We start from the raw sequence: 57,671 nt of genomic DNA on the forward strand, positions 1-57,671 counted from the left end.
CGAACTCGTCCCGCCGGGCGTCCGCGTCACCGGTGCCCGCTCGGTGCTGCTGCTCACCCGGGTGCGCCGGCACACCGGCGAGGCGGACGTCGTCGCCGAGACCCGGCAGCTCCAGGACCTGCTCGACGGCACCGAGCGGCCGTACGACAGCCTGCTCGCCCGCCACCTCGTCCGGCACCGCGCCGCCTACCTGCGGGTCGCCCTCGATCTCGGCGCCGACCCGGCCGAGCGCGCCCTGCCCGGCTCCGAGCTGCTGCGGCGCCCGCACAGCCCGGCCCTGCTGGAGAGGCTCTTCGCGGCCGGCCGTTACCACCTGCTCTCCGCCAGCGGCCTCCTCCCGCCCCGGCTCACCGGACTGTGGACCGGTGACTGGGACACCGCCTGGTCGGGAGCGTTCACCACGAACGCCAACCTCAACCTCCAGACCGCCGCCGCACCCGCCGCCGCCCTGCCCGAGGTCACCGAATCCCTGGCCGCGCTCGTCGAGCGGCAGCTGCCGGACTGGCGGGCCAACGCGCGCGCCGTCTTCGGCGCCCGGGGCGCGGTCGCGCCCTCGCACACCGACGGCGAGTCCGGGCTGACGTACCACTTCAGCCGCGACCACCCGCTGCACCTGTGGACCGCCGGAGCGGACTGGCTGCTCAAACCGCTGGTCGACCACGACGAGATCCGCGGCGCCCAGGATCCGCGCACCGCCGCCGCCCTCGCCGAGGCGGCCGTCTTCTACGAGGACTTCCTCACCCGCACCGATGCCGACGGCCACCTCGTCATCGTGCCCTCCTACTCGCCCGAGAACCGCCCCGCGAGCGGCGGCCCGGGCGCGGTCAACGCGGCCATGGACCTCTCCGCCGCCCGGCACACCCTGCGCACCGCCGCCCGCTACCACCCCGGACGCGCCGCCGCCTGGCGGGCGCTGGCGGACCGGCTGCCCCCGCACCGGATCAACGCCGACGGCGCCCTGGCCGAATGGGCCTGGCCGGGGCTCGACGACACGTACGACCACCGCCACCTCAGCCACCTGTACGGCGTCTGGCCGCTGGAGGAGATCACCCCGTACGACACCCCGCGCCTGGCCGCCGCCGCCCACCGGGCGCTCGCCCTGCGCGGCACCGGGAACGACTCCGCCCACGGCCACCTGCACCACGCCCTGATCGCCGCCCGGCTCGGGGACACCGTCCGGGCCGCCGGGGCGCTGCACCGGGTCCTGGACGGCGACTTCTTCCACGCCTCCCTGATGAGCGCCCACTACCCGCACCGCGACGTCTACAACGCGGACGCCGCGCACACCCTGCCCGGCGTGCTGATCGAGATGCTCGTCCAGTCCACCCCCCACCGGCTGGTCCTGCTGCCCGCCGTACCGGACACCTGCCCCAGCGGCGAACTGCGCGGCATACGCACCCGGTTCGGCGCGGAACTCGACCTCGGCTGGAGCCCGGACGGTGCCCGGGCCGTCCTGCGGCCCCACCCCACCCTCCGCATCGAACTGCGGACCTCCTCCGGCGCCGGGCCGCTCGTCCTGGTCGCCGGAGAAGAACGCGTCCTCACCCTGAGGGCGCGGCGATCAGCACCATCTCCCCCACCTCCCCCACCCATGGAAGGGACACCATGGCAACAAGCACACTGTCCAGGGCCGCCAAGGCCCTGATCGCCCCCGCGCTCGCCCTCGGCGCCACCGTCGGCCTCGCCTCGGCACCCGCCTCCGCCGCCGTCTGGAACTCCTGCGACCAGTGGGGCAACACCACCCTGAACGGCTACACCCTCTACAACAACATCTGGGGCTCCGGCGCCGGCAGCCAGTGCATCTGGGCCGACTCCGGCACCAACTGGGGTGTCCGGGCGAACCACCCGAACACCGGCGGCATCAAGTCCTACCCCGACGCCAAGAAGGTCATCAACAAGCCGATCGGCTCCCTGACCTCCCTCACCAGCAGCTACAACGTCACCGTCCCGTCGTCCGGCGCGTACAACACGTCGTACGACATCTGGGACACGGCCCACCACTACGAGATCATGCTCTGGGTCAACAAGACCGGCGCGGTCGGCCCGCTCGGCACCTCGCAGGGCACGGTCACCCTCGGCGGCTCCACCTGGACCGTCTACAAGGGAGACAACGGCGCCAACGCGGTGTTCTCCTTCGTCCGCAGCTCCAACTCCGGCTCCGGGACGGTCAACATCCTGCCGATCCTGAAGTGGATCAAGGACACCAAGGGCTGGTTCGGCAACGTGACCATCGGCGACGTCCAGTTCGGCTACGAGATCACGTCCTCCTCCGGCGGACTGGACTTCACCACCAACAGCCTCAGCGTCAGCAGCAGCTGAGCCTTCGGGGCCGGCTCCCTCCCCAAGGGGCCGGCCCCTCCGGGTTCCTACTCCGCGACCGGCAGCCGCGCCCCGTCCCGCAGGAACAGCGGGATCCGGTCCAGCGGCGCGTCCACCGTCACGGCCGCACCACCCTCGTACGTCACGCCCGTCCACGCGTCCGTCCAGTGCGCGCCCGCCGGCAGGTACGCCGTCCGGGCCGTCGCCCCCGCCGTCAGCACCGGGGCGACGAGCAGGTCCCGGCCGAAGAGGTAGGCGTCGTCCACCCCCCAGGCCGCCTGGTCCGCCGGGAATTCCAGGAACAGCGGGCGCATCACCGGAAGGCCCTCCTCGTGCGCCTCCCGCATGACCGTCAGGATGTACGGCCTCAGCCGCTCACGCAGCCGCAGGAAGCGCTCCAGGATCGCGCCCGCCTCCTCGCCGTACGACCACACCTCGTTCGGGCCGCCCGTCATCTCCGGGCCCAGCGGCATGCCCGGGTCCCGGAATCCGTGCAGCCGCATCAGCGGCGACAGCGCGCCGAACTGGAACCAGCGGACCAGCACCTCCCGGTACGCCGGGTCGTCCGGGTCACCGCCGTGGAAGCCGCCGATGTCGGTGTTCCACCACGGGATGCCGGACAGGGCGGTGTTCAGCCCGGCCGCTATCTGCCGGCGCAGGGTGGCGAAGTCGGTGCCTATGTCTCCGGACCACAGCGCGGCGCCGTAGCGCTGACTGCCCGCCCACGCCGAGCGGTTGAGGGTGATCACCTCCTGCTCGCCGGACGCGCGCAGGCCCTCGTGGAAGGCGCGGGCGTTCTCGGCCGGATAGAGGTTGCCGACCTCCAGGCCCGGGCCCGCCCAGTACCGCAGGTTCTCCTGGAAGCCGGGCTTCAGCTCGGGCTCGCACGCGTCCAGCCAGAAGGCGGTGATGCCGTACGGGATCAGGTAGTTGTCGCGGACGCGTGACCACACGAACTCCCGGGCCTCGGGATTCGTGGCGTCGTAGAAGGCGACCTGGACGGTGGAGTCGACGCCCTTGTCCGGCCAGTCGGCGTGCGCGAGCGGGCCGTACTGCGTGCCGATGAAGTGGCCACGCTGCTCCATCAGCGGATGGTTCTCCGACAGCGGGGACACCGACGGCCAGACGGAGACGACCAGCTTGACGCCGAGTTCCGCCAGCTCCCGCACCATCGCCGCCGGGTCGGGCCACTCCTTCGGGTCGAACTTCCACTCGCCCAGGTGCGTCCAGTGGAAGAAGTCGCAGACGATCGCCGCGAGGGGCAGCCCCCGGCGCTTGTACTCCCGTGCCACGGCGAGGAGTTCGTCCTGTGTGCGGTAGCGCAGCTTGCACTGCCAGAAGCCCGCCGCCCACTCCGGCAGCATCGGCGAACGCCCGGTCACCGCGCTGTAGGCGCGCTGGCCGTCGGCCGGCGTGCCCGCCGTGATCCAGTAGTCGATCTGCCGGGCGGAGTCCGCCACCCACCGGGTGCCGTTGCCCGCCAGCTCCACCCGGCCGATCGCCGGGTTGTTCCACAGCAGGGTGTAGCCACGGCTGGAGACCAGCACGGGCACGCTGACCTCGGCGTTGCGCTGCACCAGGTCCAGCACCAGGCCCTTCTGGTCGAGGCGGCCGTGCTGGTGCTGGCCCAGGCCGTACAGCTTCTCGCCCTCGTAGGCGGCGAACCGCTGCTCCAGCCGGTGATGGCCGTTGCCGGCCGGCGTGTACAGGCGGGGGCCCGGCCACCAGAAGTGGGCGCGCTCCTCGGCGAGCAGCTCGGTAAGGCCGTCGGTGCGCAGGAAACGGATCAGGCCCTCGGCGGACACCTCGACGGTGAGGGCGCCGACGGTCAGCCGTCCCACGCCGTCACCGGTGACGATCGTGCCGTCCCGGGCGGGCGGCGGTTCGAGGAGCGCCCCGGGCAGCCCCTGGAGCACCGGACCCCCGAGCCGGGCCCGCACCCGGACCGCGTCCGGACCCCACGGCTCGATCCGCACCGTCTCCTGACGGCCGCTCCACTCCAGCGCCCCGTCCCGCTCCCGGAGCGTGCCGACGGTGGGAGAGGACTGGGCGAGGCTGATCGCGGGCTGCGCTACGGCAGGCTGGTTCACGGCGGCTCCCGGGGAAAGGCGTGCGGACAGGTACGGGACGGGCGACGGGCGTGCCCCGCCGGTGCGGGGCACGGGGCGAGGGTGCGCGGGCAGGGGCGGACCGGGGACACGGCCGCTCAGCGGCGGCGGGCCGGGATGCGGTGGGTCAGCGGCGGCGGGCCGGGACGCGGTGGGCCGTAGGTGGTGGGGCCGGGAAGTGGTGGGGAGTGGCGGGGGAGCGCTGGGCCGGGATCGGTGGGTCAGGACGTCGCGGGTGCCGGGCCCGAACTCGCCCGTACCGTCAGCTCGGGCGCGAGCAGCTCGACCTCGGCGCCGCCCCGTCCCTCCAGCTTGGCGACCAGGTGCTCCACGGCGTGCCGGCCCAGCTCCTGGGCGGGGACGGAGACCGAGGTCAGCCGCACCGACGCCTGGACGGCGACCTGGTCCGGGCAGACCGCGACCACGGACACGTCCTCGGGCACGGCCCGGCCCTGCTGGCGCAGCAGCGCGAGCAGCGGTTCCACCGCCGACTCGTTCTGCACCACGAACCCGGTCGTCCCCGGCCGCTCGTCGAAGATCCGGGCCAGCGTCAGGGCCATCGCGTCGTACCCGCCCTCGCAGGGCCGGTGCAGCACGCGCATCCCCGCCTCCCGCGCCCGGGAGCGCAGCCCGTCGAGCGTGCGCTCGGCGAAGCCGGTGTGCCGTTCGTAGACCGCCGGGGCCTCGCCGATGACAGCGATGTCGCGGTGGCCGAGTGCGGCCAGGTGCTCCACGCAGAGCGCGCCCGTCGCGCTCCAGTCGAGGTCCACGCAGGTCAGACCGGTGGTGTCGGCGGGCAGACCGATCAGCACCGACGGCTGCCCGGTTCCCCGCAGCAGTGGCAGCCGCTCGTCGTCCAGCTCCACGTCCATCAGGATCATGGCGTCGGCGAGCCCGCTGCCGGTCACCCGGCGCACCGCGTCGGGCCCCTCCTCACCGGTGAGCAGCAGGACGTCGTACCCGTGGGTGCGGGCCGTGGTGGCCACCGCGATGGCGATCTCCATCATCACCGGCACGTACATGTCGGTGCGCAGCGGGATCATCAGGGCGATGATGTTGGAACGGCTGCTCGCCAGGGCGCGGGCGCCCGCGTTCGGGTGGTATCCCAGTTCCCGGATGCTCTGCTCGACCCGATGCCGGGTGGTGGTGGAGATGGACCGCTTGCCGCTGAGGACATAGCTCACCGTGCTCGCCGATACTCCGGCGTGCTGGGCGACCTCGGCGAGGGTGACCATCCAGCTCTCCCAACCTTGTGAAGCGCTTCGACAACGTGGGCGCTGCCGATACGACGAGTGAGAATGAGAAGGACACTAGCTCCAGCCGGGCCAGGGTGTCCAGAGGCAGTCGAAGCGCTTCGACAGTTTTTCCGACGCCTTTCGGCTGCCTCTCGGCTGCCTCCCGTAGTTTCCCGTAGTCTCCCGTGGTTTCCCCGACCCGTGCCCCCGGCGGGCCTTTCGGCCGTTCGGACGCGCGGGGGGTGGTGGGGCCGGTGCGTTTCGGGTACCAACGATCCAGTAGCACCGATCGGTTGTGAACCATCCCCCTCATCCCTTTTCGCGGCGAGGTGAGCCTCCATGTCCGCCCCCTCCACCCCACGCACCACCGTCACCGAGCGCGAGGCCCGACAGGTGGCGGAGGCCGCCCGGGAACAGGACTGGCGCAAGCCCAGCTTCGCCAAGGAACTCTTCCTCGGACGCTTCCGGCTCGACCTCATCCACCCCCACCCGCTCCCCCCCGACGAGTCCGTCCGGCGCGGCGAGGAGTTCCTGGCGAAGCTGCGCGCCTTCTGCGAGTCGGGCATCGACCCCGCCCGCATCGAGCGCGAGGCCCGCATCCCCGACGAGGTCGTGGCCGGCCTGAAGGAACTCGGCGCCCTCGGCATGAAGATCGACCCCCGCTACGGTGGTCTCGGCCTCAGCCAGCTCTACTACAACAAGGCCCTCGCCCTGGTCGGCTCCGTCAGCCCCGCCGTCGGCGCGCTCCTCTCCGCACACCAGTCGATCGGCGTACCGCAGCCGGTGAAGATGTTCGGCACCCAGGAGCAGAAGGACGCCTTCCTGCCCCGCTGCGCCCGCACCGACATCTCCGCCTTCCTGCTCACCGAGCCGGACGTCGGCTCGGACCCGGCCCGCCTCGCCACCACGGCCGTACCGGACGGCGACGACTACGTCCTCGACGGGGTGAAGCTGTGGACCACCAACGGGGTGGTCGCCGACCTGCTCGTGGTCATGGCGCGCGTGCCGAGGTCCGAGGGCCACAAGGGCGGCATCACCGCCTTCGTCGTGGAGGCCGCGTCCGAAGGCATCACCGTGGAGAACCGCAACGCCTTCATGGGCCTGCGCGGCATCGAGAACGGCGTCACCCGCTTCCACCGGGTCCGAGTCCCCGCCGCCCACCGCATCGGCCCCGAGGGCGCGGGACTCAAGATCGCCCTCACCACCCTCAACACCGGCCGGCTCTCGCTGCCCGCCATGTGCGCGGGCGCCGGGAAGTGGTGCCTGAAGATCGCCCGGCAATGGGCGGCGGAGCGCGAGCAGTGGGGCAAGCCGGTCGCGCTGCACGAGGCCGTCGGCTCCAAGATCAGCTTCATCGCGGCCACCACGTTCGCCCTCGAAGCCGTTCTCGACCTGTCCTCGCAGATGGCCGACGAGGATCGCAACGACATCCGCATCGAGGCCGCCCTCGCCAAGCTCTACGGCTCCGAGATGGCCTGGACGATGGCCGACGAACTGGTCCAGATCCGCGGCGGCCGGGGCTACGAGACGGCCGAGTCGCTGCGGGCGCGGGGCGAGCGCGCTGTCCCGGCCGAGCAGATCCTGCGCGACCTGCGCATCAACCGCATCTTCGAGGGCTCGACGGAGATCATGCACCTGCTGATCGCGAGGGAGGCCGTCGACGCGCACCTCTCGGTCGCCGGTGACCTCATCGACCCCGACAAGTCCCTGTCCGCCAAGGCGAGGGCGGCCGCGAGCGCCGGCGTCTTCTACGCCGGGTGGCTGCCGAAGCTGGTCGCCGGCCCGGGCCAACTGCCCACGTCGTACGGCGACTTCCGGCACGGCATCGACCTCTCCGGGCACCTGAGGTACGTCGAGCGCACGGCCCGCAAACTGGCCCGCTCCACCTTCTACGCCATGTCCCGCTGGCAGGGGCGGATGGAGACCAAGCAGGGCTTCCTCGGCCGGATCGTGGACATCGGGGCGGAGCTGTTCGCGATGAGCGCGGCCTGCGTCCGGGCCGAGCGCCTGCGCACCCGGGGCGAGCACGGCCGCGAGGCCTACCAGCTCGCCGACGCCTTCTGCCGCCAGGCCCGCATCCGGGTGGACGAACTCTTCACCCGGCTGTGGACCAACACCGACGACCTGGACCGCAAGGTGGTCAAGCAGGTCCTCGGCGGAGCGTACGAGTGGCTGGAGGAGGGCATCCTCGACCCCTCGGGGGACGGCCCGTGGATCGCCGACGCGACCCCCGGACCGTCCGCGCGGGAGAACGCCCGCCGTCCGTTCGGGAGCTAGCAGTACTTGTCGCTCGGGTCCCGCGTCGTCCAGGAGCAGGAGCCGACCTTGGTGCCGCTCGCCCTGGTCAGCGTGGCCGTGTCCTTGTCGTTGTTCCAGACGTAGGCGCGGCGGTCCTGGTACTTGTCCGACGCGGTGTCCGAGCCGCTGCCGGTGTGGACCTTCAGGTATTTCCCGGCGCCGATGGTGACGCTCGGGAAGACGTACCTGTGGTTCGAGGCGTCCTTCAGGACCCAGCCCTTGAGGGAGACCGCGGCACCGCTGGTGTTCTTCAGCTGCACCCACTCGGCGTTCAGGCTCTTGTTCGAGCGGTTGTCCGAGCCCGGGCTGTCGAACCAGACGTGATGGATCCGCACGCCCCCGGCGGCCTCGGCCGGGGTGCTGAGCAGGGTGCCGGTGAGCACGGCGGCCCCGGCGAGAGCGGGCAGGGCGGCGCGCAGGTGCGCAGTACGCATGGAGATCCCCCCAGGATGTCGTCCGCGAGATCGCGTGAACAGAAGTGTTATCACACGATCTTCACGAGGACTTCACTTTCGGAGAACCCCCTCCCTCCGGCCACGCGGGCCGCCGGGACACCCGTGCGAGGGACGCCCTGCCCGGCGCGGCTCCGCTTGCGGCCACAATGGGGGGATGACCGACAGTCCCGCCCATCCGGCGCCCCTCGCCGACCCGCACCTCGTGTACGACCCCGTCACCGGGGACGGCCCCAAGGACGTGGTGATCCTCGGTTCCACCGGATCCATCGGCACCCAGGCCATCGACCTCGTGCTGCGCAACCCCGACCGCTTCCGGGTCACCGGCCTCTCCGCGAACGGCGGCCGGATCGCCCTCCTCGCCGAGCAGGCCCACCGGCTGCGGGTGCGGACCGTGGCGGTCGCCCGCGAGGACGTCGTACCCGCGCTGCGCGAGGCGCTGGCCGCCGAGTACGGCACCGGGGAGCCGCCGCCCGAGATCCTCGCCGGAGCCGACGCGGCCACCCTGCTCGCCGCCTCCGACTGCCACACCGTGCTGAACGGCATCACCGGCTCCATCGGCCTCGCCCCGACCCTCGCCGCCCTGGAGGCGGGCCGCACCCTCGCGCTCGCCAACAAGGAGTCGCTCATCGTCGGCGGCCCGCTGGTCAGGGCACTCGCCGAGCCGGGCCAGATCATCCCGGTCGACTCCGAGCACGCGGCCCTCTTCCAGGTCCTCGCCGCCGGCACCCGCGCCGACGTCCGCAAGCTCGTCGTCACCGCGTCCGGCGGCCCCTTCCGCGGCCGGAGCAGGGCGGACCTGGCGCACGTCACGGTGGCGGACGCCCTCGCCCACCCCACCTGGGCGATGGGCCCGGTGATCACGGTCAACTCCGCGACCCTCGTCAACAAGGGGCTGGAGGTCATCGAGGCCCACCTGCTGTACGACATTCCCTTCGACCGCATTGAGGTCGTCGTGCACCCGCAGTCGTATGTCCACTCGATGGTCGAGTTCACCGACGGATCCACGATCGCCCAGGCGACGCCCCCCGACATGCGCGGGCCGATCGCCATCGGCCTGGGCTGGCCCGAACGCGTCCCCGACGCGGCCCCCGCCTTCTCCTGGAGCGAGGCCTCCACCTGGGAGTTCTTCCCCCTGGACAACGAGGCCTTCCCCTCGGTGAACCTCGCCCGGCACGTGGGGCAGCTCGCGGGCACGGCCCCGGCGGTGTTCAATGCCGCCAACGAGGAGTGCGTCGCGGCCTTCCTGGACGGCGCGCTGCCCTTCAACGGCATCATGGAGACCGTGACCCGGGTGGTCGAGGAGCACGGCACCCCGTTCGCGGGAACCTCGCTCACCGTGTCGGACGTCCTCGAAGCGGAGACCTGGGCGCGGGCCCGGGCCCGCGAACTCACAGCCACGACGGCGACCGCGGAGGCGCGTGCATGACGACCTTGATGTTCATCCTCGGCATAGTGGTCTTCGCCGTCGGCCTGCTCGTCTCGATCGCCTGGCACGAGCTGGGGCACCTGTCCACGGCCAAGCTCTTCGGCATCCGCGTCCCGCAGTACATGGTGGGATTCGGCCCCACCATCTGGTCGCGGAAGAAGGGCGACACCGAGTACGGCATCAAGGCCGTCCCGCTCGGCGGCTACATCCGCATGATCGGCATGTTCCCGCCCGACGAGCAGGGCCGGGTCTCCTCCCGCTCCACCTCGCCTTGGCGCGGCATGATCGAGGACGCCCGCTCGGCGGCCTTCGAGGAGCTCCAGCCGGGTGACGAGACGCGCATGTTCTACACGCGCAAACCGTGGAAGCGCGTCATCGTCATGTTCGCGGGCCCCTTCATGAACCTGGTGCTCGCGATCGCCCTGTTCCTCACGGTGCTGATGGGCTTCGGCATCCAGCAGCAGACCACCACCGTCGCCTCCGTCTCGGCCTGCGTCATCGAACAGAGCCAACACCGCGACAGCTGCAAGAAGTCCGACCCCGAGTCCCCCGCGGCGCGGGCCGGCATGAAGGCGGGCGACAGGATCGTCTCCTTCGGCGGCGTGCCCACCAAGGACTGGAACACGCTCTCGGACCTCATCCGGGACAGCGCCGGCAAGAACGTCGCGATCGTCGTCGACCGCAAGGGCAGGGAACTGACCCTGCACGCGAAGATCACCGAGAACCGGGTCGCCAAGAAGGACGCCGCCGGCAACTACGTCGACGGCTACGTCAAGGCCGGCTTCCTCGGCTTCGGCTCCGCCACCGGCGTCGTCAAGCAGGACTTCGGCGAGTCCGTGACCTGGATGGACGACCGGGTCGGCGACGCCGTCGACTCCCTCGTCGCACTGCCCGGCAAGATCCCGGCCCTGTGGGACGCGGCCTTCGGCGACGGCCCGCGCGAACCCGACTCCCCGATGGGCATCGTCGGCGCGGCCCGGGTCACCGGCGAGATCGCCACCCTGGACATCCCCGCCTCGCAGCAGCTGGCCATGTTCGTGTTCGTGCTCGCCGGCTTCAACCTCTCCCTGTTCCTGTTCAACATGCTCCCGCTGCTCCCGCTCGACGGCGGGCACATCGCGGGCGCCCTGTGGGAGTCGCTGCGGCGCAACCTGGCCCGGGTGCTGCGCCGGCCCGACCCCGGCCCGTTCGACGTCGCCAAGCTGATGCCGGTGGCGTACGTGGTGGCCGGGATCTTCGTCTGCTTCACCGTCCTGGTCCTCATCGCCGACGTGGTGAACCCGGTGAAGATCACCTAGCCGCACGGCACGCGGGGCGGCCCGGAAACACCGTCGTCTCCGGGCCGCCCCGAACGGGTGCCATTACCGGGTGGGATGTGCCCGCGCCCGGGCCGGTGCCGTAATCTCGAAGCCCGGGACCCGCGGTTCACGGGACCGGACCTTGATCCACGACTTGGGGTTGCACAGCAGATGACTGCGATTTCTCTCGGCATGCCGTCCGTTCCGACCAAGCTCGCCGAACGCCGCAGGAGCCGGCAGATCCAGGTCGGAAGCGTGGCGGTCGGCGGAGACGCACCCGTGTCGGTCCAGTCGATGACCACGACCCGTACGTCCGACATCGGCGCCACCCTCCAGCAGATCGCCGAACTGACCGCGTCCGGCTGCCAGATCGTCCGCGTCGCCTGCCCCACCCAGGACGACGCCGACGCCCTCGCGACCATCGCCCGCAAGTCGCAGATCCCGGTCATCGCGGACATCCATTTCCAGCCCAAGTACGTCTTCGCCGCCATCGAGGCGGGCTGCGCCGCGGTCCGCGTCAACCCCGGCAACATCAAGCAGTTCGACGACAAGGTCAAGGAGATCGCCAAGGCCGCCACGGAGCACGGCACCCCGATCCGCATCGGTGTCAACGCCGGCTCCCTCGACCGCCGCCTGCTCCAGAAGTACGGCAAGGCGACCCCCGAGGCCCTGGTCGAGTCGGCCCTGTGGGAGGCGTCCCTCTTCGAGGAGCACGACTTCCGCGACATCAAGATCTCCGTCAAGCACAACGACCCGGTCGTCATGATCGAGGCGTACCGGCAGCTCGCCGAGCAGTGCGACTACCCCCTCCACCTCGGCGTCACCGAGGCCGGCCCCGCCTTCCAGGGCACCATCAAGTCGGCCGTGGCCTTCGGTGCCCTCCTCTCCCAGGGCATCGGCGACACCATCCGCGTCTCGCTCTCCGCGCCGCCCGCCGAGGAGGTCAAGGTCGGCATCCAGATCCTGGAGTCGCTGAACCTCCGCCAGCGCGGCCTGGAGATCGTCTCCTGCCCGTCCTGCGGCCGCGCCCAGGTCGACGTGTACAAGCTCGCCGAAGAGGTCACCGCCGGCCTGACCGGCATGGAGGTCCCGCTGCGCGTCGCCGTCATGGGCTGCGTCGTCAACGGCCCCGGCGAGGCCCGCGAGGCCGACCTCGGCGTCGCCTCCGGCAACGGCAAGGGCCAGATCTTCGTCAAGGGCGAGGTCATCAAGACCGTCCCCGAGTCCAAGATCGTGGAAACCCTCATCGAGGAGGCCATGAAGCTGGCCGCCAGGATGGAGGCCGACGGCACCGCCTCCGGCGAACCGTCGGTGTCCGTGACGGGCTGATCCGGCCGACCGCGGACCACCGGCCGGGAGGCGCACCGCACAAGCGGCGCGGCTATAGTGCGGAGATCAGCAGAACCCAGCCAGGGTGAGGCCCCGCACGTGTTGACCCAGACCACCTCACGGGTGCTCGAACCGAGTGACCTGGACGCCGCGCTCGCCGTCCTCGACCGCGAGCCGGTCGCGAACGCCTTCGTGACGTCCCGGGTCCAGGTCGCCGGCCTCGACCCCTGGCGCCTCGGCGGCGAGATGTGGGGCTGGTACGAGGACGGGATGCTCACGTCCCTGTGCTACGCGGGCGCCAACCTCGTCCCCCTCTGCGCCACCCCCCGCGCCGTCCGCGCCTTCGCCGACCGCGCCCGGCGGGCCGGCCGCCGCTGCTCCTCCATCGTCGGCCCCGCCGACGCCACCGCCGAGCTGTGGCGGCTGCTGGAGCCGCACTGGGGCCCGGCCCGCGAGGTCCGCGCCCACCAGCCGCTGATGGTCACCGACCGCGTGCCGGCCGGCATCGCCCCCGACCCGCACGTCCGCCGCGTCCGCAAGGACGAGTTGGAGACGATCATGCCGGCGTGCGTGGCGATGTTCACCGAGGAGGTCGGCGTCTCCCCGATGGCCGGCGACGGCGGCCTGCTCTACCAGGCCCGCGTGGCCGAGCTGGTCGGCGCCGGCCGCTCCTTCGCCCGGGTCGACGACAGAGGCCGCGTCGTGTTCAAGGCGGAGATCGGCGCGGCCACCCCCCATGCCTGCCAGATCCAGGGCGTCTGGGTGGCCCCCGAGTACCGGGGCCGGAACCTGGCCGCCCCCGGCATGGCGGCGGTCCTGCGCTACGCCCTGGCCGACATCGCCCCCGTCGCCAGTCTCTACGTGAACGACTACAACACCGCGGCCCGCCGGACGTACCACCGCGTGGGCTTCCACGAGGTCGGCGCCTTCATGAGTGTGCTGTTCTGAACCCCCTGTACGCTCCCCGCATGGACCCCGTGATCGGCACCCTGGACCTCACCGCCCACGTCGACGAGGCCCTGGCGGTCCAGGCCCTCGCCTTCGGACTGGGTCCCGACGAGGTCGCCGTGCGCCGCCAGATCGTCCTGCGCCACATGCAGTACCAGGGCGCCCGGGCCTACGGCGCGAGAGTGGGCGGTCTGCTCGTCGGGTTCGTGTACGGCATGCCCAACAGCCGCATCCACTGGTGGTCCACCGTCGTGGAGCCCTACCTGCGCGCCAACGGCAACCAGGCCTGGCTGGACGACTCCTTCGTCATCACCGAGCTGCACGTCCACCCCGACCACCAGAACCACGGCATCGGCCGCCACCTGATCACCACGATCACCGACACCGCCGCGGAACCCCGCTCGATCCTCTCCGCGATCGACACCGACAGCCCGGCCCGCGGCCTCTACCACTCCCTCGGCTACACCGACCTGGCCCGCCAGGTCCACTTCCCGAGCGCGACGAGACCGTACGCCGTCATGGGCGCCCCCCTGCCCCTGCGCAGGCGTTAACCGATTTCCACCGGCACCGGCGGCCCGGCTAACCTCCTGTGCCAGCACCCTTTCCCACTCCCGGCCCCGCCCGAGTGGGGGACCCCCATCCGGCAGGAGTACGAGAACCATGGCCAACGCACCGGTCCAGCGCATGTCCCAGTTGATGGCGAAGACGCTGCGCGACGACCCGGCGGACGCCGAGGTCCTCAGCCACAAGCTCCTCGTCCGCGCCGGCTACGTCCGCCGCACGGCCGCCGGCATCTGGAGCTGGCTGCCCCTCGGCAAGAAGGTCCTCGCCAACGTGGAGCGGATCGTGCGCGAGGAGATGGACGCCATCGGCGCCCAGGAGGTCTCGCTGCCCGCCCTGCTGCCCCGCGAGCCCTACGAGGCGACCGGCCGCTGGGAGGAGTACGGCCAGGAGCTGTTCCGGCTCAAGGACCGCAAGGGCGGCGACTACCTCCTCGGCCCCACCCACGAGGAGATCTTCACCCTCCTGGTCAAGGACCAGTGCACGTCCTACAAGGACCTGCCGGTGATCCTCTACCAGATCCAGACCAAGTTCCGCGACGAGGCCCGCCCCCGCGCCGGCATCCTGCGCGGCCGCGAGTTCCTCATGAAGGACTCGTACTCCTTCGACACCGAGGACGAGGGCCTCGCCAAGTCCTACGCCCTGCACCGCCAGGCCTACCAGCGCGTCTTCGAGCGCCTCGGCCTCGACTACCGCATCTGCGCCGCCACCGCCGGCGCGATGGGCGGCTCGAAGTCCGAGGAGTTCCTCGCCCCCGCCGAGGCGGGCGAGGACACCTTCGCGGACTGCCCGAACTGCGACTTCGCCGCCAACACCGAGGCGATCACCTACGAGCTGAAGCCGGTCGACGGCTCCGCCGTGCCCGCGCTCGAGGAGATCCCCACCCCCGACACCCCGACCATCGAGACCCTCGCCGCCTCCCTCGGCGTCCCGGCCTCCGCCACGCTGAAGAACCTGCTGGTCAAGGTCGACGGCGAGATCGTCGCCGTCGGGGTGCCCGGGGACCGCGAGGTCGACCTGGACAAGGTCGAGGCGCACTTCGCCCCGGCCGCCGTCGAGATGGTCACCGAGGCGGACTTCGCCGGCCGCCCCGACCTGGTGCGCGGCTACGTCGGACCGCAGGGCCTCGGCGAGAAGGTGACCTACATCGCCGACCCGCGCGTGGCCCCCGGCACCGCCTGGATCACCGGCGCCAACAAGGAGCACACGCACGCCCGGAACGTCGTCGCCGGCCGCGACTTCCAGGTCGACGCGTACGTGGACGTCGTCGTGGTCCAGGACGGCGACCCCTGCCCGAAGTGCGGCACCGGCCTGAAGCTGGACCGCGCCATCGAGATCGGCCACATCTTCCAGCTGGGCCGCAAGTACACCGACGCCCTCAAGCTGGACGTCCTCGGCCAGAACGGCAAGCCCGTCCGCGTCACCATGGGCTCCTACGGCATCGGCGTCTCCCGCGCCGTCGCCGCGCTCGCCGAGCAGACCGCCGACGACAAGGGCCTGGTGTGGTCCAAGGAGGTCGCCCCGGCCGACGTGCACGTCGTCGCCGCCGGCAAGGCCCTCCAGACCGAGCTGGCCCTCGACGTCGCCGGGAAGCTGGCCGCCGCGGGCGTCCGCGTCCTGGTGGACGACCGGGCCGGGGTCTCCCCGGGCGTTAAGTTCACCGACGCCGAGCTGATCGGCGTCCCGCAGATCCTGGTGGCCGGCCGCCGCTCCGGCGAGGGCGTCCTGGAACTGAAGGACCGCAGGACCGGTGAGCGCGAGGAGCTGACGGTCGAGGACGCGATCGCCCGCCTGACCGCGCAGTAGAGCGGACCCGCGGGAGTCCGCGGGCGGACGGCCGCCCCGGACTCCCGCCGGTGCGCACCCCGGAAAACCGCTTCGGCCGGACGCCGACCGCTGTCTACGCTGGCCCGCATGCCGACACTCGAGCGACTGCGGCCCGGCCACGAGGCCGCCCTGCTGGCCTTCGAACGCGCCAACCGGGCGTACTTCGCCCGGACGGTGTCCGACCGCGGCGAGGCGTACTTCACCGGGTTCGCCGCCCGCCACGCCGCGCTCCTCGCCGAACAGGAGGCCGGCGTCTGCCACTTCCACGTCGTCCTCGACGACCGGGGCGAACTCGTCGGCCGCGTCAACCTGATGGACGTCGACGCGGGGAGCGCCGAACTCGGCTACCGGATCGGCGAGCACGCCGCGGGCCGCGGACTGGCCACCGCGATGGTCGCCGCGATCCGCGGCCTGGCCCGCGCGGCGTACGGGCTGTCCGCCCTCACCGCGCGCACCACCGCCGACCACACGGCCTCCCGGACCGTCCTGGAGCGCAACGGGTTCACCGCGACGGGGAACATCCCCGTCGCCGGCCGCCCCGGCGTCCACTACCGGCGCCACCTGAACCCGGACACCGGCCGGCCCTAGGCGCCCTCCGCGCCGGCTCCCCCTCCGCCTCGCGGCGGCACGCACCAAGCCCCGTACGGGGCCGGCAGCCCGTCCCGGAGGAAGAGCCTGGCGCCCCCCTGCTCGTGCCGGGGCCGGACGGCGGGCGCGGTGACCGGTAGCCGCCCGAGCCGTCCGGAGGCGGGCCTCACAGCCAGCCCGCGAACTCCAGCAGCAGTTCCGCGTCCTTCTCGCGGCCGACCCGCCGGGCCCGGATCCCCGACTCCACCGCCCGGAACAGCGTCCAGCCGCGCAGCCGCTCCTGGTCCACCTCCAGCGACTCCGCGAGCCGCTTGATCCGGCGCCGGGTGACGGCCGGGCCGGACGGCGCCGCGATCAGGTCCTCCACCCGGTCCCGCACCAGCCGGGCCAGGTCGAAGGCGCTCTCACCGACCACCGGGTCCGGGCCCACCGCGAGCCACGGCGTCCGCTCCCCGGCGAGCACCTTGCTCTGCCGGAACGTGCCGTGCAGCAGCAGCTGCCCGGGCGGCGCGGCCAGCAGCTCCTCGCGGGCCGCCAGCGCCGCGTCGACCAGCGGCGCCGCCTCCGCGTCGGCCCCGGCGCCCGCCCGCATCGCCGCCGCCTGCCGGCCGGTGCGCTCCGCGACGGTCTCGAAGACGTGACCGGCCGGCGGCTCCACCCACAGCCTGCGCAGCGTCCCCGCCGCCTCCAACAACGCCTTCGCCTCCGGCAGCGACCGCACCGACACATCCGGGTGCAGCCGCTCCAGCAGCAGCACCCCCTCGTCCGGCTGCGCGTCCAGCAGCTGTACGGCGCCCAGTCCGCCCCAGTGCGCCAGCGCCGCACGCTCGCTGCCCGGGCGGGCCCGCGGCGGGGCCAGCTTCAGCACGGCCGGTGTGCCGTCCGCCCGCCGTACCAGCACCACCAGGCTGCTGCGCCCGCCCGGCACCTGGACCCGCTCGACGGTCAACTCGCGCCGGGCCACGGCCCGCTCGGCCACCTCGGGCAGCCGGGCCAGCCAGTCGTCACCGGCCGGTGCCGTCTCACCGAGCGCCCGCACCAGGCGCTGCGGCGGTTCGAAAGCCATGCGCGAGTGGTTCCCTTCCTGTCCGGTCCCGTCCTGTCCGGCCCCTTGCCGAGCGCCTACCGGGACGCCGACGCCGACGCCGACGGGGTCGTACCCGCCGCACCCGCCTGCCCGGCGGAGCGCTCGGCGAGCCCAGGGAAGGCTACGCTCTCCCCGCTCCAGCGCACCGCCCGCACCGCGGCCTCCCGCAGCGCTCCGGCGGCATCGGCCCGCCGTGCGCCGCTCGCGGCCCGCACCAGGTCCGAGTACACCGCGGCCACCCGCTCCTCCAGCCGGGCCGCCAGCCGTACCGCCGACCCCCCGTCCCGGACCGGGAACGGCAGCGCGTACGCGGCGCTCGCGGCGACCGGTGCGCCGCCCAGGTCACGCACCGCGCGCACCAGCGTGTCCCGGCGCGCCCGGTGGGCGTCGTACGCCGCCCTCGCCTCGGACCGGCGCTGCTCGCCGACCCGGCCGCCGACGACGCCGTACCCGTACACCGCCGCGTGTTCCGCCGCCAGCGCCGCCTGGAGCGCCGTCAGCTCGGCCTGCTCGGTGACGTCGCTCACCTGGCCCCCTCCGTCAGCAGGTACGCGTGCGCGGCCCCGGCCGCCGCGACCGACGCCAGCAGCCGCGCCAGCTCGCCGGGTACGTCCAGCAGCTCCCTGCCCCGCCGGTCGGCGAGGGCCCGCTCGGCGGCGGCGAGAGCGGCGAGGGCCTCCTTGTCGGTACCGGGCACGGGAGCGGGGGAGGGCGACGCCGTGGCCGTGCCCGTGCCGGCGATCGCGCCGGTGGCAGCCGTACCGTCCCCGAAGGCCGCCGCGTGGGCCGCGACCTGCGCCCGCAGCGGGCGCAGCCGCTCCGCGAGCCCCGGACGGGCGGCGAGCACCGCGTCGTAGCGCTCCAGCAGCCCCCGGCTGTCGCGGGCCGCACGCGCGCGGGCCGCGGCGACGGCCGACGGGCCGTCGCCGGTGTCCGGCCCGGCCGAGCAGCCCGCCAGCAGGGCGGCGGCGCCGGCCGTGGCGAGCAGGGATCTTCTGCGCGGCCCCGAGGGGGTGCGCGACGGTGGGGGGTACGGCACGGCGGACGTCCTCGGAGAACTCGTGCGGAGGGAGAAACAGCTGGCGGGCGGCCCGCCCGTGATCACCGTACCCGCGCACCCGTCCCGCGCCACTCACCGGCACCGCGGGGCCTCGGGTGGACGGCAACACCTCCCGCGACCCGATACCCTTTGACCAGACACGCGACCCATCCCACAACAGCACACGCGGCCGAGGAGTCACCCGGATGAGCACCACCCAGAGCGAGAGGCTGCGAGAGCTGCTCGAACCGCTCGTCACCTCCCAGGGGCTGGATCTCGAAGAGATCGCCGTGGACTCGGTCGGACGCAAGCGGGTGCTGCGCGTGGTCGTGGACTCCGACACCGGGGCGGACCTGGACGCGATCGCCGATGTGAGCCGTGCGCTCTCGGCGAAGCTCGACGAGACGAACGCGATGGGCGAGGACACGTACGACCTGGAGGTGGGGACGCCGGGCGCGGAGCGCCTCCTCACCGAGCACCGGCACTTCGTGCGCGCCACCGACCGGCTGGTGCGGTTCCAGCTGGCCGAGGGCGGCGAGCTGGTGGCGCGGATCCTGCGGGTGGACGACGAGGGCGTCGACGTCGAGGTGCCCGGGGTGAAGGGCCGCAAGGCCACCGCCCGCAGGCTCGCCTTCCCGGAGGTGGCCAGGGCCCGGGTGCAGGTCGAGTTCAACCGCAAGAACAGCACGGACAGCACGGACAGCAAGAACACCGAGAAGGACATGAAGGAAGAGGAGGAGGCGTAGCCGTGGACATCGACATGAGCGCCCTGCGGGGCTTGGTGCGGGAGAAGGAGATCTCCTTCGACCTGCTGGTCGAGGCGATCGAGTCGGCCCTCCTCATCGCGTACCACCGCACCGAGGGAAGCCGTCGGCACGCGCGCGTGGAGCTCGACCGGGAGACCGGACACGTGACCGTGTGGGCGAAGGAGGACCCCGACGACCTCGAAGAGGGCCAGGAGTCCCGCGAGTTCGACGACACCCCGTCCGGCTTCGGCCGGATCGCCGCGTCCACCGCCAAGCAGGTGATCCTCCAGCGGCTGCGCGACGCCGAGGACGACGCGACGCTCGGCGAGTACGCCGGCCGGGAGGGCGACATCGTCACCGGTGTCGTCCAGCAGGGCCGCGACCCGAAGAACGTGCTGGTGGACATCGGCAAGCTGGAGGCCATCCTCCCGGTGCAGGAGCAGGTGCCCGGGGAGACCTACCCGCACGGCATGCGGCTGCGCAGCTACGTCGTCCGGGTCGCCAAGGGCGTCCGCGGCCCCTCCGTGACCCTTTCGCGTACGCACCCCAACCTGGTGAAGAAGCTTTTCGCCCTGGAGGTGCCGGAGATCGCCGACGGTTCGGTGGAGATCGCCGCGATCGCGCGTGAGGCCGGTCACCGCACGAAGATCGCCGTACGGTCCACCCGTTCGGGTCTGAACGCCAAGGGCGCCTGCATCGGCCCCATGGGCGGCCGGGTGCGCAACGTCATGGGCGAGCTGAACGGCGAGAAGATCGACATCGTCGACTGGTCGGACGACCCGGCGGAGATGGTCGCGAACGCCCTGTCACCCGCGCGGGTGAACAAGGTGGAGGTCGTGGACATGGGCGCCCGCTCCGCCCGGGTGACCGTGCCGGACTACCAGCTGTCGCTGGCGATCGGCAAGGAGGGCCAGAACGCCCGCCTCGCCGCCCGCCTCACCGGCTGGCGGATCGACATCCGGCCCGACACCGAGCCGACCGGGGAGTAGGACCCGGAGGAGACCGCGGCTCCGGGGAATAGATCCAGGCCGTAGGTCGCTTGAATCACGACAAGAGCCGTTCGATCGCTGCCCCGAAGGGGTGAGGTCGGTACGGGGAGGTAGACTTAGCTGTGTCTGGCCGGACGCAAGACCGAGCATGCCCCGAACGCACCTGTGTGGGGTGCCGGGAGCGGGCGGCCAAGAACGATCTCCTGCGGATCGTGAAGAGCGAGGACGCATGCGTCCCCGATCCTCGCGGTACGCTGCCCGGCCGGGGTGCCTACGTGCATCCCGTCCTGGTCTGTCTCGACCAGGCGGTACGCCGCCGGGTGTTCCCGCGGGCACTGCGCGCCCCGGGAGCGCTCGACACAAAGGCGTTGCGCCGATACGTCGAGCAGACGACAGTTGCCTAGCAGGCAACGCCGTAAGACATGCCGTACGGAAAACCGTGCGGCCTGGTACCTCGCGAGTCGAAAGCAGGTCGAGATTGCGATGAGCACTCGATGAGTACGCGATGAGTACGCCCATGAACTAGCGACGGTCCGGCTTCAACCCGGACCTCAAAGGAGCGAAGTGGCTAAGGTCCGGGTATACGAACTCGCCAAGGAGTTCGGTGTAGAGAGCAAGGCCGTCATGGCCAAGCTCCAGGAACTCGGTGAATTCGTCCGTTCGGCGTCTTCGACCATCGAAGCGCCGGTTGTACGCAAGCTGACCGACGCCTTCCAGGGTGGTGGCTCCGGCAAGTCCGCCGGCAAGCCCGCCCCGCGCAAGGCCACCCCCAGGCCCGCCGCGCCCTCTCCGGCGCAGGCGGCACGTCCGGCTGCCCCGAGGCCGCCGGCCCCCAAGCCGTCGACGGCGCCCGCTGCCCAGCAGCCGGCCGCCCCGGCGGCCCCCTCGGCATCCGCGCCGGCCCCCGGCCCGCGTCCCGTGCCGGGTCCCAAGCCCGCGCCCCGCCCGGCCCCGGCCGCCCCGGAGTTCACCGCTCCGCCGGCTGCCCCGGCCCCGCAGGCCCCGCAGGCCCCGCAGGCCCCGGCGGCCCAGAGCCAGCCGCAGAGTCAGCCCCAGAACCAGGGCCAGCGTCCGGGCGCCCGTCCCGGTGCCCCCCGGCCCGGTGGCCGCCCCGGCGGTCCCGGTCAGGGCCAGCAGGGCCAGCGCCCCGCGGCCGCGCAGGGCGGTTCGCGTCCCGGCGGTTCCGCGCCGCGTCCGGGTGGCCGTCCGGCCGGTCCGCGTCCGGGTAACAACCCCTTCACCTCCGGTGGTACCACCGGCATGGCCCGCCCGCAGGCTCCGCGCCCGCAGGGCGGTCCGCGTCCCGGCGGCCCCGGTGCCCCCGGCGCCGGCCCCCGTCCCCAGGCGTCCGGCGCCCAGGGCGGCGGTCCGCGTCCGCAGTCTCCCGGCGGTTCCCGTCCGTCGCCGGCCGGCATGCCCCGCCCGCAGGGCGGCCCGCGTCCCGGCCCCGCCGGTCCGCGTCCTAACCCCGGCATGATGCCGCAGCGTCCCGCTGCCGGCCCGCGTCCGGGCGGCGGTGGCCCCGGCGGCCGCGGTCCCGGTGCCGGCGGTCGTCCCGGTGGCGGCGGCGGTCGCCCGGGTGGCGGCGGCGGCTTCGCCGGTCGTCCCGGTGGCGGCGGTGGCGGTTTCGCCGGTCGTCCCGGTGGTCCCGGTGGCGGCGGTGGCGGTGGCTTCGCCGGCCGTCCGGGTGGTCCCGGCGGTGGCGGCGGTGGCCGTCCCGGCTTCGGTGGCCGTCCCGGTGGTCCCGGTGGCCGCGGTGGCACGCAGGGCGCCTTCGGCCGTCCCGGCGGTCCCGCGCGTCGTGGCCGCAAGTCGAAGCGGCAGAGGCGCCAGGAGTACGAGGCCATGCAGGCCCCGAGCGTCGGCGGCGTGATGCTGCCGCGCGGCAACGGTGAGGCCATCCGCCTCTCCCGCGGCGCGTCGCTCACGGACTTCGCGGAGAAGATCAACGCCAACCCGGCGTCGCTCGTCGCGGTCATGATGAACCTCGGCGAGATGGTCACGGCCACGCAGTCCGTCTCCGACGAGACCCTGGAACTCCTCGCCGGCGAGATGAACTACACGGTTCAGATCGTCAGCCCCGAGGAGGAGGACCGCGAGCTGCTCGAGTCCTTCGACATCGAGTTCGGCGAGGACGAGGGCGACGAGGAGGACCTGGTCGTCCGTCCGCCGGTCGTGACCGTCATGGGTCACGTCGACCACGGTAAGACCCGCCTGCTCGACGCCATCCGCAAGACGAACGTCATCGCGGGCGAGGCCGGTGGCATCACCCAGCACATCGGTGCCTACCAGGTCGCGACCGAGGTCAACGAAGAAGAGCGCAAGATCACCTTCATCGACACCCCGGGTCACGAGGCGTTCACCGCCATGCGTGCCCGTGGTGCGAAGTCGACCGACATCGCGATCCTGGTCGTCGCGGCCAACGACGGCGTCATGCCGCAGACGGTCGAGGCGCTCAACCACGCCAAGGCGGCCGAGGTCCCGATCGTCGTCGCGGTCAACAAGATCGACGTCGAGGGCGCCGACCCGACCAAGGTGCGCGGTCAGCTGACCGAGTTCGGTCTGGTGGCCGAGGAGTACGGCGGCGACACGATGTTCGTCGACATCTCCGCCAAGCAGGGTCTGAACATCGACTCGCTGCTCGAGGCCGTGATCCTCACGGCCGACGCCTCGCTCGACCTTCGGGCCAACCCGAGCCAGGACGCGCAGGGCATCTCGATCGAGTCCCGTCTCGACCGCGGCCGTGGTGCCGTGGCGACGGTCCTCGTGCAGCGAGGCACGCTGCGGGTCGGCGACACGATGGTCGTGGGCGACGCCTACGGCCGGGTGCGCGCCATGCTCGACGACAACGGCAACAACGTCGCCGAGGCGGGCCCGTCGACCCCGGTCCAGGTCCTGGGCCTGACCAACGTCCCGGGTGCCGGTGACAACTTCCTCGTGGTCGAGGAGGACCGTACGGCCCGCCAGATCGCGGAGAAGCGCGCCGCCCGTGAGCGCAACGCGGCCTTCGCGAAGCGCACGCGCCGCGTGTCCCTGGAGGACCTGGACAAGGTGCTCAAGGCCGGCGAGATCCAGCAGCTGAACCTGATCATCAAGGGTGACGCCTCTGGTTCCGTCGAGGCCCTCGAGTCCTCCCTGCTCCAGCTGGACGTCGGCGAAGAGGTCGACATCCGCGTGCTGCACCGCGGCGTCGGTGCGGTCACGGAGTCCGACATCGACCTGGCGATGGGCTCCGACGCCATCGTGATCGGCTTCAACGTCCGCGCGGCCGGCCGCGCGGCGCAGATGGCCGAGCGCGAAGGTGTGGACGTCCGGTACTACTCGGTCATCTACCAGGCGATCGAAGAGATCGAGGCGGCCCTCAAGGGCATGCTCAAGCCGGAGTTCGAAGAGGTCGAGCTGGGTACGGCGGAGATCCGCGAGGTCTTCAAGTCGTCCAAGCTGGGCAACATCGCGGGTGTCCTCATCCGCTCCGGCGAGGTCAAGCGCAACACCAAGGCGCGCCTCATCCGCGACGGCAAGGTGGTCGCGGAGAACCTCAACATCGATGGTCTGCGTCGCTTCAAGGACGACGTCACCGAGATCCGCGAAGGGTTCGAGGGCGGTATCAACCTCGGCAACTTCAACGACATCAAGGTCGACGACGTCATCGCGACGTACGAGATGCGCGAGAAGCCGCGGGCGTAACGCTCACGGTGCGTGCCGGGCGACGGGACTTTCGGTCCCGTCGGCCGGCACGCCGTTTGCGGCCCGTGTCCACGGCCCACGGAGCGTAATATCCGTCGAGCCCACGGGCCGCTTCGTTGTACGGTTCTTGGTGTCCCCGGCCATACGGATCCGGGGCCACCGATCCCGTACCGGCGGGTGAACCGGTTACACACATGTATGTGGGGACTCTGTCCTTCGACCTCCTCCTCGGCGACGTCCACTCGCTGAAGGAGAAACGCTCCGTCGTCCGCCCGATCGTCGCCGAACTCCAGCGGAAGTACACCGTGAGCGCGGCCGAGGTGGACCACATCGACCTCCATCGGCGGACGGTCATCGGCCTCGCCGTGGTCTCCGGCGACACGGCGCACGTCACCGACGTACTGGACCGGTGCGAACGGCTGGTCGCCGGCCGCCCCGAGGTGGAGTTGCTGTCCGTACGACGGCGCCTCCACGGCGACGACGACTGACCACAGAACACTAAGCAGAAGAAAGAACGGGAGACGGACCAGTGGCCGACAACGCGCGGGCGAAAAGGCTGGCGGACCTCATCCGGGAGGTGGTGGCCCAGAAGCTTCAGCGCGGGATCAAGGACCCGCGGCTCGGCTCGCACGTCACCATCACGGACACCCGGGTCACGGGTGACCTGCGGGAGGCGACCGTCTTCTACACGGTCTACGGGGACGAGGAGGAGCGGGCCGCCGCCGCCGCGGGCCTGGAGAGCGCCAAGGGCGTCCTGCGGTCCGAGGTGGGCCGCGCGGCCCAGGTGAAGTTCACGCCGACCCTCACCTTCGTCGCCGACGCCCTGCCGGACACCGCCAAGACCATCGAGGACCTCCTCGACCGGGCCCGGCAGTCCGACCAGCAGGTACGCGAAGCGGCGACGGGCGCCTCGTACGCCGCCGGCGCGGACCCCTACCGCAAGCCGGCCGACGACGAGACCGACACGGACGGCGACGCCGCGGAATGACCCAGAAGCACACCACGCCCGACGGCCTTGTCATCGTCGACAAGCCGTCGGGCTTCACTTCGCACGACGTGGTCGCCAAGATGCGCGGGATCGCGAGGACGCGCCGCGTCGGCCACGCCGGCACCCTCGACCCGATGGCGACCGGCGTCCTGGTCCTCGGGATCGAGCGCGCCACCAAGCTCCTCGGGCACCTGGCGCTCACCGAGAAGGAGTACCTGGGCACCATCCGCCTGGGCCAGAACACCCTCACCGACGACGCCGAGGGGGACATCACCTCCGCCACCGACGCGTCCAAGGTGACCCGGGACGCCATCGACGCCGGCATCGCCCGGCTGAGCGGCGACATCATGCAGGTGCCGTCCAAGGTCAGCGCCATCAAGATCGGCGGCGTACGGTCCTACAAGCGGGCCCGCGAGGGCGAGGAGTTCGAGATCCCCGCCCGGCCCGTGACCGTCTCCTCGTTCACGGTCTACGACGTCCGGGACGCCGTCGCCGAGGACGGCACGCCCGTGCTCGACCTGATCGTGTCGGTGGTCTGCTCCTCCGGCACCTACATCCGTGCCCTCGCCCGCGACCTGGGTGCCGGCCTGGGCGTGGGCGGGCACCTCACCGCGCTGCGCCGGACGCGCGTCGGCCCGTACAAGCTCGACACGGCGAAGACGCTCGACCAGCTCCAGCAGGAGCTGACGGTGATGCCGGTCGCCGAGGCCGCGACGGCGGCGTTCCGCCGCTGGGACGTCGACGCCAGGCGGTCCCAGCTGCTGCTGAACGGCGTCCGGCTGGAGATGCCGGACGAGTACGCGGGAGCCGGCCCCGTGGCCGTGTTCGACCGCGAGGGCCGCTTCCTCGCGCTCGTCGAGGAGCACAAGGGCAAGGCGAAGAGCCTGGCCGTCTTCGGCTGACCGGTCGCCCGGCCGGCCCTCCGGGCCAGGCGGCCGGGTGGTCCGCCGGGCCGTCGTCCTCCCGTGGAGCGGCGGCCGGGCACGGACTCCCGTCCCTGCCGCCGCTCCACGGACCCCCCTTCGGTTCCCCCACCCCTAGCCTTGTCCAGCCGCCCCCGCCTATTCACCCGTCCGGGCAGGCGCTCGGAGTGAACCGGGGGAGCGGAAGGGGGCGCGTTCGCCGGGGACCTGTCCCGCCGATCATCACGCGCTTACCGTCGGTGCCCAGGGCACGCGGGGACTGCGGGGAGGTACGGCCATGGCGGAACGGGGCCCGCGCACCGCGGGCGGGCGCCGGGAGCAAGGGGACGAGTCCGGCCGGGGCGTCTGCGGGACCGACGTGGACAGTGTCAGTGTCAGTGCCGGTACAGGCACCGGCGGAATGCGGGTCGCCGGTGCCGGTGGGGCTGCTGGGGGCCGGGCGGACGCCGCCCTCGTCCGCCTCCACGACCCGGCCGGCCGCCCCCGGGGCCTCGGCTTCCTCGTCGATCACGAGGGCACCCTGCTCACCAGCCACGAGAACGTCGACGGCCTGTCCCGGCTGGCGCTGCACGCGGCCGGCCGGACCCACGTGGTCACCTCCGACGCGGTCACCCCGCTGCCCGCCCTCGACCTCGCCCTGGTGCGCACCGAGGGCCTGGGCGTGGACCCGTTACCCCTGACGGTGCGCGAGCGGATCGACGCCGGCACGTACGTACGGATCGTCGCCGGCTGCTGGCGCGAGGCCAGGGTGCTGGCGGCGACCCCGGTGACGTACGCCGCCCCGCACGGCCTCCACCTCCTCGACGACGCCCTGGAGCTGGCCATCGGTACGGCCGGCCGGGACGCGCTCCGGCTCGGCGGCGGCGCGGCCGGGGGACCGGTGCTCGACGCCGGCACCGGCGCGGTCGTCGGAGTCCTCGGCACCGCCCTGCGCAGCGACCGGCGCGACGCGGGCTTCGCGGTTCCGCTGCGGCCCGCCGCCGACACCACCCTCGCCGGTGTACTCGCGCGCAACGCGGCCACCGTGCCCGCGTACGGCGCCGACCTCAACCTCGCCGGCATCCTCCAGCTGACCGCGACCTCCGTGGGCCAGGACGGCCCTCCGGGCGCCCTCACCGGCGACACGGACGCCGTCGAACGAGCCGGCATCGTCGGGGAGCTGGCCGCGTTCACCGTGGGCGACCGGCCCGTGCTCGGCCTCGTCGGCGCCCCGGGATGCGGCCGTACGACAGAACTCGCGGCACTCGCCGCCCGCCGGGCCCGGACCGAGCTGCCCACGCCGCACCCGCACCCACGCGGCGCCGACCTGCCCGAAACGGACGGCTCCGTGGCGTCGGTGGCCGGTGGCCAGTCGGCGGGGGCCGAGGGTTTCGTCGTGGGGGCGGTCGGTCGGGTGGGGGATGGTCCGTCCGTGCCGGCGGTGGGGGCGGGTGGTGGCGATCCGGCGGAGGCCGACGGCTCCGCGGCGGCCGGCCGGGCGGGGAGTGGTCTGCCCGCGCCGACGGTGTGGCTGCGTGGAGCCGACCTGATGGAGACCGACGGTTCCGTGGCGGAGGCCGCCGCCCGGGCGATGGAGCGGGCCGCCCGGATCGTCGCCGCGTCCCGGGGCGCGCACGCCGAGGACCTCGGCGACCTCACCCCCGAACGCCTGGCCCGGCTCGCCGCCCGGGCGGGCCGCCCGTTGCTGCTCCTCCTCGACGGCCCCGAGGAGATGCCGCCCGTCCTCGCCCACCGGCTGCCCGAGTGGACCCGGGGCAGCGCCGACTGGCTGCGCGAGAGCGGGGCCCGCCTGGTGGTGGCCTGCCGCGAGGAGTACTGGGAACGCGCCGGGACGTACTTCCCGGCCGACCTGCTCCACACCCCGGCCGCTCCCACGCCCCCACGGCCGACTGCGGACGCGCCGCCCCCTGCTCCGGCCGATCCTGTGGTCTCGCCCTCCGCCGTCCCGATCGCGGATGTGCCGTCCTCCGCCCCGGCCGACGCCCCTGTGGTTCCGGCGCCACCCGTGCCCACCGCGGATGCGCGGCCCTTCGTTCCGGCCGCCGTCCACGCGGTTCCGCGTCCTGCCTCGCCCGATCCGGCCCCGTCGGAAGTACCACTCCTCGCGGCGGCCGCGTCGGAAGTGCCGGTCCCCGCAGCGGCCGCGTCGGAAGTACCACTCCTCGCGGCGGCCGCGCCGGAAGTGCCGCTCCCCGCAGGGGCCTCGTCGGAAGTAGCGCTCCCCGTCGCGGCTACCTCGGCGGTGCCGCCCCCCGCCCCGGCCGAACATGTGGCCCGGCCGCCGGCCGTCCCCATCGCGGAGGCCCGGCCCTTCTCCCAGGCCGCCGACGGGGTTCCGCCCACCGCCTGTCCCAGCCCGGCCCCGTCGCAGGCGCCACCCCTCACCCCGGCCGAGTTCCCGGCCCCGCCGCGCACCCCGACCGACCCCGCGCCCGGCAAGACCCTCCGGTCGTTCCCGCCCTGTCTGCGACTCGGTGATCTGGACGTCGGTGAGGCATGTCGGGCCCGTGCCCGGTACGGCATCGCGGAGGGTGTCCTGGCCGCGCGGGACGCCGGGCATCCGCTCGCTCTGCGGCTGCTGTCCGAGGTCCGGGCCGCCGTCCCCGACGCCCCGGTCGCCGGGCCCGTCGACCGGCACGACGTCTTCACCGCCCACCTCGACCTGATGTGCCTGCGCATCGCGGTGCGCCTCGCCGCCGCGGCCGGTCTGCGGGGTACGGCCGTACGGCGGCTCGCCGCGCGCGTGGCCGGCCAGGTGCACGAGGCCGCCCGCCGCAGCCTCGGGCCCGGGCAGGGCGAGCTGGACCGGGAGGCGTTCGAGGCGGTGTTCCCCTGGGGGACCGCCCCGGCCCGGCTGGGCGGCGGTACCGGGTGGGCCTCAGCCGTCCTCACCGAAGGGCTCCTCGTGCCGGCCGGCCGCGGCTACCGCTTCGCCCACGAGGAACTGGCCGACTGGATCCAGGGCGTGCACCTGGACCTGGAGGAGGCTCTACGGGCCCTGGTGCACCGTCCCGGCAGCCGCCACGAGCCCCACCCCGTCCCGGTGCCGCACCACCGCGTCGGCCCCGTCGTACAGGCGCTACTGCATCTCGCCCGCCAGCAAGGCCCTGGGGAACTTGCCCACCGGCTGCGCGAGTTGATCGGTGCCCTGGAGCGGGACCCCGATTCCTGGTGGGCCGCCCGGCTGCTCGCCCGGACGCTGCTCGAGGTCCCGGACGCGACGCCGTACACCGAGGTGCTGCGCCTGCTCGCCGACCGCGTCGTAGCCTGGCGCCGTGCCGAGCGGCCCGGGCCGGCCGAGTTCGGCCCCGCCTTCTGGACGGCCGTGCCCGTCCGCGGCGCCGAGCGTCTGGACCTGCTGCGCCGGCTGGTGCTGGCGGACCCGGCGCCGCCCGCGGCCGGGGACCGGTACCTGGACGCCGTCGCCGGCCTGCTCGCCGGTGCCCCCACCGTCGTACAGCCCCTGCTGACCCGCTGGTTCGCCGATGAGCGCCCGTTGCCCGCGACCCCGCACGCCACCGTGGCCACGGCCGCGCAGGCGCTGCTGCACACGCACCGGCACGGCGCGGTGGACGATCTCACGGAGGTGCTGGTGGCCTGCGGGCACCGCCGTGCCGACGAGCTGCTCGGCGTACTCGCCGAGGACGAGCCGTCGGCCGTGTGCCGGGCCGTCGACCGCTGGGCGCACGACGAGCGTTCCGTCCGCCGGGCGGCCGCGGTGACGAGCGGGCTGCGCGCGGCCCCGCACGTCCGTTCGGACACCGACCGGGAACTGCTGCGCCGGGCCGCCCTCGCGCTGCTCGCCCGCCCCGCCGACCGCGACCTGCACGGCGGCGTCCTGGCCCTGCTGGTCCGCGACCCGCAGACCCGCGAGCGGCATCTGCCCGCCGCACTGCGCCACTTCGCCGACGGTGACCCGCTGTTCCCGCCGAGCGCCCTGATCCCAGCCCTGGCCACCCACCCGGAACCGGTCCTGGATGCCTTCCGCACGCGCCTGCGTGCCCCGGACACCGAGGGCCTGGACACCGCGGCGGCCCTGCGCAGCCTCGCCGAGCTCACCGCTCCGGCCCTCGCCCGCCGCGTCGCCGTGCTCGTGGCGGAGGCGGTGCGGCTGCGCCCGGGCACCGCCGGACACGTCGCCGGCCACGTCGACCGCCGCCTCGAACAGGGTCCCACCGCCCGCCCGGTCCTGCTGCCCCTCGTCACCGGCCTGCTCGACGGTGGTCCCGAGCAGCTCCGGGCGGCGCTCGCCACCGTCCTCGCCGCCGCCGGAACCCCCGCCTCCCGCCCGCTCCGCCGCGAACTGCTGGAGTTCCTGCTCACCCGGGAACAGGACCCGGCCGTACTGGACGCCGTCCTGCGCGCGGCCGTGGCCCAGGGCAGTGGCGGCCAGGAGGAGGGCGGACCGGAGGAGGAGGTCCGCGGGCTCGTCCACCGCACCGGCCTGCTCCTCGCCCGCACGCCCGAGGGAGCCGCCCGGTTCGACCGCGGCCTGACCGACCTCGGCCGGCACGTGCCCGGCTTCGCCGCGCGCCTCGCCCGCTGGCTGACCGACGCCCCCGACGACTGGGCCGCCGTGCCGGGCCCCGGCACCCGCCGCGTGATCGAGAGCCTGGCGGGCGTGCGCGTACCGGCCTGAGCGGCGGCGTGAACGTGCGCCCCGTCACAGCCTCCATGCCGATGCGGGCAGCGCGCACCCGGCATGGCACCCTTAGACCTGCACAACGAGGTCAGGACAGACACGGACACGGGTTCGAGGAGCGGTCACAGTGCAGCGCTGGCGTGGCTTGGAGGACATCCCCCAGGACTGGGGGCGCAGCGTCGTCACCATCGGTTCCTACGACGGCGTCCACCGCGGCCACCAGCTGATCATCAAGCACACCGTCGACCGCGCCCGTGAACTGGGCGTGCCCGCCGTCGTGGTCACCTTCGACCCGCACCCCAGCGAGGTCGTCCGCCCCGGCAGCCACCCGCCGCTGCTCGCCCCGCACCACCGCCGCGCCGAACTGATGGCCGAGCTGGGCGTCGAGGCGGTCCTCATCCTCCCGTTCACCACCGAGTTCTCCAAGCTGTCGCCCGCCGACTTCGTGGTGAAGGTCCTGGTGGACAAGCTGCACGCCAAGGCGGTCGTGGAAGGCCCCAACTTCCGTTTCGGCCACAAGGCCGCCGGCAACGTCGAGTTCCTCACCGGGCAGGGCAAGGTATACGACTTCGAGGTCGACGTCGTCGACCTGTACGTCACCGGTGAGGCGGGCGGCGGCGAGCCGTTCTCCTCGACCCTGACGCGCCGTCTGGTCGCCGAGGGCGATCTCGCGGGTGCCCGCGAGATCCTGGGCCGCCCGCACCGCGTCGAGGGCATCGTCGTCCGCGGTGCCCAGCGCGGCCGTGAACTGGGCTTCCCGACGGCCAACGTCGAGACGCTGCCGCACACCGCCATCCCGGCCGACGGCGTGTACGCCGGCTATCTGCACGCCCAGGGCGAGGTCATGCCGGCCGCGATCTCCGTCGGCACGAACCCGCAGTTCGACGGCACCGAGCGCACGGTGGAGGCGTACGCCATCGACCGCGTCGGCCTCGACCTGTACGGCCTGCACGTCGCCGTCGACTTCCTCGCGTACGTGCGCGGCCAGGCGAAGTTCGAGTCGCTGGAGGCCCTGCTGGAGCAGATGGCGGCGGATGTGGAGCGGTGCCGCCGGATCGTGGCGGCGCAGGAGTGATCGCCGTGCGGCGGTAGCGCGGCAGCGCGTACGACACGGAGGGCGGCCGGTGCGGTGGAGCACCGGCCGCCCTTCTCGTGCGTCCCTCCTGCGCGCGCCTACTGCCGGGGCGGGCCCGGGGGAGCCTGCGGGGGCTGCTGGCCCGGTTGGGGCTGTGGCTGTGGCTGGGGATGTCCGGACTGGGGATACCCGGGCTGTGCCGGATACGGCTGCCCCGGGTACGGCTGCTGCGGCGGGGCGTACGGCTGCCCGGGGCCCTGAGGATACGGCGGCTGCCCCTGCGGGTACGGCTGTCCCTGCCCCTGCGGGTACGGCTGACCGGGGGCGTACGGCTGACCCTGGGCCTGGCCCGGCAGGGGCGGAGCGGCCACCGGCGGCGGGTTGCCGTCACTCGTCCACAGTCCGTGTGCCTGCTGGTGACGCGTGAAGTCCTCGGCGACCAGCGCGGCGAGGTTGAAGTACGCCTCGCGTGTCCGTGGGCGCATCATGTCGAGGTCGACCTCGGCGCCGGCGGCCAGGTGCTCGTCGAAGGGCACGACCACGACGGCGCGGGTCCGCGTCTCGAAGTGCGCCACGATGTCCTCGACCTTGATCATCTTGCCGGTCTCGCGGACCCCGGAGATCACGGTGAGGGAACGGGAGACCAGGTCGGCGTACCCGTGTGCGGACAGCCAGTCCAGTGTCGTACTGGCGCTGCTCGCCCCGTCCACGGACGGCGTCGAGACGATGATCAGCTGGTCAGCGAGGTCGAGCACGCCGCGCATGGCGCTGTACAGCAGACCCGTACCCGAGTCGGTCAGGATGACCGGGTACTGCCGCCCGAGCACGTCTATCGCCCGCCGGTAGTCCTCGTCGTTGAACGTGGTCGAGACGGCGGGGTCCACGTCGTTGGCGATGATCTCCAGGCCGGAGGGCGCCTGCGAGGTGAACCGCCGGATGTCCATGTACGAGTTCAGGTACGGGATCGCCTGGACGAGGTCACGGATGGTCGCCCCCGTCTCGCGCCGCACCCGCCGCCCGAGCGTGCCGGCGTCCGGGTTCGCGTCGATGGCGAGTATCTTGTCCTGCCGTTCGGTGGCCAGGGTCGAGCCGAGCGCGGTCGTCGTGGTCGTCTTGCCGACGCCGCCCTTGAGGCTGATGACCGCGATCCGGTAGCACGACAGCACCGGCGTACGGATCAGCTCCAACTTCCGCTGCCGCTCGGCCTCCTCCTTCTTCCCGCCCAGCTTGAACCGCGAGGTGGCCGCCGTGGGCCGGCCGCTCTTCGCCTTCTGCCGCTTGTTGTTGAGCAGCCGGTCCGCGGACAGCTCCACGGCAGCGGTGTAACCGAGCGGCGCCGCACCGGGGTTGGTGGGCTGCCGCTGGTCGTGCTGGACGGCCTGCGGCCACGCGGCACCGGAACGAGGGTCTACCGGGGCCTGGGGGTCCTGTGGCGCGTCGGGCGCCGGGGCGGAGCCGGGGGCGAATCCCGGGTTCTGCGGGGACTGGGGGAAACCGTAACCGCCGGGCTGGGGCTGGGGCTGGGGCTGCGGCTGCGGGGCGACGGCTCCCGGCGGGAACCCGTAACCGTTCGGCGGCGTCGGCCCGTTGGGGTTCGGCTGGGGCGCCGGAGGCTGGGGGAAGCCGTAACCACCCGGCTGGGCCGGGGGGTGGGGTGCACCGGTCTGCGGGAAGCCGTACCCGCTCGGCGGCGTGGGGCCGTTGGGCGCCGACTGAGGCGACGGCGCCGGGGCGGCGGGCCCGCCGGATCGGCCGGCCTGGTGCTGCTGGTTCCATGCGGCGGGCGAGGGCTGCGGGGCCTGCGGCTGGAACGGCGGCTGCTGGCCGGGCACGCCGACGGGGCCCTGCGCGGCCGGCGGTTGCGGTTGCGGCTGCTGGCCGGGCATCGGACCGGGCTGCTGCGGGGGAACCTGCTGCGGCACGGGCTGCGCGGGCCACTGGGCGGCGGCGGCGGGGGCTGCGGGCTGGTACGAGGGCGGCAACGGGGGCAACCCGCTCTGCGGCGCGGACGGCGCGGACGGCGCGGGCTGCGGGGCCCAACCGGGCTGCGCACCCTGAGGTGCTGGGGGAGCGGGGGGCGCGGCGGGGTACGGCGCGCCGGCTCCGGGCTGAGGCACGCCCGGCTGCGGGACGCCTGCGCCGGGCTGGAAAGCACCGACGTGCGGGACGCCGGACTGCGGGGCATCGGCCCCGGCCGGGCTGGTCTGCGGGAAGCCGTATCCACCGGCCTGCTGGGCGCTGTGGCCGTCGGATCGCGTGGCGCCGCCCAAGTGGGCGTCGGACTGGGCCGCGTCGGTCTGCGGCGCGTCAGGCTGCGGTGAGTCGCCCTGCGGTCCCTCCGTGTGCGAAGCGTCCGCGTGCGGTGCCTCCGAGCCCGGCGCGTCCGAGTGCAGCGCACCAGTTCGCCGGGCGGCGTCATCCGACCCACCGTCAGCCGAATCCGGGGCGCCCGAGCCACTGTCCTGCGGTGTGTGGGACTGCGCGGCGTCGGCGGAGTCCTCGGGTGTCTCGGGCCGGGCGGCGTCGGCGGTGCCCTCCTGCTCGCCGGGCTGCGCCGCCGCGGCCGGGCCCTGCCCCGCGGCGGTGTCGTCCACCGCGCCCTCGTCCGAGGCGCTCGTCTCCGGTGCCTCGGACGTCCCCGTGCCCTCGGCACCGTCCTGATCGTCCTCATCGTCCTCGCGCCGCGCCTCGTTCACCGAGGGCGACGAAGCCTCCGCGACGGGGACGGCGTCGTCAACCACCCCGTCCTCCCGCGCGCCGGCGCCGTCACCGGACTCGTCGGCGACACCGCCCGGCGTGACCCCGGCCTCGGCGCCCGCGTCACCCGCGTCCACGCCGCCGACCCTGTCGGAAACCGCGCTCTGCGTGGATGTCTCGCCGTCAGAGCCCGGCTCGCCCGTTTCACCCGGTTCCGCCGTCGCTGCCGTGCGCTCGGCGATCTCGGCCATCTGGCGCTTCAGGGCGACGGCGGAGAACCGCATGGTCGCCCCGCTCTCCAGATCGCCGTTGTCCGTCTCCGGCTCGACCGCGGGGGAGGCGCCCGGCGCCTCCTGCCGGGCGGCCTGCGGCTCGAAGCCCTCGGGCAGCCGCGGCATCGGGACGGGGCTGCCGACCGGCGGCGCGGGCGGCGCCGGCTGCGGAACCGGGGCGAACGGCGGGCCGCCCACCGGCGCGGGCGGAGCCGGCGGAGCGTACGGGGCGCCCTGCGCCGGAACGCCCTGCGGCGGTGTGCGAGGAGCCCCCTGCGGCGGAGCGTACGGAGCCCCCTGCGCCGGAACGCCCTGCGCCGGCGTGAAGGGAGCCACCCCCTGCGGCGGAGCGTACGGCGCGCCCTGGGGCGGGGTGCCGGTCGGCTGGGCGGGCGGGGGAGGCGGTGTCGGACCCGTGACCGGCGTGCCCGTGGGGAAGGGCAGTCCAGGGGCCGCCGAAGAGCCCGGGCCACCCGCGGTCCGGGGGTCGTCGGCCCCGGGGAAACCGCTCACACCGCCCGAGCCCGCCCCCGTACCGGACGCGTTCTGCGTGTACCAGGCGGGGGGAGCGTAGTCGATGGTGAACTCGCCGGTGGTCTCGACGGCCTCCGCGTCGGGCTGGTCATCGCCGGGTGTGTCCCAGCCCCCGCGCGTCCCGTCCCGATCGCTGCTCACAGTTCCTCCTGGTGTGGTCGAGCACCCTCATGCCGTGCCGGGGCGACCATGTCGTGTCGTACCTAGTCGTCCGTTGTCGTTCGGGGCGGTCCGGTGCACCGGCCCTCCCCCCGGGACACCGACGCCCGGTCCACGGGTCCTGCCGCGCCCGCTCCCAGCCTAATCACCAGGAGCGGCCCCTCGGCAGGCCCGCCCGCCCCTCGGCACCCGCCCACCGGACCACGCAGGCCCGCAGACGCCCCGTGCGTGCCCCGCGGACCCGTCGAGACCGCGAACAAAAGGGGCGGAAAGGGGTGTTCAGTCCATCCGTCGAGGCGTGCCCAACAATCCGATCTCGGCGTCGGTGGGTTGCGTCAGCACGTACTGCCGGTCACGGTCGGTGCACCACAGGGTGACGCCGTCGGGCAGCGCGGGCAACGACTCGATCTCGGTGCGCGACAGGCCCATCGTGCGCCCCAGTTCGGCCGCCTCGTCCGGCGAGACCCGCTGGATGCCGGCGAGCCGGGCCTGCCGGAGCAGCCGGGGCGCGACCGGGCTGAGGTACGGCAGCAGCGTCAGCACCGACTGCCAGGGCCCGGACACCACCCGGCCGCGCGGGGGCCGCATACCGCAGTCCCGGACCACCAGCACGGGTGTACCGGCGGAGGCGCCCTGCGGGGGCACCCGCCCGACGTCGTACACGGACAGGCCGTTCTGTCCACCGCCCATGGCGTGCACCATCTGCATCCAGGCCTGCGGCCGGCCGGTCTCCACGGCGACCCGGGCGCCGGTGGCGGCCGAGCGCAGCGCCAGTACCTGAGCGGTCCACAGGCCGCCGATCAGGACGACGTCGTACGGCGTGGGCCGGTTGATGCCGAGGACGGCCGGCTGGCCCTCGGCGTCGACACCGGCCACCACTCCGTCGTCCCCGATGGGCAGGGCGAGCGCGTCCAGCTGCTGCGCGGGCAGCCCGTGCCGGCCGTGCCGGGGTCCGATCAGGCCGAGCCCGTGCCGCAGCCGCTCGACGGTCCGCCGCGGCCCGGACGGCTCGCGCGCCCCCCGCGCGGGCGTACCCGGCGTCATGGGGGCCGTCGGAATCGTCGTCACCGCACACCTCCGAGAGGCAGAGTGGCCAGCATGCCGGGCAGTTGCTCACGGTCGAGGCGGGTCAGGCCGGCCCCGGCCTGCCGGGCCGCGTCCTCCAGGGCGCGGCGGGCCGCGACGAGTTCGTCGTCGCTGCGCCCGGTCACCCGCAGATGCCCGCACAGCGACACCTCCTGCCGCTCCCCGCGCGCGAGGGTGAGGCTGAAGGTGGTCGCCAGGGCCGGTATCGCGGTGACCCGGGCGACGAACTGCGGGAGCGACTCGTCCCGGCCGCCGCCCAGTTGGGGCCAGCGCCGGACCCAGTACGTGGTGTGCCGCCGGTTGTCGCAGCGCCAGCTGCGCCCGGACTCCTCCGTACGCCGCTCCCGGGTCTCGCCGCGCCCCGCCTCCGCGGTCACCAGGGGATTGGCGCAGGCGGAGGTGGCGAGGGCGGCGACCAGCTCCTCCTCGTCCAGCACGCGCGCCCGGAACCCGGCGCCGGTCAGCCGGCTCGCCAGATGGTCCGCGGTCCGCACGACGCACTTCTGCGCCCCCGTCAGTCCGCCGCCGCGCGCGGCGACGGCCTCCGCGCACAACTCGGGGTCGAGCTTCAGCGCTATCCAGGTGATGCGGACGGCCGGGGCGCCGGTCTGCTCCTGGAGCGGCAGGTAGTTGGCGACGGCCACGGACTGCTGGGGCAGGTGCAGCGCGGGCGCCGGCTGGGTGTGCAGCACGATCTGCGCCGACTCCAGGCGGATCCCGTCCACCTCCAGCGCGTCCCGCACCAGCCCCAGCGGCAGGGGCTGCCGGCTCCGCTCGGCCCGCAGCGCGGTCGCGTCGGCCTCCACCTGGAGCACGGCCGTGACGAACGTCCCGTCCCCGACGAGGCCGGCCGGCCGCCGGTCACGCGCGCCGTAGGAGTACGTGCGCAGGGCCGGCTCGCACTCCACCGCCGGGACCAGTCCGGGCTCCGTACCCGGCGGTATCGGGGTGTTCGCGGCCCGCTTCTGCCGTGCCCGCAGCTCCCGTGCCGTGGCCAGCCACTCGGGCAGGGAGCGGCCGCGCCGCCGTACGAACGCCAGCAGGAGCAGTGCCAGGGCGATCACCGCGGCCGGCACCAGGGCCGCCATCCCGGCGGCCCAGCCGACGAGCAGCACGGCCGCCGCCAGCTCCACCAGCAGGAGCCGTTGCAAACGGAACGAGCCGGCCCGGCCCGGACGCTGCCTGAGGCCGGGCGTGACCTGCTGCCGCTCCGCGCCGCTCCGGGCGGGCGTCTCGCGCGCCGGCGTCCCGGACCCGGCCGCGCGGCCCCGTGCCGCCGACCGGCCGCGTGTGCGCGTCCGCGCTCCGGAAGCCATCACTCCATCCCCCCGATTTGCTCACAACTCGCTGGAACCAGGCCACTGAACAAGGCCCTTGAGGGCCCCGGTACCCTACCCGCTCCATGAGACCCGCTCCGTACCAGGCATAGTAGGGGCCGGGTCCGACAACGGAGGGCGGGGGAACGTGGTCCCCGGGCACGCTCCGGGTGAGACACGGGGAGAAACGGGCACAGATGGCATCTCGGCGGGACCAACTCAACGCCTACACCTTCGCGAAGCGCCGCATGCTCGCGTCGTTCGTGCAGTCGTCACCGGATGCCTCGGACGAGGGAGCGCCCCGGCCGCTGCGCGCCGTCCTGCCCGGCGCGATCGTCGGTGTCGTCGTCCTCGCGGCCTTCGGCGCCTGGGGCATGTTCAAGCCGACCGCTCCGCAGGGCTGGAACGACCCGGGCCAGAAGGTGATCATCGCCAGCAAGTCCACCACCCGTTACGTGGTGCTGAAGACCAAGGGCAAGACCCAGCTCCACCCGGTGCTCAACATGGCCTCCGCCAGGCTCGTCCTCGACACCCAGAACAACGTCGACGTCGTCACCGTCGACGAGTCGATCCTCGACAACGGCAAGGTTCCGCACGGCGTCACCATCGGCATCCCCTACGCCCCCGACCGGCTGCCCTCCAGCACGGAGGCCGGCGCGGCCAAGCAGTGGGCCGTCTGCGAACGCCCGAGCGGCAGCGGCAACTCCCTCCAGCGGGCCGCGTTCGTCCTCGCCCCGCGCGACCAGGACAAGCTGGCCGACCCCCGCGAGAAGCTGCGCGGCGGCGAACTCCTCTACGTCGCCACCCCGGACAAGAAGCAGTACGTGATCGACGCGCACGGCCGGGCCTACCCGGTGGACGCCGGGGACAGCCTGCTCCTCCAGACCCTCGTCGGCACCGACCGCACACCGCAGCAGGTGACCAAGGAGTGGATCGCGACGCTGCACGAGGGTGATCCGATCCGCTTCCCGAAGATCGACGGCGTGCCCGGTTCCCCGGCCAAGGCCCCCGGCCAGCTGGACGAGCATGCCAACCGCGTCGGCATGGTGCTCCGGGCGCCGGTCAACGGCCAGGAGCAGTACTTCGTCGTCCTCCCCGGCCGGGTCGCCCCCGTCTCCTACTTCGTCAGCCAGCTCCTGCTGGTCAGCGAGGACCTTGTACGGCTCGGTCAGGCCGGACACCCCCTGGAGGTCAGTGCGGGCGCCATCACCCGGGGCGCACCGTTCGCCGCCCGCTACACGTGGCCCACCGAGAAACCCAGCGCGGTCAACGACCCCTCCACCGCCGACGGCAGCCGCAACACCGTCTGCAACGTCCTCGGCCACGTCGACCCCCACAACGGCGCCACGACCCTGAGCACCTGGGCCGGCACCGACTTCCCGGCCGTCCTGCCCACCGGCTCCTCCAGCGCCTACGTCACCGCCGGCTCCGGCCAGCTCTACCGCCAGTTCCAGGGGACGAAGACGACGGTCGGCGGCGTGTTCCTGGTCACCGACACCGGTCTGCGCTACGCCCTCCAGTCCAACGACGACAGCGCCGGCACCGACAAGGGCATCGGCATGTCGGCCAAGCAGCGCAAGCAGCTCCAGGGGGAGGCGAAACTGGCGCAGACCCGCCTCGGTTACGCCGACGTGAGCCCCGCCCCGATCCCCGCGGCCTGGTCGGAGTTCCTGCCGACCGGACCCCGCCTGTCGACCGCGGCGGCCCGCCAGCCGCAGGGCTCCTGAGGGGTACGGCGATGACGCGGACGCTTCTGACCCGTACGACCCTCGCGACGACCGCGGCGCTGGCCGCCACCCTGCTGACGGCACCGGGCGCGGCGGCGGACCCCGACTTCGGCCGGTGCACGTTCTCCAGGACCAACCACAGGTACACGGGCACGCCCTGGGCGCTCCAGCGCGTCAACCTCGACGAGCTGTGGAGCCGGTCCAAGGGCAGGAACACCAGGGTCGCCGTCATCGACACGGGCGTCGACACGGCCAACCCGCAGCTCACCCATGCCGTGGACGCCTCCCTGGGTGCCAGCTTCCTGCCGCCGAAGGACAAGAAGGGCCAGCCCCTCGACCGGGGCAGCGAAAAGGGCACGACCGACACGGTCGGCCACGGCACGCGCGTCGCGGGCATCATCGCGGCCCGCCCCATGAAGGGCACGGGCTTCGTCGGCCTCGCCCCCGAGGCCACGATCATCCCGATCAAGCAGAACGACGCGGAAGGCCACGGCACGGCCGCCACTCTCGCCAGGGCCATCCGGCACGCGATCAGGGAGAAGGCCGACGTCATCAACATCTCCCAGGACACGGCCGACGCCGCCGTCCCCGCCGAGGACCTCCACCGGGCGGTGAACGAGGCACTGGCGGCCAGGATCGTCGTGGTCGCCTCCGCCGGCAACGGCGGCCTCGGCGGCAACTCCAAGAAGACGTACCCCGCCTCCTACGACGGGGTCCTCGCTGTCGCCGCCTCCGACCGCAACAACGAACGCGCGGCCTTCTCCCAGTCCGGAGACTTCGTCGGAGTCGCCGCCCCGGGCGTCGACATGATCTCCACGGTCCCCAAGGGCGGCCACTGCACCGACAACGGCACCAGCTTCTCCGCCCCGTACGTCGCCGGCGTCGCCGCGCTGATCAAGGCGAAGCACCGCACGTGGACGGCCCGGGAGGTCGTGGCCCAGATCGAGCAGACGGCGGAACGCTCCATCACCGGCCACGACCGGCTGGTCGGCTGGGGCGTGGTGGACCCCGTCCGCGCGCTGACGGAAGACGATCACCCGATCGAGACCCCTCACTCCGACGCGGGCCTCACCCATGCGGAGGCCCCGACCCCCGCCCGGCTCACCCTCGGCGAGACCCCCCAGGAACGCACCGCCCGCATCGCCACGTACGTGGCCGTCGGGGTGGCGGTCCTGGTGGCGGGCCTGAGCGGCGGAGCGGTGGCGTTGCGAGACGCACGCAGGAGACGCCGGGGGCTCGGGGGCCGGGTGTGACGCCCGTGCCGATCTCCTCTGCGGAGCCCAGCACCGGCGTAAGGACGTGCGAGTCGAGGTCAGCCCGCGTTCAGGACGCCGCCTTGCAGGGGCGCTGTTCCTTCAGCGAAGCCGTGTAGCCGCGAATGAACTTCTTCATGGCCGCCTCGTCCCGGCGCGCTGGCTTCAGCACCTTGACGAGCGTGCTGATGTCCTCTTCCTTGACAGCAGCGCCACGGCACCTGATCAGCGACACAGCGGACTGATCCGTATAGGCGACGGAACCGCCGTCCGCGGCCTTCTGCTCGAGGACGGAGAGCCGATCGCGCAGGATGTCGTGTGCCGAGCTTCCGGCGTCGATGCGCTCACCACTGATCACCAAAGCCGTGTCCGTGTCCACTTCGACCTCGCAAAGCGCCGAGCCTTCGTCCAGGCTTCCCGTCCGTTTCACCGTCACACGCTCACCCGAGCCCGGCAGGAGAGCGGAAAGGGCATCGGACGGCACGGACACGCCGCAGAGGGCCTCCGGCACGGAGAACTCCGGCTTCGGCTCCCCGGAAGAGCATCCCGCCACCGTCGCCGCGGCGGCGAGAAGCGTCATGACACCCAGAACGTACGATGCGGGTCTCAATGCTTGTTACTCTCCGATTTCCACTGGGCACCGTCCGAGTGGCTGTGACCGGCGGATGTCCGCGCGGCTCTTCTCAGGTCGTCGGCGGTGTCCGGACCGACGGTGGTGTTGTTCACCAGCGCGTGATCGACGGCGGCTCTCGATGAATCCAGGGCGGCTTGACGACCGTTGGTGTACTCCTGGCCGGCCTCCGTCTCGGCTGCGTCCGAGGTGTCCTGCTCGATGCTCTTCATGATGGACTCCTGAACGTCCTCGGAGGCCCACTCGAGAGGCGCGCCGGCGATCGGAACTCGCTCACCGACTTTTTCGAGGCCCATGCCCAGAATGCGGTTCACCCACTTCTGCTTCTCCGCCGCGGCCTCGTTGAACTCCGTGTCGGAAGCGGTGTGGTACTCGTAGATCGCATGCGCCCGTGCATCACTCATGATCCCGGCAATCGCTGATCCAGGGGCCACCGCGTCACCCACTCGCCCGTCCAACGAGGCGGTGGAATGGCTCGAGCCGTTGATGACGTGATCCACCACGCCGGTCGTGTAGGTCTGCTGAGCGGTCGAGATGGCCGCGTAGGCATCGGGATCCTGGCCGACTCCGCCCAGGAACCGGGCGACGCTGTTCGGGTCGAGGTCGGACGGGGCGCCGAACGTCGGGAACAGCTCGCTACTGGAATCCTCGTTGTACATGGCCCGCTGAAAGTCGCCCATGTACTCGGCGGTGATGTCACCGAGGCTTCGTCGGAGGGCGTACAAGGGACCCGTTTCCTCGTCCTCGAGATCCCCGTTCTCGTTGTGCCTGATCAGCTCGGGATGCTCGCCGAACTTGTGCACGATGTCGCTGACCAGGTGTGCCTGCGCCGCGTTGTGCTTGATGGCGTCGGCGGCGTCGTCGCTGTCGTACGGCCGGCCCGTGGTCGCCGACTCCAGCGCGTGGCCGAGTGCCTCCGGGCCGAAGTTCAGCGCCGCCTTGGTCCTGTCCTCGTCCGCGAGGACGTTCGCGGCATTGGTGTCGACCGTCCACTCGAAGTCCTTGTCGGTGAACAGGTCGAGGTAGGAGCTGAAACCCGGTTCACCCCCTTCCTTCACGGTGCCGTCCTCGTTGTACGCCGTCGGCGTTCCCGTGAAGAACCTCTGCGAGGCCTCGGGACTGTGACCGAGCGCTTCCAGGACACCGTTCAACGGGTCGTTACCGGTGCCCAGCCTCCCCGAGGGATTGAAGCCGTACGTGTCCGGGCTCCCTGCCGGCTTGTTCGACAGGAAGAAGTACGGGTCCTTCTTGTGCAGCTGGGTGATGTGCTCCGCGAGGGGGGTGAGGAACCGCGGGTCGTAGTTGCCGTAGCGCAGCAGGCCCCCCAACACCTGGTAGCCGTACGGCTTGTTCCACTGCCCCTGCTCCCAGCCGACCTGCTGGGTGCCGAGGCGCCGGAACTCCGCGCCCCAGCTGTCCGGGAGATGGTGCCCGTGGTCCGGGTCCGTCGCGTTGGCGAGTGTGCAGCCCATGACCTTCTGCAGATCCCGCACCTCGTCGAGGCGGGTCCCGGTCGCGTCGGCGGCGGTGCCGTCGATCGACATCTCGGCATAGAACTGGAGTGTCTTCTCCGGGCCGCCGAGTCCCTGGTAGAACTCGGTGGCGAACTCACCGTCCGTCTCCACGGAGTTGAAACGCAGCAGCTGGTTCAACTCACGCAGTTCCGCGTCGGACATCCTGTCGCCCTTGCGTGCCAGTTCCACGGCGCGCTCGACCTCTGCGTCGTTGAGGGACTCGTACGTGCTGTGGCCCGCGTCGTAGGGGGCACCGCCGTGGCTCTTGGCCAGCGCGCGAGCGACCGAGGCGTCGATCTCGGCGGCATGGGCGAGTATCCCGTTGATACGGCCTTCCAGCGCCTGTCTCTCGTCGAGCTGTTCCTGCGTGCGTTCGTCACTGTCACCGCGGACGTGAGCGAAGAAGCAGCGGACCTTGCCGTCACCCAGGTCCTCGACACGCACACCCAGGTTCGCGGCGTCATTCTGGACTGCCGCCTTCAGTTGCTTCTGCAACGCGACGAGCTCGGTGTGCCCGTCGTCGAGAACCTGGTAGATGCTGTCGGCCTCGGTGTGAAGGTCGGAGATCTCCTTGGCCGTCTTCGAGACGAAGTCCCGTGTCACCGTCGCGTTGACCCCGGCCCACCGCGCCGAGTCGGACTTTGCCCGCATCCCTGTGCGAGCGTGCTCGCCCGACTTCTTCAGGCCGTCCACGGCCTTTTTCCAGTCCGACACCGCAGTGGCGAGTTTGCCGAGGTCGACCTCGAGGAGGTCGGTGGTGGTGAGAGCCACCAGAGGTCACCTACTTGAAGTACTCGTCGAGCTGGGAAACGGACACGGCCGAGCCGTCACGGCCACGGAGTGTGGCACCGATCTCGGCGTCGTCCTCCGCATGCAGCTTCTGGGTGAAGTCCAGATGGTTCGAGATGTGCGCGCATGCCTGGAGGACCGATTCGACCTGCGTGGTCCACACCTCCACGGTGGTTTCCAGGGCGCTGCCCGTCTGGAAGCCGTGCGACTTCAGGGCGGCCGCGGCCTGCATGGTCGAGCCGACCGAGCCGTTGCCGGACCCAGCGCCGGCGATGTCGGCCTGGCTCTTGACGTCGTCGAACAGGAGCTTGGCCTCGTGCCCGACACGGCCCAGATCGTCCTGATGGACGATCAGGTCTCCGGAGCCGCCCCCGCCATCCGCCGCGAGCTGGTTGAGCCGCATATTGGTCGATCTCCCGGCAGCGGCCTGCTCCTTGGCCTGTTCCCACTCGTCCCACGCCACAAGGGCCCCTTCCCGTGGACACACCAGTGTGGGGCCAAGCTAGCAACCCCGCCCGCCGGAGTCTCGGCTATGCCCGTCATGGGCGGCCTGTCAGGCGTGGAAGACAAGGTGAGGGGCGACACGACGGCTGGAACGGCCCCGCGGTCACTCCCCGGACCGCCCGGCAGCCCGGCATCTCACCCTCTTGCCGTCGGCGACTTGGGCAGGCCGTGGCGGACACTGGATCGCTGCACCGCGTGCGAGTACGCGACCCGTCCGTCGTCCCGGCTCAGTGCGTCAGCTTGGGCGGCGCGTCGCACTTCGCCTTCTTGTGCGCGGCCAGCGCGGCGTTCCGGGCGAGGGTGATCAGTCCCTCCCGCAGTTGACCGCCGTCGGCGCCGCGTGGCTGTTTGAGGTGTGCGACCACGCTCAGATGCTGGCCGACACCGCGGGCGACACAGGGGAAGTAGATGGCGGCGACCTTGTCCGATGCGACCGCCTTGTCGCCGGCGCCGAACGGTGTCACCGTGCCGACCGGCACGTGGTTCTCGACCACGTCCTTCACCCACTCCTCGGCCTTGTCGTACTGCGCCATCTCGGCGGTGACGGCGAGGAGTTGGTCCCCGTCACCGTCGACGAAACAGGACGCGTAGTAGCTCGAGTCCGTGTCGTCGAGACGCGGGTCGGTCACGGCGCCGTCGAACGCGTAGGACGACTTGTCCGGCAGGACGCGCTTCAGCGCGGCGGCGCTGCTGGACGAGCGGCCCAGCGTCCCGCACACGTCGGACGCCTTGATCTCGCCCACCTCGTCCTCGAAGGGCGGCAGCCCCAGCGCGTACAGGGCACCCAGGACGACGCAGAGCAGCAGCGCCGCTCCCCCCGCGAGCAGGAATTTCCTACGAGTCGATGCCAACGTCTCAGTCTTCCGTGTCGAGTTGCCTGGGGATGCCCTCGCCGTCGAGGTACTTGTGCACCTTGGTCCCGGCGGTGTCGAATCCGTCCTCCGCGGCCGTGGCCACCGAAGCCTCGATCAACGGGTAGCGGTGGCCGGAGTTCTCCCCTGCCTTCTGGGCGGCGAGTTCCACCAGCTTGTAGGTGGAGTCGGACGTCTCCTCGAAGCTTTCCCCGTTGCGGTAGATGATCTCCCCGGAGCTGTCCTGCATGGCTCCCTCGGTGATCTTGCCGATGATCTCATCGGCCGCCGTACCGGCCACGTCACCGATGATGGCGCCGCCGGGACCGGTCATCGGCTCCGTCGCCATGCCGATGCCGATGCCGATGGCCGTGCCACCCCAGCTGCCTGCCCTCTCGATCGCGGCGTTGTAGTCGGCGTCCTTCGCGCCACCCTCCAGTTCCGCCTGGTAGGCGCGGCCGGCACCGATGATGCCCTCGATCTCACCGGCTTTACGGGCGATCTGTTCGGTCCCCTGTTTCAGGTTGTCGGCCTGGGAGAAGGCCGGGTCCTTGACGTACTGACCCGGATGCTCGAAGTGGTGCTGCATCAGCTGCGTCGTGTAGCTGTGCTGACCGAGGTTGACCGCGGCGTAGCCTTCGGGATTCTGGCCGACCGTGTACAGGAAACGAGTGATGTCCCGCTCGTTGAGCGTGGCCACCGTGCCTGCCACCGGAAACAGCGTCTTCTCGCTGGCGACGCCCGCGTGGAGTTCCCGATGGATGTCCGGCATGTATTCGGCCGCGATCTGCCCCATGCTGTCCGACATGTAGCCGCGGCCGGTCAGCCGCTCGGGGTCCTCCGAGACCGAGTGGAAGAGGTCCTCCACGAGTTTCGCCTGCCCCGCGTTGTGCGGAGGGGTGTCCGCCGTGGGCATCTCGCCGGCCGGGTGTCCCGTCGTGGCGGCTTCCAGGGCCAGCGCCAGGTTGTTCTGGCCCGTGACGATCGCATCCCCGTGGAGGTTCGTCTCCTCGGGCCAGTCCCGCTCCTCGAACAGGTACTGGAAGTTGGACAGCGACACCTTGCCCTTCTTGCCGTTGCCGTCGGTGTCCCGCTCGAAGGGGTTGTCCGGGTCGTCCTTGGAGACGTACTGCTGGTTGAGGAAGCCGGTCGCCGCATCAGGGCTGTTGGACAGGCCCTTGAGGTAGCCGGTGAGCGGGTCGTTGCCACTGTCGTCGCCGATCCGGTTCAACCAGGCACTCCCGCCCATGTGCTGCCACATCGGGTTGCGGTGCCCGCCGTTGCCGGTCATTTTCCGTTCGGTGACCATCAGTTCGGTCCCGTAGTCCTTCAGGAACCGGTCGTCGTAGTCACCGGTCCGCATGAGGTTGCTCATGACCTGGAAGCCCATGGGACCGCCCCGGTCGCCGTAGAGCGGCTTGTCCCCGATGTCGATCATGTGGCGCTTCCACTCGGTCATGCCCGCGGAATCGCTCTGTGTGGCGTGGGCGAGCGTGAGCCCCAGGTTGCGCTGAAGGTCGTCGAACTGGTCGAGGCGTTCGTGCCCCAGCTCGTAGTTGCCCCTGTTGGGATCGCTGATCCCGGTCCAGAACTCCAGGGTCTTCTGCGGCCCGAGGCCGGTGGCGAAGCGCTCGGCGAACAGCGGGTCGTTCGCGTACTTCTTCAGACCCGCGTTGATCCGGTCGAAGTCCGCCACGGACAGGTCGTCCGGATCCTTCTCGGCGAGCTTCGCCAGCTCGTCGGCTTCCTTGACGGCGTCCGCCGCGGCGTCCCGGTCCTTGTAGTTCGCGTCGGAGAAGCCCATCGCGCTCTGGTCGACGATCGCCGTGAGGACGTCCTTGGCGGTGTTGTCGCTCTCGGTGGCCTTGCTGAGGATGCCCTGGATCTCGTCGCGGAAGGCGTCGACGTCCTTCTGGTTCGTCGCGCTCGTGTTGCCGCTGGGGTCGGCGTTCCAGTCGGGCCGGGTGTTGCCCGTGACCGTGAACGTGCCGCCGCCGGTGTCGACGACGGTCAGGTGCTTGTCGTGTGCGCGAGAGACGGCGCCCGTCAGCTGCTGGTGGTACGTCTTGAGCTCGTCCCGGGCGTCGCGCAGGATGTTGTGGATGGTGGTGGCCTGCGTGTGGGCGTCGCCGAACTCACCGGCGGTCTTGCCGATGAACTCCCTGGAGACCTGTGCGTTCACGCCGACCCAGTCGGCTGTGAGGGCGGCCTTGTGCAGGTCGTCCTCGGCGTCCTTCTTCAGGTCGGCCAGGTGCTTGACGAGCGTCGACCAGTCGGTGACGGCGTCGTCGAGCAGCTTGAAGTTGGCGTGGAACAGCGCGTTGAAATCCATGGCGGGTGTCGTCGTCCTCTGAAGTAGCCGTGGCAGCCGGTGCGGAGCAAGGTCTCGTCGCGTCCCCCAGGCGCCGCTACTCCTCCTTCTTGTCCTTCTCCCCGTAGACGGAGTTCTTCTTGCCCGGCGCCCCGACCCGCTCGTCGAACCCGGCGTCCAGCGCGTCGATGCTGCTCATCTGCCGCTGGATGTAGTGCTCGTCGTTCGCGTGCACGGCCTTCGTGGTCTGCATGTGGTTGGAGATCTGGGCGCAGGCGTCCATCAGTGACTTCAGCTGCTCCTCCCAGCGGGTCGAGACGTGCTGGAGCCCGGCGCCGAGGGCGAAGCCCTGCCGGGAGAGGTCACCGGCCGCGGAGTCGCTGCTGGGCGTGGCCACGCGGGCCTTGTCCCAGAGCTGGTCGTAGAGGTGATGGGCGGCGCTGCCGATCTTCTCCAGGTCCTTGTGGCCCACCTTGAGGTCACCGGTCCTGCCGGGGAGGACGTAGGGGCCGTACGTGCCGCCGCCCCCGTCGACATGGTTGAGCTGCATGTGCGCCGACTGCCCCTCGGCGGCACGCGTCTTGAGCTGCTCCCACTCGTCCCATGCCATGGACAGGCCCTTTCCCCCCGTGACTACGTCGCTGCGGGTCAAGCTAGCAACCGCTGTCAGGACAAATTTGTGCCATGTCCGCTATGCGGGATCTGTCAGGCGTGAAAATTCGGCGGAGATGTGCCGGCGTACCGTCCAGCGTGTCCCTGTGAAGCTTCTGGGTAGATGGCGGTCCCCATCTGTCGTTATTGACCGCCTTGTCGGTCTCCGGTGGTCATGACCCGACCACTTCGGGACACCTTCGCAACTGAACCGTCGCGGAGTTCAGTTGGCCGCGATTTACACAATGACTACAGTGGTCAGCGATAGATCGGGGGCGCGACTGAGTCCCCTCGGCCTGTCCAGTTCTACCAACGGGGAAACGGGGAAGGGGTCGCGGTGGGCGACGGTGGCGGCTCGGGCATGAGGCGCGGCATCGATGCGCTGTCGAAGTTCAAGAGGAAAGTGGACGACGCGCTCAAGGCCTTCGAGGGGGCTCCGGGCAGTCCGTCCAGGCTCGCGGAGCACACGCTGAGCCCCAGCTCCTTCAGCGGCTCGAACATCCCCTTCCACGAGGCGACCGAGCTGCACGGCAGGTACGAGCAGGTGCACGAGCGTCTCACCTCCCTGTCGAAGAACCTCAGCATGCAGATCGAGGCGCTGACGCTGGCGGCCCACGCGGCCGACGTCACGTACGACGGTACGGAGGACGAGGTCCGGCGCCGGTTCTGGGAGATCCGCGCGCACCTCGAAGCCGAACACCGCAAGGCGCAGCCCGAGGAGAAGCACACCCAGGAGAAGCCCGCCGCGGCTGAGCACAGCGGCGGGGCCAAGTCCGCGGGGGGCAAGTTCTGATGAGCGACAACTGGCAGCAGCAGCCCGAGTACAAGAACGACGTCCAGCAGGCCAACGAGCAGGTCGGCGCGGTCAACACGCTCAGCCGGTTCCAGAACGCGTTCAAGGGCACGCCGATCGGAGCGGTGCTGTCCCTCGGCAGGACCGACTTCGAGGACCACGACCTCAACGCGATGATCGACCTGGTCCACCACTCCAACCCCGAGCACCTGGAGACGGCCAGCAAGGCCCTGTGGGATGCCCGTACGGCCATCCACGACGCGGCGACGGACCTGGAGACCCACCTCCGCGGCGTCGACTGGCAGGGCGAGGGAGCGGACAGCTTCCACAAGTGGACCTCGGGCCTCATCGACTGGACCAAGGGACTCGCGACCTTCGCCGACGCCGCGGCGACCGAGATCTCGGCCGCCGCCACGGGGCTGGCCTCGGTGCGCAAGTCCATGCCGCCCCGCGACACCCGGCCCGCGAGCGAGCAGAAGCGCCCCACGCAGCTGCCCAAGACCAAGCAGGTCGACGGCAACCCGGACTACGCCGCCGCGCTCGCCGTGGAGAAGAACCGCCAAGAGGCGATCAACCAGGTGAACCGGCTGGCGTCGTTCTACGCGGTGTCCGCGACCGCGCTGGGGACGGCTATGGCCAGCGACCCTAAGCCGTACACACCGATTCCGGATGTGGGCGTGCCTCAGCCGACGCGGCGTCGGGACGGCGACTTGCGCGGCTCTGGGGCGGCTTCGTCCAGTTCGACCACCGTCCGACGCAGTGTGGCGGCGAGCCACGGAAGCGTGACGGAAAGCCACCACGCTACGACTACCGGACACGGCACGCCTACCGTGCAGGGAACAGGGGCCGGCGGACACGTGCCGCCTCTCAAGGACGTCCCCGAGCCCAGCGCGCCTTCCGGCCACGACATCGGCACGGAGATCAACACCACGACGACGCTGCCTCCGCAGGCGCCCGCCACGCCGCCCAGTTCCCCGACGCCTACTCTGCCGACAACCGCTGGTGGCGGCGGGCAGATGCCGCTGCCTCCGGGGCCGATGGCGCCTCCCGTAGCGCCGACCTCCGGCCGTACCCCTGGCTACGGACCGACCAACCGGTTCCCGGTCTCCGCGCAGGGACGCACCGGCCCGTCGGGAACCGGAAGCGGTCGAGTGCCGCAGGGACCCGCGGGGCAGACGGGACGTTCCGTCGCGGGCGGCCGAACCCCGCAGGGCGGCCCTACGGGACAGGCCGCTCGTGCTGTGGGGCGTACGACTCCGACGGGCCAGCCGGCACGAGGGGCCGCTCAGTCCGGGCGCGCACCGATGGGGCGCGGTGTCACCGGCGGAACGCCGAGGCCGGCCGGCCCGCCTGGCGGGCGGGCGGGAACAGCCGGTCCCACCGGTGCGGTGCGCAACGGTGTCGTGGGCGGCAAGCCGGTCACGGGCCGTACGTCCGGTGGGACGGCCAACCCGCGTGTGCCGCGCGGTATGGTCGTCGGCGCCGAAGAGCCGGTCACCAACAAGCCATCGAAGGGCGCTCTCGGTCAGCGAGGGGTCGTCGGTACCTCCGCGGCGAAGGCGGAACCCGGCGCGAACCAGGCGGTGCTGCGCTCGGCGGGCAACCCCGAGGGTGCGATCGGCGCGCCCCGCAACACCGCGGGATCCCCGCTCAAGGGCTCCGAGGCCGGCGCCAAGGGGCTCGGTCGTGGAGCGGTGGGCGGTCGCCAGGGCGCGGGCGACAAGCCCGGTCGTACTGGTGCGCCCGCCGAGAAGGAAGAGCACCGCTCGTCGCGGCAGCGGCGTGACGTGCCACAGACGAGCGACTGAACACGAGCGAGGACGTAGACAGGCATGAAGCCAGGGACCGGCCGACGCGGCATGGGGACTGCCCTGCTGACGAGGCGTAACGCGATACGGCTGTCTGCCGTGTGCTCCGTACTGGGCACGCTGGTCATCACGTCGGCCGGGCTGGCCCCCGGAGCCGCAGCCTCGGACGGTGTTCAGTCCAAGCAGTGGTATCTGGGCGTGATGCACGCGGACGAGATGTGGAAGCACAGCACAGGCAAGGGGGTGAAGGTCGCGGTCATCGACACTGGAGTGAACCCGCAAACCCCCTCGCTCAAGGGGCAGGTGCTTGTCGACGACGTGCCGAAAGCTGCCAAATATCACGTCACCCAGGACTACGACGGCCACGGCACGACGATGGCCGAAATCATCGCCGGTACGGGCGCTGGTGGCAGCATCAAGGGCCTTGCTCCGGGAGTGAAAATCATCCCGATTCGTGTAGGACTCGATGAGCTGAAGGATGAGGACGAGCGGGCGAGGTCCCTTACCTCGCCCAAGGCGATCAGGGCTGCCGCTGACAGCGATGCCAAGATCATCAACATGTCCTACGGGAGCGAGTACTACAACGGCGAGGAAGAGGACGCGCTCAAATACGCGGCCTCCAAGGGTAAACTGCTGTTCGCCTCTATCGGCAACAGTGGGGATGTGGGAAACAAGCCTGACTACCCCGCCAAAGACCCGTACGCTATTGGGGTAGCCGCCGTCGACAAGACCGGAACGGTCGCCAAGTTCTCCACGTTCGGAAACTACGTGGATATGTCGGCACCGGGACTTAATGTGCCAGCCTGGTGCGATAACACGTTCACCAAATACTGCACCACGGAGGGCACGAGCCACGCCTCCGCCATAGCCTCCGCCTCCGCCGCCCTCGTCTGGTCCGCTCACCCCGACTGGACGGCCAACCAGGTCCTCCGGTCCCTCATCGACACCGCCGGGCGTACGTGGCCGAAGGGCAAGCCCAGCAAGTACCTCGGCTACGGCCTCATGCGTCCGCGCATGGTGCTGGCGGGCAAGAACTTCGATCCCGGTCCGGCCAACAGGGACCCCTTGGCCGCCGAGAACGGAACGGCCCCGGACGAGGACGTCACGGCCACCAAGAGCCCGGCGGCGCCGCCCTCCGCCAAGACGCCGGCCAAGGACACCGCTTCCGCCGGCGGCCCCACCTCCGCCGCCAAGGACGCCGACTCCGGCAGCGACAACACCCAGACCTGGGTGATCATCGGCGCCGTAGCAGCCGTACTGGTCATCGCAGGCGCCGGTCTCGCCGTGATGCGCGCACGCCGTAACGCCTGAGCGGTCTCCCGCATACCTGCTCATTCGCCGAGTGAGCAGTAGGACCACTTGCCGACAGTGCTGACGCCTGACTCATGACGCAGCGCCCGGCAAGGTCAGCCCACGAAGAAAGGCATGGAAATGGCGACGCAGCGCCAGAAGGTAAGCGACAAGGACATTGTTGTCCTCGAAAAGGAGCTTCTGCACCGTTTCGAGGGCATCAAGGGTCAGCTCAAGGAGCTCCAGGCCCTGATCGACAGCCTCGAGGGCAACTGGAAGGGCATCGGCGCCGGTGCCTTCAACTCGAAGCAGACCGAGATCAACGAGCGCATGGTCAAGATCGGCAACATCCTCGCCAAGTTCATCGAGGCCATGAGCACCACCCGGAAGATCAAGGACGGCACGGAGGACGAGGTCCGCTCGCAGGTCCAGAGCATCGACGTCGACCTCGGTGGCGCGCACTCGGCGCTGTCCAGCTACTGATCCCCACCAGGCCACCACTTTTCAGCAACGGAGCAATCATGGGCGTCAACAACAGCGGCGAGCTGGAAGTCACCTACGGCAGCCTCGACGAGACCGCCACCCAGCTGGCCAATCATGCGCGGCGGCTGGAAGAGGGCCTCGAGGCCATCAAGCAGAAGGTCGCCGGCGTCGCCAGCATGTGGGAGGGCGAGGCCCACAACGCGTACACCGAGCAGCAGGCCGCCTGGGACCGCGAGGCCAAGGGCATCCACGAGGCCCTGGTCCAGATCGGCAAGGTCGTGCACGCGGCCGGCGGTGACTACCAGGGCGGCGACCGGAAGGCCGCCAGCTACTTCATGTAGGTCGGTCGGAACGGCCGGCACGTCACGGCAACAGGGTGGGCACGCACGGGAGGTGCCCACCCTTTGTCATGCCCGGCCGTACTCGGCCGCGCAAGCCGTAAGCCGTAAGCCGTAAGCCGTAAGCCGTAAACCGCAACCCGCGAGCCACGTGAGCCACGTGAGCCACGCGGGCCACCCAGGGCGCGAGGGACGCGCGCCATCCGGCACACGGCCCCAGCGCCCAGTCCCCGCCCCGCCCCGCCTCAGTACTCCACGTCCACCAACCCGGTCTGCACCAGCGGCTTCCCCCGCTTGCGGGACACGAAGACGCCGCGTCCCGCGGGCATCGGGCGGGGCCGGACGCCGTTGAGGATGTCGCCCTCCGCCGGGTCACCGGCCAGGACGACTCCCTGGGCGCCGAGTTCCTTCATGCGCTGCATGAACGGCTCGTAGGAGGCGCGGCCGGCGCCCGCGGAGGACCGGGCGATGATGAAGCGGACGCCGACGTCGCGGGCGAAGGGCAGCATCTCCGTGAGGCCGCTGAGCGGGTTGCCGGTGGAGTTGGAGACGAGGTCGTAGTCGTCGATGACGACGAAGACCTGCGGGCCGCGCCACCAGCTGCGGTCCCGCAGTTGCTGCGGCGTGACGTCTGCGGTGGGGGTGCGGCGCTGCATGAGGTCGGCCAGGGCCACCATGTGGTGCTCCATCTGGCTGGACATCGGAATGTACTCCGCGAGGTGGGACGCCGGTGTGACGTCCAGGAGCGAGCGCCGGTTGTCCACCACGAAGAACTTCGCCTCGTCGCCGCCGTACCGCAGGGTGAGCTGCTTGATCAGCAGGCGCAGCAGGTTGGACTTGCCGGACTCGCTCTCGCCGAAGACGAGGAAGAACGGGTCCTGCTCGAAGTCGAGGAACACCGGTTCCAGGTTCTCCTCGTCGAGCGCGAAGGCGACGCCGCGCTGCGGGAAACGCTCGCCGGAGGGCAGTTCGACGGCCTCCAGCTGGCGCGGCAGCAGCCGTACCTCGGGCGCGCCCGGCGCCTGCCAGTGGCGGCCGACCTCGGTCGTGAGCGCGGCCGTGGCCTCGGCCAGGTCCGTGTCGGAGGTGAGGCCGTCGATGCGCGGGACCGCCGCCATGAAGTGCAGCTTCTGCGGGGACAGACCGCGGCCGGGGACACCCGCGGGGACGTTCACCGCGACCTTGCGGTCGATCTCCGAGTCCATGACGTCGCCGAGGCGCAGCTCCAGCCGGTTCATGAGGTGGTCCTTGAGGTTGGCCCGGACCTCCATCGAGCGCGACGCCGTGATGATCACGTGGATGCCGTAGCCGAGGCCGCGGGCGGCGATGTCCAGGACCGCCGTCTCCAGCCCCTCGTAGTCCGCGCGGAAGTTGCCCCAGCCGTCGATGACCAGGAAGACGTCGCCCCACGGCTGGTCGGCCACCGAGATGTCGCCGCGGGCGCGCCGGGCGCGGTAGTCGGCGATCGAGGCGATACCGGCCGTGCGGAAGTACTCCTCGCGGCGGGTGAGGACGCCGTAGACCTCGGAGACCGTACGGCGGACGCGCTCCGGGTCCAGGCGCGAGGCGATGCCGCCGACGTGCGGCAGACCGCCGACCGCGGCCATGCCGCCGCCACCGAAGTCGAGGCCGTAGAACTGCACCTCGTACGGCGTGTGGGTGAGCGCGAAGGAGCAGATCAGGGAGCGCAGCAGCGTGGACTTGCCGGACTGGGGGCCGCCGACGATCTGCATATGGCCGGCCGCGCCCGAGAAGTCGAGCATCAGCCGGTCGCGGCGCTGCTCGTACGGCTTGTCGACGAGACCGGCGGGGACGACCAGCCGGCCCGCGCCCTCGTAGCCGGGCTGGGTCAGGCCGCGGCCCTGCACCGCCGCCAGGCCCGGCAGCAGCGCGTCCAGCGAGGGCGGGCTCTCCAGCGGGGGCAGCCACACCTGGTGCGCGGCCGGCCCCTGTGCCTCCAGGCGGCGCACGATCACGTCGAGGACGGTGTCGGCCAGCGCCTCGTCCACCGCGGCCTCGGAGTGCGTGCGCTGCTGCGGGAGCGCGGTGTAGCGGACGGGCACCTCGGTGGCCGTGAACAGCACCGGCCGCCGGTCCATGGGGAGTTGCCCGCCGGTCAGGGTTCCGCGCTGTGTGCCCGAGCGGTACACGCCCGAGACGTACGCCGCCTTGAAGCGGACCATCTCGTCCGTGCCGTATTTAAGGAAGCCGGAGCCGGGCACGTTGGGGAGTTCGTAGGCGTCGGGGACGCCGAGCGCGGCGCGGGACTCGGCCGCGGAGAAGGTGCGCAGACCGATCCGGTACGACAGATAGGTCTCGAGGCCGCGCAGCCGGCCCTCCTCCAGGCGCTGCGAGGCGAGCAGCAGGTGCACGCCCAGGGATCGGCCGATGCGGCCGATCTGCACGAACATCTCGATGAAGTCGGGCTTGGCGGAGAGCAGTTCGCTGAACTCGTCGATGACCAGGACCAGGGAGGGAATCGGCTGGAGCGGGGCGCCCGCCGCGCGTGCCTTCTCGTAGTCGTGGATGTTGGCGTAGTTGCCGGCGTCGCGCAGCAGTTCCTGGCGGCGGTTCAGTTCGCCGCGGATGGAGTCGCCCATGCGGTCGACCAGGGTGAGGTCGTCGGCGAGGTTGGTGATCACGGCCGCCACGTGCGGCATCTGCGCCATGCCGGCGAAGGTCGCGCCGCCCTTGAAGTCCGCGAGGACGAAGTTCAGGGTCTCCGAGGAGTGGGTGACCGCGAGGCCCAGCACGAGCGTGCGCAGCAGCTCCGACTTGCCGGAACCGGTGGCGCCGACGCACAGGCCGTGCGGGCCCATACCCTCCTGCGCGGCCTCCTTCAGGTCGAGCATGACGGGCCTGCCGTCCGGGCCGACGCCGATCGGCACCCGCAGCCGTTCCGCGAGCGCGCGCGGTCGCCAGGTGCGCTTGGTGTCGACGGACGCGGCGTCGCCGAGGCCCAGCAGGTCGGTGAACTCCAGGTTCGCGAGCAGCGGTTCGTCGTCGTCGCCGCCCGACGCCATCCGCAGCGGCGCGAGTTGCCGGGCCAGCGCTTCGGCCGACTCGTAGGAGAGGGTGTCCGGGGTGCCGTCGTAGACCTCGCCGTGCCCGGACTCCAGGCGCAGCAGGCCGGGCTGTACGACGATGGACAGGTCGCCGCCCGCCGTCGTGAGGTCGCCCGGCACCACCTCGAGCACCGTGACGCCCTGGAGGCCCTCCGGGTTGGCGAGGACCGAGTCCGGCAGCAGGGACAGGTCGTCCAGGACGAGCACGATGTGCGGCTCGTCCAGCAGCGGTCCCGCGCCGGGGTGGAAGCGCGGCCGGCCGGTCAGCCGGGCGGTGAGCAGGTCCTCCAGTTCGCGCGGGTCGGCGCCGATCAGCCGGCGGGAGCCCGCGCCGTCCACGGCGCCGGGCGCCTGCACGTGCGGCAGCCACTTCGCCCAGTCCCAGTGCGGCAAGGCCTCACGGCCCGCGGCCACCGCGATGATCAGGTCCTGGGGGGAGTGCAGCGAGGCCAGCGAGCCGACCAGGGCGCGGGCCGAGGCCCGTACGGACTGCGGTTCCCCGCTGACCGTGACGTGGGAGAAGGCGCGCAGCGACACGGCCATCGGCAGGTCGCCGACGCTGTGGTGCGCGGCGAGGAACCGCTGCATCGCACCGGCGGTCAGCGGTTCCAGCTGCTCGACGGGGCCCGTCTCCGGGGCGACGAGCGGGGTCGCCAGCGGCTGCGGGCCCAGGCCGACGCGTACGTGTGCGAAGTCCTCGTCGCCGGGCCGCCGCTCCCACACCCGGCTGCCCTCGGCGACCAGCGCCCACAGCTGCTCGGGGGAGGGGTGCAGGTAGTACTGCGCGTCCCGCTGGGCCTTCGCCGTCCGTACGGCGGACCGGCGCGTCTGCGACAGATAGCTGAGGTAGTCGCGGCGCATGTCGGCCAGCTGGCCCTGGGAGCCGCGGCGGAAGCGGACCACCATCGCGATGGACATCCCCACCGTCGAGGCGATCATGATCATGCCCATGATCTTCATGAACGGCTGGCCGTTCGTGAAGAAGAACACCACCGAACCGCCCATGCCCAGCGTGGGCAGGAGCTGCATCAGCACGCTCTCCTGGTGCCCCCGCGGCAGTTCCGGCGGTGGCTGGACGACGACCTCTTCCGTGGGCACCTCGGACGGCAGCGCCCGGGGAGGGCGCTTCACGACAATCTGGCTCACCGCTCCACCAATTCCCTTGCCCGACCCAGGCATTCCGCACGCCGCCCCGTGTCCGGCGAGCGCAGGCCGCCGCGTGATCCTACTGAGTTCACGGGACACGGGTGAGCGGTAGGGTGCCGGATGTTCGCGTGAGCACACGCCGAACAGGCCGGAGGTAGCGGGACGAACCCCTCGATACAGGAGGGAGGCAGCCCCGCTGCACCGCCGTACGGCACCCCTGCCGCCGCGTACGGAGCGAACCGGCACGGGACCTTCACGACACAGACGCACCACCACCACTGAGGGGGAGCAGCAGGTGAGCATGACGGCCGCCGCCACCGGCGGACCCGGGACGGGAGCCCCTTCCGGATCCGGCACCGGCACCGGACTCGGCTTCTGCCGGGTCACCATCGTCGCTCCGGACAGCCGTATCGACGTGGCACTGCCCGACGACGTCCCGGTCGCCGACCTCTACCCCGAGATCCTCCGTCTGTCCCAGCAGAGCCCCACCGCGGGCGCCCCGGTCGGCTACCACCTGGTCCGCACCGACGGCACCGTGCTGGACAGCGCCCGCTCCTTCGCGGCCCAGCGCATCCTCGACGGCGAACTCCTCACCCTCCGCCCGTTCGCGGACTCCCTGCCGCCGGCCGTCCACGACGACGTCGCCGAGGCCGTCGCCTCCTCCGTCACCAGGCAGCACAGGCTGTGGAGCGGTGACCTGACCCGGGCCGCCGGCCTGACCGGCGGCGGGGTCCTGCCCGCCCTGCTCGCGTTCGTCGCCTGGACCGCCGACCCGCTGCACGACATGCACGGCCTGGCCGGCGTCCTCGCCGCCGTCACCGGCGTCCTCCTGGTCGTGCTCTCCGCGGTCCGCGCCCGCGTCTACGACGACCGCGGTTCGGCCGT

Annotated in this window: 43 protein-coding genes (2 of these 43 cut by a window edge); 27 read left to right on the top strand and 16 right to left on the bottom strand. The window is 72.0% G+C overall.

Going from position 1 to position 57,671, the window contains the following annotated elements:
• Together ACGFT1_RS33185 and ACGFT1_RS33190 are read left to right on the top strand one after the other, a co-directional pair.
• Positions 1–1,645 carry the 3' portion of a glycoside hydrolase N-terminal domain-containing protein gene (locus tag ACGFT1_RS33185; RefSeq protein WP_373912693.1) on the top strand. The gene continues 635 nt to the left of window position 1, outside the view, so the window shows 1,645 of its 2,280 coding nt (coding positions 636–2,280); its start codon lies beyond the left edge, outside the window; its stop codon occupies positions 1,643–1,645.
• The gene (locus ACGFT1_RS33190) at positions 1,606–2,319 is read left to right on the top strand and encodes a hypothetical protein (protein WP_373912694.1); all 714 of its coding nucleotides are present in this window, start codon (positions 1,606–1,608) and stop codon (positions 2,317–2,319) included. The genes ACGFT1_RS33185 and ACGFT1_RS33190 overlap by 40 nt, the downstream gene beginning before the upstream one ends.
• A 47-nt stretch (positions 2,320–2,366) precedes the next feature.
• Here ACGFT1_RS33190 and ACGFT1_RS33195 read toward each other — a convergent pair whose 3' ends face one another.
• Positions 2,367–4,409: a TIM-barrel domain-containing protein gene (locus tag ACGFT1_RS33195; protein WP_373912695.1), complete on the bottom strand. Its 2,043-nt coding sequence runs from the start codon at positions 4,407–4,409 to the stop codon at positions 2,367–2,369.
• Positions 4,410–4,648: 239 nt separating this feature from the next.
• Positions 4,649–5,662 carry a LacI family DNA-binding transcriptional regulator gene (locus ACGFT1_RS33200; protein ID WP_373912697.1) on the bottom strand — a complete coding sequence of 338 codons (1,014 nt, stop codon included), beginning with the start codon at positions 5,660–5,662 and terminating at the stop codon, positions 4,649–4,651.
• Between the two features lie 339 nt (positions 5,663–6,001).
• Here ACGFT1_RS33200 and ACGFT1_RS33205 point away from each other — a divergent pair, with 339 nt between their 5' ends.
• Positions 6,002–7,939 carry an acyl-CoA dehydrogenase family protein gene (locus ACGFT1_RS33205; protein ID WP_373912698.1) on the top strand — a complete coding sequence of 646 codons (1,938 nt, stop codon included), beginning with the start codon at positions 6,002–6,004 and terminating at the stop codon, positions 7,937–7,939.
• On the opposite strand, the gene ACGFT1_RS33210 is transcribed toward ACGFT1_RS33205, so the two are convergent.
• Complete coding sequence (locus ACGFT1_RS33210) at positions 7,936–8,394, bottom strand: lamin tail domain-containing protein (protein ID WP_373912699.1); 459 nt, start codon at positions 8,392–8,394, stop codon at positions 7,936–7,938. The genes ACGFT1_RS33205 and ACGFT1_RS33210 overlap by 4 nt on opposite strands.
• Before the next feature lie 175 nt (positions 8,395–8,569).
• Here ACGFT1_RS33210 and dxr point away from each other — a divergent pair, with 175 nt between their 5' ends.
• From dxr to ACGFT1_RS33245, 7 genes are all read left to right on the top strand, one after another.
• On the top strand, positions 8,570–9,841 hold the full coding sequence (gene dxr, locus ACGFT1_RS33215; protein ID WP_373912700.1) for a 1-deoxy-D-xylulose-5-phosphate reductoisomerase: 1,272 nt from the start codon (positions 8,570–8,572) through the stop codon (positions 9,839–9,841).
• Positions 9,838–11,139 carry an RIP metalloprotease gene (locus tag ACGFT1_RS33220; RefSeq protein ID WP_373912701.1) on the top strand — a complete coding sequence of 434 codons (1,302 nt, stop codon included), beginning with the start codon at positions 9,838–9,840 and terminating at the stop codon, positions 11,137–11,139. The genes dxr and ACGFT1_RS33220 overlap by 4 nt, the downstream gene beginning before the upstream one ends.
• A 171-nt stretch (positions 11,140–11,310) precedes the next feature.
• The gene (gene ispG / locus ACGFT1_RS33225; protein ID WP_373912702.1) at positions 11,311–12,468 is read left to right on the top strand and encodes a flavodoxin-dependent (E)-4-hydroxy-3-methylbut-2-enyl-diphosphate synthase; all 1,158 of its coding nucleotides are present in this window, start codon (positions 11,311–11,313) and stop codon (positions 12,466–12,468) included.
• Between the two features lie 99 nt (positions 12,469–12,567).
• A complete protein-coding gene (locus ACGFT1_RS33230; RefSeq protein ID WP_373912703.1) occupies positions 12,568–13,416 on the top strand; it encodes a GNAT family N-acetyltransferase in 849 nt (282 codons plus the stop codon).
• Between the two features lie 20 nt (positions 13,417–13,436).
• Positions 13,437–13,967, top strand: a complete 531-nt coding sequence (locus tag ACGFT1_RS33235) for a GNAT family N-acetyltransferase (protein ID WP_373912704.1) — start codon at positions 13,437–13,439, stop codon at positions 13,965–13,967.
• 109 nt (positions 13,968–14,076) lie between these two features.
• Positions 14,077–15,783, top strand: coding sequence for a proline--tRNA ligase (locus tag ACGFT1_RS33240; RefSeq protein ID WP_373912705.1), 1,707 nt, complete (start codon positions 14,077–14,079; stop codon positions 15,781–15,783).
• Positions 15,784–15,891: 108 nt separating this feature from the next.
• Positions 15,892–16,392 carry a GNAT family N-acetyltransferase gene (locus ACGFT1_RS33245; protein ID WP_373912706.1) on the top strand — a complete coding sequence of 167 codons (501 nt, stop codon included), beginning with the start codon at positions 15,892–15,894 and terminating at the stop codon, positions 16,390–16,392.
• Between the two features lie 166 nt (positions 16,393–16,558).
• Here the strand turns inward: ACGFT1_RS33245 and ACGFT1_RS33250 are convergent, their stop codons facing one another.
• The 3 genes from ACGFT1_RS33250 to ACGFT1_RS33260 are packed head-to-tail and all read right to left on the bottom strand — an operon-like array spanning position 16,559 to position 18,518.
• Positions 16,559–17,458: an aminoglycoside phosphotransferase family protein gene (locus tag ACGFT1_RS33250; protein ID WP_373912707.1), complete on the bottom strand. Its 900-nt coding sequence runs from the start codon at positions 17,456–17,458 to the stop codon at positions 16,559–16,561.
• 56 nt (positions 17,459–17,514) lie between these two features.
• Entirely contained in the window at positions 17,515–18,006 is a 492-nt protein-coding gene (locus ACGFT1_RS33255) for a DUF4439 domain-containing protein (RefSeq protein ID WP_373912708.1), read from the bottom strand.
• The gene (locus tag ACGFT1_RS33260) at positions 18,003–18,518 is read right to left on the bottom strand and encodes a hypothetical protein (protein WP_373912709.1); all 516 of its coding nucleotides are present in this window, start codon (positions 18,516–18,518) and stop codon (positions 18,003–18,005) included. The genes ACGFT1_RS33255 and ACGFT1_RS33260 overlap by 4 nt, the downstream gene beginning before the upstream one ends.
• A 206-nt stretch (positions 18,519–18,724) precedes the next feature.
• Here ACGFT1_RS33260 and rimP point away from each other — a divergent pair, with 206 nt between their 5' ends.
• The 9 genes from rimP (at position 18,725) to ACGFT1_RS33305 (ending at position 31,568) form a co-directional block, all read left to right on the top strand.
• Positions 18,725–19,264 (top strand): ribosome maturation factor RimP, encoded by a 540-nt coding sequence (rimP, locus tag ACGFT1_RS33265; RefSeq protein WP_373912710.1) that lies wholly within the window; start codon positions 18,725–18,727, stop codon positions 19,262–19,264.
• A 2-nt stretch (positions 19,265–19,266) separates the two neighbouring features.
• Entirely contained in the window at positions 19,267–20,253 is a 987-nt protein-coding gene (nusA, locus tag ACGFT1_RS33270) for a transcription termination factor NusA (RefSeq protein ID WP_373912711.1), read from the top strand.
• 122 nt (positions 20,254–20,375) lie between these two features.
• Positions 20,376–20,657, top strand: coding sequence for a YlxR family protein (locus ACGFT1_RS33275; RefSeq protein WP_373912712.1), 282 nt, complete (start codon positions 20,376–20,378; stop codon positions 20,655–20,657).
• Between the two features lie 160 nt (positions 20,658–20,817).
• Complete coding sequence (infB, locus tag ACGFT1_RS33280) at positions 20,818–23,940, top strand: translation initiation factor IF-2 (protein ID WP_373912713.1); 3,123 nt, start codon at positions 20,818–20,820, stop codon at positions 23,938–23,940.
• A 194-nt stretch (positions 23,941–24,134) separates the two neighbouring features.
• Positions 24,135–24,428, top strand: a complete 294-nt coding sequence (locus ACGFT1_RS33285; protein ID WP_373912714.1) for a DUF503 domain-containing protein — start codon at positions 24,135–24,137, stop codon at positions 24,426–24,428.
• 41 nt (positions 24,429–24,469) lie between these two features.
• Entirely contained in the window at positions 24,470–24,928 is a 459-nt protein-coding gene (gene rbfA / locus ACGFT1_RS33290) for a 30S ribosome-binding factor RbfA (RefSeq protein ID WP_373912715.1), read from the top strand.
• Positions 24,925–25,830 (top strand): tRNA pseudouridine(55) synthase TruB, encoded by a 906-nt coding sequence (gene truB / locus ACGFT1_RS33295; protein WP_373912716.1) that lies wholly within the window; start codon positions 24,925–24,927, stop codon positions 25,828–25,830. The genes rbfA and truB overlap by 4 nt, the downstream gene beginning before the upstream one ends.
• A gap of 298 nt (positions 25,831–26,128) precedes the next feature.
• Complete coding sequence (locus ACGFT1_RS33300) at positions 26,129–30,490, top strand: hypothetical protein (RefSeq protein WP_373912717.1); 4,362 nt, start codon at positions 26,129–26,131, stop codon at positions 30,488–30,490.
• Positions 30,491–30,620: 130 nt separating this feature from the next.
• The gene (locus ACGFT1_RS33305; RefSeq protein WP_373912718.1) at positions 30,621–31,568 is read left to right on the top strand and encodes a bifunctional riboflavin kinase/FAD synthetase; all 948 of its coding nucleotides are present in this window, start codon (positions 30,621–30,623) and stop codon (positions 31,566–31,568) included.
• Between the two features lie 98 nt (positions 31,569–31,666).
• On the opposite strand, the gene ACGFT1_RS33310 is transcribed toward ACGFT1_RS33305, so the two are convergent.
• The 3 genes from ACGFT1_RS33310 to eccE form a co-directional block, all read right to left on the bottom strand.
• The gene (locus ACGFT1_RS33310; RefSeq protein WP_373912719.1) at positions 31,667–35,212 is read right to left on the bottom strand and encodes an SCO5717 family growth-regulating ATPase; all 3,546 of its coding nucleotides are present in this window, start codon (positions 35,210–35,212) and stop codon (positions 31,667–31,669) included.
• A 297-nt stretch (positions 35,213–35,509) separates the two neighbouring features.
• Positions 35,510–36,274: a hypothetical protein gene (locus ACGFT1_RS33315; protein WP_361994162.1), complete on the bottom strand. Its 765-nt coding sequence runs from the start codon at positions 36,272–36,274 to the stop codon at positions 35,510–35,512.
• Between the two features lie 20 nt (positions 36,275–36,294).
• Positions 36,295–37,632, bottom strand: a complete 1,338-nt coding sequence (gene eccE / locus ACGFT1_RS33320) for a type VII secretion protein EccE (protein WP_373912720.1) — start codon at positions 37,630–37,632, stop codon at positions 36,295–36,297.
• A 197-nt stretch (positions 37,633–37,829) separates the two neighbouring features.
• Here eccE and eccB point away from each other — a divergent pair, with 197 nt between their 5' ends.
• Together eccB and mycP are read left to right on the top strand one after the other, a co-directional pair.
• Entirely contained in the window at positions 37,830–39,359 is a 1,530-nt protein-coding gene (gene eccB, locus ACGFT1_RS33325) for a type VII secretion protein EccB (RefSeq protein ID WP_373912721.1), read from the top strand.
• Between the two features lie 11 nt (positions 39,360–39,370).
• Positions 39,371–40,612, top strand: coding sequence for a type VII secretion-associated serine protease mycosin (gene mycP, locus ACGFT1_RS33330; protein WP_373912722.1), 1,242 nt, complete (start codon positions 39,371–39,373; stop codon positions 40,610–40,612).
• Between the two features lie 70 nt (positions 40,613–40,682).
• Here the strand turns inward: mycP and ACGFT1_RS33335 are convergent, their stop codons facing one another.
• The 6 genes from ACGFT1_RS33335 to ACGFT1_RS33360 all read right to left on the bottom strand — a co-directional run bounded on the left by ACGFT1_RS33335 (position 40,683) and on the right by ACGFT1_RS33360 (position 47,822).
• Entirely contained in the window at positions 40,683–41,192 is a 510-nt protein-coding gene (locus tag ACGFT1_RS33335; protein ID WP_373912723.1) for a hypothetical protein, read from the bottom strand.
• Between the two features lie 26 nt (positions 41,193–41,218).
• On the bottom strand, positions 41,219–43,528 hold the full coding sequence (locus ACGFT1_RS33340) for a hypothetical protein (RefSeq protein WP_373912724.1): 2,310 nt from the start codon (positions 43,526–43,528) through the stop codon (positions 41,219–41,221).
• Positions 43,529–43,538: 10 nt separating this feature from the next.
• Complete coding sequence (locus tag ACGFT1_RS33345; protein ID WP_373912725.1) at positions 43,539–44,009, bottom strand: hypothetical protein; 471 nt, start codon at positions 44,007–44,009, stop codon at positions 43,539–43,541.
• A gap of 268 nt (positions 44,010–44,277) precedes the next feature.
• On the bottom strand, positions 44,278–44,901 hold the full coding sequence (locus ACGFT1_RS33350) for a hypothetical protein (protein WP_373912726.1): 624 nt from the start codon (positions 44,899–44,901) through the stop codon (positions 44,278–44,280).
• Between the two features lie 4 nt (positions 44,902–44,905).
• Complete coding sequence (locus ACGFT1_RS33355; RefSeq protein WP_373912727.1) at positions 44,906–47,233, bottom strand: hypothetical protein; 2,328 nt, start codon at positions 47,231–47,233, stop codon at positions 44,906–44,908.
• 76 nt (positions 47,234–47,309) lie between these two features.
• Entirely contained in the window at positions 47,310–47,822 is a 513-nt protein-coding gene (locus ACGFT1_RS33360) for a hypothetical protein (RefSeq protein ID WP_373912728.1), read from the bottom strand.
• Positions 47,823–48,224: 402 nt separating this feature from the next.
• On the opposite strand from ACGFT1_RS33360, the gene ACGFT1_RS33365 reads away from it, so the two are divergent.
• From ACGFT1_RS33365 to ACGFT1_RS33385, 5 genes are all read left to right on the top strand, one after another.
• Positions 48,225–48,656: a hypothetical protein gene (locus ACGFT1_RS33365; protein WP_373912729.1), complete on the top strand. Its 432-nt coding sequence runs from the start codon at positions 48,225–48,227 to the stop codon at positions 48,654–48,656.
• Positions 48,656–50,464 (top strand): hypothetical protein, encoded by a 1,809-nt coding sequence (locus ACGFT1_RS33370; RefSeq protein ID WP_373912730.1) that lies wholly within the window; start codon positions 48,656–48,658, stop codon positions 50,462–50,464. Before ACGFT1_RS33365 ends, ACGFT1_RS33370 begins: the two co-directional genes overlap by 1 nt.
• 51 nt (positions 50,465–50,515) lie before the next feature.
• Entirely contained in the window at positions 50,516–51,775 is a 1,260-nt protein-coding gene (locus tag ACGFT1_RS33375) for a S8 family serine peptidase (protein WP_373912731.1), read from the top strand.
• A 120-nt stretch (positions 51,776–51,895) separates the two neighbouring features.
• The gene (locus ACGFT1_RS33380) at positions 51,896–52,237 is read left to right on the top strand and encodes a WXG100 family type VII secretion target (protein WP_356822556.1); all 342 of its coding nucleotides are present in this window, start codon (positions 51,896–51,898) and stop codon (positions 52,235–52,237) included.
• Positions 52,238–52,275: 38 nt separating this feature from the next.
• A complete protein-coding gene (locus tag ACGFT1_RS33385; protein ID WP_356822313.1) occupies positions 52,276–52,578 on the top strand; it encodes a WXG100 family type VII secretion target in 303 nt (100 codons plus the stop codon).
• A gap of 242 nt (positions 52,579–52,820) precedes the next feature.
• Here the strand turns inward: ACGFT1_RS33385 and eccCa are convergent, their stop codons facing one another.
• Positions 52,821–56,786: a type VII secretion protein EccCa gene (eccCa, locus tag ACGFT1_RS33390; RefSeq protein WP_373912732.1), complete on the bottom strand. Its 3,966-nt coding sequence runs from the start codon at positions 56,784–56,786 to the stop codon at positions 52,821–52,823.
• Between the two features lie 301 nt (positions 56,787–57,087).
• Between eccCa and eccD the strand changes: the two genes are divergently transcribed.
• A protein-coding gene (gene eccD / locus ACGFT1_RS33395) for a type VII secretion integral membrane protein EccD (RefSeq protein WP_373912741.1) crosses the window boundary here: on the top strand, positions 57,088–57,671 show its beginning. It continues 925 nt past the right edge of the window; the window shows 584 of its 1,509 coding nt (coding positions 1–584); it begins with the start codon at positions 57,088–57,090; its stop codon lies off the right edge, out of view.

The organism is Streptomyces sp. Y20, assembly GCF_043195475.1.
Classification (GTDB): domain Bacteria; phylum Actinomycetota; class Actinomycetes; order Streptomycetales; family Streptomycetaceae; genus Streptomyces.

Excerpts from the sequence above, each read along its gene's own strand:
- ACGFT1_RS33190 (WP_373912694.1), top strand. The coding sequence starts at position 1,606 with ATGGCAACAAGCACACTGTCCAGGGCCGCCAAGGCCCTGATCGCCCCC.
- ACGFT1_RS33200 (WP_373912697.1), bottom strand. The coding sequence starts at position 5,662 with ATGGTCACCCTCGCCGAGGTCGCCCAGCACGCCGGAGTATCGGCGAGC.
- ACGFT1_RS33205 (WP_373912698.1), top strand. The coding sequence starts at position 6,002 with ATGTCCGCCCCCTCCACCCCACGCACCACCGTCACCGAGCGCGAGGCC.
- ACGFT1_RS33210 (WP_373912699.1), bottom strand. The coding sequence starts at position 8,394 with ATGCGTACTGCGCACCTGCGCGCCGCCCTGCCCGCTCTCGCCGGGGCC.
- dxr (WP_373912700.1), top strand. The coding sequence starts at position 8,570 with ATGACCGACAGTCCCGCCCATCCGGCGCCCCTCGCCGACCCGCACCTC.
- ACGFT1_RS33220 (WP_373912701.1), top strand. The coding sequence starts at position 9,838 with ATGACGACCTTGATGTTCATCCTCGGCATAGTGGTCTTCGCCGTCGGC.
- ispG (WP_373912702.1), top strand. The coding sequence starts at position 11,311 with ATGACTGCGATTTCTCTCGGCATGCCGTCCGTTCCGACCAAGCTCGCC.
- ACGFT1_RS33235 (WP_373912704.1), top strand. The coding sequence starts at position 13,437 with ATGGACCCCGTGATCGGCACCCTGGACCTCACCGCCCACGTCGACGAG.
- ACGFT1_RS33240 (WP_373912705.1), top strand. The coding sequence starts at position 14,077 with ATGGCCAACGCACCGGTCCAGCGCATGTCCCAGTTGATGGCGAAGACG.
- ACGFT1_RS33245 (WP_373912706.1), top strand. The coding sequence starts at position 15,892 with ATGCCGACACTCGAGCGACTGCGGCCCGGCCACGAGGCCGCCCTGCTG.
- ACGFT1_RS33250 (WP_373912707.1), bottom strand. The coding sequence starts at position 17,458 with ATGGCTTTCGAACCGCCGCAGCGCCTGGTGCGGGCGCTCGGTGAGACG.
- rimP (WP_373912710.1), top strand. The coding sequence starts at position 18,725 with ATGAGCACCACCCAGAGCGAGAGGCTGCGAGAGCTGCTCGAACCGCTC.
- ACGFT1_RS33285 (WP_373912714.1), top strand. The coding sequence starts at position 24,135 with ATGTATGTGGGGACTCTGTCCTTCGACCTCCTCCTCGGCGACGTCCAC.
- truB (WP_373912716.1), top strand. The coding sequence starts at position 24,925 with ATGACCCAGAAGCACACCACGCCCGACGGCCTTGTCATCGTCGACAAG.
- ACGFT1_RS33300 (WP_373912717.1), top strand. The coding sequence starts at position 26,129 with ATGGCGGAACGGGGCCCGCGCACCGCGGGCGGGCGCCGGGAGCAAGGG.
- ACGFT1_RS33315 (WP_361994162.1), bottom strand. The coding sequence starts at position 36,274 with ATGACGCCGGGTACGCCCGCGCGGGGGGCGCGCGAGCCGTCCGGGCCG.
- eccE (WP_373912720.1), bottom strand. The coding sequence starts at position 37,632 with ATGGCTTCCGGAGCGCGGACGCGCACACGCGGCCGGTCGGCGGCACGG.
- eccB (WP_373912721.1), top strand. The coding sequence starts at position 37,830 with ATGGCATCTCGGCGGGACCAACTCAACGCCTACACCTTCGCGAAGCGC.
- mycP (WP_373912722.1), top strand. The coding sequence starts at position 39,371 with ATGACGCGGACGCTTCTGACCCGTACGACCCTCGCGACGACCGCGGCG.
- ACGFT1_RS33335 (WP_373912723.1), bottom strand. The coding sequence starts at position 41,192 with ATGACGCTTCTCGCCGCCGCGGCGACGGTGGCGGGATGCTCTTCCGGG.
- ACGFT1_RS33355 (WP_373912727.1), bottom strand. The coding sequence starts at position 47,233 with ATGGATTTCAACGCGCTGTTCCACGCCAACTTCAAGCTGCTCGACGAC.
- ACGFT1_RS33360 (WP_373912728.1), bottom strand. The coding sequence starts at position 47,822 with ATGGCATGGGACGAGTGGGAGCAGCTCAAGACGCGTGCCGCCGAGGGG.
- ACGFT1_RS33365 (WP_373912729.1), top strand. The coding sequence starts at position 48,225 with ATGAGGCGCGGCATCGATGCGCTGTCGAAGTTCAAGAGGAAAGTGGAC.
- ACGFT1_RS33370 (WP_373912730.1), top strand. The coding sequence starts at position 48,656 with ATGAGCGACAACTGGCAGCAGCAGCCCGAGTACAAGAACGACGTCCAG.
- ACGFT1_RS33375 (WP_373912731.1), top strand. The coding sequence starts at position 50,516 with ATGGGGACTGCCCTGCTGACGAGGCGTAACGCGATACGGCTGTCTGCC.
- ACGFT1_RS33380 (WP_356822556.1), top strand. The coding sequence starts at position 51,896 with ATGGCGACGCAGCGCCAGAAGGTAAGCGACAAGGACATTGTTGTCCTC.
- ACGFT1_RS33385 (WP_356822313.1), top strand. The coding sequence starts at position 52,276 with ATGGGCGTCAACAACAGCGGCGAGCTGGAAGTCACCTACGGCAGCCTC.